Source organism: Pseudomonas parafulva NBRC 16636 = DSM 17004 (assembly GCF_000730645.1).
Taxonomy (GTDB): domain Bacteria; phylum Pseudomonadota; class Gammaproteobacteria; order Pseudomonadales; family Pseudomonadaceae; genus Aquipseudomonas; species Aquipseudomonas parafulva.
The window spans coordinates 1-55,437 of record NZ_BBIU01000025.1; the positions used below are offsets into that span (position 1 = coordinate 1).

General features: G+C 63.9%; 53 protein-coding genes and 1 pseudogene (1 of these 54 only partly in view). 23 read left to right on the plus strand and 31 right to left on the minus strand.

What is annotated here, in order from left to right:
• Positions 1-51: 51 nt before the first annotated feature.
• The 4 genes from trmB to PPA02S_RS16045 form a co-directional block, all read right to left on the minus strand.
• A complete protein-coding gene (gene trmB, locus PPA02S_RS16030) occupies positions 52-774 on the minus strand; it encodes a tRNA (guanosine(46)-N7)-methyltransferase TrmB (protein WP_028632052.1) in 723 nt (240 codons plus the stop codon).
• A gap of 9 nt (positions 775-783) precedes the next feature.
• Positions 784-1,578: a thiazole synthase gene (locus tag PPA02S_RS16035; protein ID WP_028632053.1), complete on the minus strand. Its 795-nt coding sequence runs from the start codon at positions 1,576-1,578 to the stop codon at positions 784-786.
• A 53-nt stretch (positions 1,579-1,631) separates the two neighbouring features.
• Positions 1,632-1,832 carry a sulfur carrier protein ThiS gene (thiS, locus tag PPA02S_RS16040; RefSeq protein WP_028632054.1) on the minus strand — a complete coding sequence of 67 codons (201 nt, stop codon included), beginning with the start codon at positions 1,830-1,832 and terminating at the stop codon, positions 1,632-1,634.
• A gap of 102 nt (positions 1,833-1,934) precedes the next feature.
• Positions 1,935-2,306, minus strand: coding sequence for a DUF423 domain-containing protein (locus tag PPA02S_RS16045; RefSeq protein ID WP_028632055.1), 372 nt, complete (start codon positions 2,304-2,306; stop codon positions 1,935-1,937).
• 64 nt (positions 2,307-2,370) lie between these two features.
• Between PPA02S_RS16045 and mtgA the strand changes: the two genes are divergently transcribed.
• Positions 2,371-3,081: a monofunctional biosynthetic peptidoglycan transglycosylase gene (gene mtgA / locus PPA02S_RS16050; protein WP_028632056.1), complete on the plus strand. Its 711-nt coding sequence runs from the start codon at positions 2,371-2,373 to the stop codon at positions 3,079-3,081.
• A 67-nt stretch (positions 3,082-3,148) separates the two neighbouring features.
• Here the strand turns inward: mtgA and rpoH are convergent, their stop codons facing one another.
• The 4 genes from rpoH to ftsY all read right to left on the minus strand — a co-directional run bounded on the left by rpoH (position 3,149) and on the right by ftsY (position 7,323).
• Entirely contained in the window at positions 3,149-4,003 is an 855-nt protein-coding gene (gene rpoH / locus PPA02S_RS16055; RefSeq protein WP_028632057.1) for an RNA polymerase sigma factor RpoH, read from the minus strand.
• A 109-nt stretch (positions 4,004-4,112) separates the two neighbouring features.
• On the minus strand, positions 4,113-5,135 hold the full coding sequence (gene ftsX / locus PPA02S_RS16060) for a permease-like cell division protein FtsX (protein WP_028632058.1): 1,023 nt from the start codon (positions 5,133-5,135) through the stop codon (positions 4,113-4,115).
• Positions 5,132-5,803, minus strand: a complete 672-nt coding sequence (gene ftsE / locus PPA02S_RS16065) for a cell division ATP-binding protein FtsE (protein WP_028632059.1) — start codon at positions 5,801-5,803, stop codon at positions 5,132-5,134. Before ftsE ends, ftsX begins: the two co-directional genes overlap by 4 nt.
• A 2-nt stretch (positions 5,804-5,805) precedes the next feature.
• Positions 5,806-7,323, minus strand: coding sequence for a signal recognition particle-docking protein FtsY (gene ftsY, locus PPA02S_RS16070; protein ID WP_028632060.1), 1,518 nt, complete (start codon positions 7,321-7,323; stop codon positions 5,806-5,808).
• A gap of 230 nt (positions 7,324-7,553) precedes the next feature.
• Here ftsY and PPA02S_RS16075 point away from each other — a divergent pair, with 230 nt between their 5' ends.
• From PPA02S_RS16075 to PPA02S_RS16100, 6 genes and pseudogenes are all read left to right on the plus strand, one after another.
• Positions 7,554-8,909 (plus strand): M16 family metallopeptidase, encoded by a 1,356-nt coding sequence (locus tag PPA02S_RS16075; protein ID WP_028632061.1) that lies wholly within the window; start codon positions 7,554-7,556, stop codon positions 8,907-8,909.
• 130 nt (positions 8,910-9,039) lie between these two features.
• Positions 9,040-10,392: pseudogene (locus PPA02S_RS16080) on the plus strand (M16 family metallopeptidase); the annotation flags it as partial.
• On the plus strand, positions 10,392-10,994 hold the full coding sequence (gene rsmD, locus PPA02S_RS16085) for a 16S rRNA (guanine(966)-N(2))-methyltransferase RsmD (RefSeq protein WP_028632063.1): 603 nt from the start codon (positions 10,392-10,394) through the stop codon (positions 10,992-10,994). The pseudogene PPA02S_RS16080 and the gene rsmD, both read left to right, overlap by 1 nt.
• 182 nt (positions 10,995-11,176) lie before the next feature.
• Positions 11,177-12,409 (plus strand): M16 family metallopeptidase, encoded by a 1,233-nt coding sequence (locus PPA02S_RS16090; protein WP_169338805.1) that lies wholly within the window; start codon positions 11,177-11,179, stop codon positions 12,407-12,409.
• Positions 12,406-13,806 (plus strand): M16 family metallopeptidase, encoded by a 1,401-nt coding sequence (locus PPA02S_RS16095; RefSeq protein WP_028632065.1) that lies wholly within the window; start codon positions 12,406-12,408, stop codon positions 13,804-13,806. Before PPA02S_RS16090 ends, PPA02S_RS16095 begins: the two co-directional genes overlap by 4 nt.
• A gap of 59 nt (positions 13,807-13,865) precedes the next feature.
• Positions 13,866-14,858 carry a hydrolase gene (locus PPA02S_RS16100; protein WP_028632066.1) on the plus strand — a complete coding sequence of 331 codons (993 nt, stop codon included), beginning with the start codon at positions 13,866-13,868 and terminating at the stop codon, positions 14,856-14,858.
• A gap of 7 nt (positions 14,859-14,865) precedes the next feature.
• Here the strand turns inward: PPA02S_RS16100 and PPA02S_RS16105 are convergent, their stop codons facing one another.
• Positions 14,866-15,720, minus strand: coding sequence for a sulfurtransferase (locus PPA02S_RS16105; RefSeq protein WP_028632067.1), 855 nt, complete (start codon positions 15,718-15,720; stop codon positions 14,866-14,868).
• Positions 15,721-15,925: 205 nt separating this feature from the next.
• Between PPA02S_RS16105 and coaD the strand changes: the two genes are divergently transcribed.
• On the plus strand, positions 15,926-16,405 hold the full coding sequence (gene coaD / locus PPA02S_RS16110; RefSeq protein ID WP_028632068.1) for a pantetheine-phosphate adenylyltransferase: 480 nt from the start codon (positions 15,926-15,928) through the stop codon (positions 16,403-16,405).
• A gap of 107 nt (positions 16,406-16,512) precedes the next feature.
• Positions 16,513-16,764, plus strand: coding sequence for a YfhL family 4Fe-4S dicluster ferredoxin (locus tag PPA02S_RS16115; protein ID WP_028632069.1), 252 nt, complete (start codon positions 16,513-16,515; stop codon positions 16,762-16,764).
• 24 nt (positions 16,765-16,788) lie between these two features.
• Here PPA02S_RS16115 and mutM read toward each other — a convergent pair whose 3' ends face one another.
• Both mutM and PPA02S_RS16125 read right to left on the minus strand, forming a co-directional pair.
• Positions 16,789-17,601, minus strand: a complete 813-nt coding sequence (gene mutM / locus PPA02S_RS16120) for a bifunctional DNA-formamidopyrimidine glycosylase/DNA-(apurinic or apyrimidinic site) lyase (RefSeq protein WP_028632070.1) — start codon at positions 17,599-17,601, stop codon at positions 16,789-16,791.
• 3 nt (positions 17,602-17,604) lie between these two features.
• Positions 17,605-18,423 (minus strand): HDOD domain-containing protein, encoded by an 819-nt coding sequence (locus PPA02S_RS16125; RefSeq protein WP_174435892.1) that lies wholly within the window; start codon positions 18,421-18,423, stop codon positions 17,605-17,607.
• Positions 18,424-18,613: 190 nt separating this feature from the next.
• Between PPA02S_RS16125 and PPA02S_RS16130 the strand changes: the two genes are divergently transcribed.
• Together PPA02S_RS16130 and PPA02S_RS16135 are read left to right on the plus strand one after the other, a co-directional pair.
• On the plus strand, positions 18,614-19,153 hold the full coding sequence (locus PPA02S_RS16130) for a type 1 glutamine amidotransferase domain-containing protein (protein ID WP_028632072.1): 540 nt from the start codon (positions 18,614-18,616) through the stop codon (positions 19,151-19,153).
• Between the two features lie 66 nt (positions 19,154-19,219).
• Positions 19,220-20,416, plus strand: coding sequence for a class I SAM-dependent rRNA methyltransferase (locus PPA02S_RS16135; RefSeq protein ID WP_028632073.1), 1,197 nt, complete (start codon positions 19,220-19,222; stop codon positions 20,414-20,416).
• Positions 20,417-20,466: 50 nt separating this feature from the next.
• Here the strand turns inward: PPA02S_RS16135 and PPA02S_RS16140 are convergent, their stop codons facing one another.
• Complete coding sequence (locus tag PPA02S_RS16140; protein WP_080667808.1) at positions 20,467-21,123, minus strand: magnesium transporter; 657 nt, start codon at positions 21,121-21,123, stop codon at positions 20,467-20,469.
• Positions 21,124-21,600: 477 nt separating this feature from the next.
• Here PPA02S_RS16140 and ilvD point away from each other — a divergent pair, with 477 nt between their 5' ends.
• Positions 21,601-23,442, plus strand: a complete 1,842-nt coding sequence (gene ilvD / locus PPA02S_RS16145; protein WP_028632074.1) for a dihydroxy-acid dehydratase — start codon at positions 21,601-21,603, stop codon at positions 23,440-23,442.
• Between the two features lie 60 nt (positions 23,443-23,502).
• Here the strand turns inward: ilvD and PPA02S_RS16150 are convergent, their stop codons facing one another.
• A complete protein-coding gene (locus PPA02S_RS16150) occupies positions 23,503-24,558 on the minus strand; it encodes an HAD family hydrolase (protein ID WP_028632075.1) in 1,056 nt (351 codons plus the stop codon).
• Between the two features lie 245 nt (positions 24,559-24,803).
• On the opposite strand from PPA02S_RS16150, the gene PPA02S_RS16155 reads away from it, so the two are divergent.
• Positions 24,804-26,195: an L-cystine transporter gene (locus PPA02S_RS16155; RefSeq protein WP_028632076.1), complete on the plus strand. Its 1,392-nt coding sequence runs from the start codon at positions 24,804-24,806 to the stop codon at positions 26,193-26,195.
• Between the two features lie 51 nt (positions 26,196-26,246).
• On the opposite strand, the gene PPA02S_RS16160 is transcribed toward PPA02S_RS16155, so the two are convergent.
• A complete protein-coding gene (locus tag PPA02S_RS16160) occupies positions 26,247-26,762 on the minus strand; it encodes a dihydrofolate reductase (protein WP_028632077.1) in 516 nt (171 codons plus the stop codon).
• 54 nt (positions 26,763-26,816) lie between these two features.
• Here PPA02S_RS16160 and PPA02S_RS16165 point away from each other — a divergent pair, with 54 nt between their 5' ends.
• Positions 26,817-28,208, plus strand: a complete 1,392-nt coding sequence (locus PPA02S_RS16165; RefSeq protein WP_080667809.1) for a DUF2868 domain-containing protein — start codon at positions 26,817-26,819, stop codon at positions 28,206-28,208.
• Positions 28,201-29,565 (plus strand): GTPase/DUF3482 domain-containing protein, encoded by a 1,365-nt coding sequence (locus PPA02S_RS16170; RefSeq protein ID WP_028632079.1) that lies wholly within the window; start codon positions 28,201-28,203, stop codon positions 29,563-29,565. The genes PPA02S_RS16165 and PPA02S_RS16170 overlap by 8 nt, the downstream gene beginning before the upstream one ends.
• A 24-nt stretch (positions 29,566-29,589) precedes the next feature.
• Here PPA02S_RS16170 and PPA02S_RS16175 read toward each other — a convergent pair whose 3' ends face one another.
• Entirely contained in the window at positions 29,590-31,854 is a 2,265-nt protein-coding gene (locus PPA02S_RS16175; RefSeq protein ID WP_028632080.1) for a heavy metal translocating P-type ATPase, read from the minus strand.
• 78 nt (positions 31,855-31,932) lie between these two features.
• Between PPA02S_RS16175 and cadR the strand changes: the two genes are divergently transcribed.
• On the plus strand, positions 31,933-32,376 hold the full coding sequence (gene cadR / locus PPA02S_RS16180; protein WP_028632081.1) for a cadmium resistance transcriptional regulator CadR: 444 nt from the start codon (positions 31,933-31,935) through the stop codon (positions 32,374-32,376).
• A gap of 9 nt (positions 32,377-32,385) precedes the next feature.
• Here the strand turns inward: cadR and PPA02S_RS16185 are convergent, their stop codons facing one another.
• The 3 genes from PPA02S_RS16185 to PPA02S_RS16195 are packed head-to-tail and all read right to left on the minus strand — an operon-like array spanning position 32,386 to position 35,014.
• Positions 32,386-33,357 carry a thymidylate synthase gene (locus PPA02S_RS16185; protein WP_028632082.1) on the minus strand — a complete coding sequence of 324 codons (972 nt, stop codon included), beginning with the start codon at positions 33,355-33,357 and terminating at the stop codon, positions 32,386-32,388.
• Positions 33,358-33,408: 51 nt separating this feature from the next.
• The gene (gene lgt / locus PPA02S_RS16190) at positions 33,409-34,215 is read right to left on the minus strand and encodes a prolipoprotein diacylglyceryl transferase (RefSeq protein ID WP_028632083.1); all 807 of its coding nucleotides are present in this window, start codon (positions 34,213-34,215) and stop codon (positions 33,409-33,411) included.
• Between the two features lie 16 nt (positions 34,216-34,231).
• A complete protein-coding gene (locus PPA02S_RS16195; RefSeq protein ID WP_028632084.1) occupies positions 34,232-35,014 on the minus strand; it encodes a sulfite exporter TauE/SafE family protein in 783 nt (260 codons plus the stop codon).
• 128 nt (positions 35,015-35,142) lie between these two features.
• Here PPA02S_RS16195 and PPA02S_RS16200 point away from each other — a divergent pair, with 128 nt between their 5' ends.
• Positions 35,143-35,889: an NRDE family protein gene (locus PPA02S_RS16200; protein ID WP_028632085.1), complete on the plus strand. Its 747-nt coding sequence runs from the start codon at positions 35,143-35,145 to the stop codon at positions 35,887-35,889.
• A gap of 41 nt (positions 35,890-35,930) precedes the next feature.
• On the opposite strand, the gene ptsP is transcribed toward PPA02S_RS16200, so the two are convergent.
• The 4 genes from ptsP to ilvA all read right to left on the minus strand — a co-directional run bounded on the left by ptsP (position 35,931) and on the right by ilvA (position 40,845).
• Positions 35,931-38,210 carry a phosphoenolpyruvate--protein phosphotransferase gene (gene ptsP, locus PPA02S_RS16205; protein ID WP_028632086.1) on the minus strand — a complete coding sequence of 760 codons (2,280 nt, stop codon included), beginning with the start codon at positions 38,208-38,210 and terminating at the stop codon, positions 35,931-35,933.
• A 22-nt stretch (positions 38,211-38,232) separates the two neighbouring features.
• Positions 38,233-38,712, minus strand: a complete 480-nt coding sequence (locus tag PPA02S_RS16210) for an RNA pyrophosphohydrolase (protein ID WP_028632087.1) — start codon at positions 38,710-38,712, stop codon at positions 38,233-38,235.
• Positions 38,713-38,860: 148 nt separating this feature from the next.
• Complete coding sequence (locus PPA02S_RS16215; RefSeq protein ID WP_028632088.1) at positions 38,861-39,286, minus strand: DUF2269 family protein; 426 nt, start codon at positions 39,284-39,286, stop codon at positions 38,861-38,863.
• A gap of 44 nt (positions 39,287-39,330) precedes the next feature.
• Positions 39,331-40,845: a threonine ammonia-lyase, biosynthetic gene (gene ilvA / locus PPA02S_RS16220; protein WP_028632089.1), complete on the minus strand. Its 1,515-nt coding sequence runs from the start codon at positions 40,843-40,845 to the stop codon at positions 39,331-39,333.
• A 134-nt stretch (positions 40,846-40,979) separates the two neighbouring features.
• Between ilvA and rpiA the strand changes: the two genes are divergently transcribed.
• Positions 40,980-41,654, plus strand: coding sequence for a ribose-5-phosphate isomerase RpiA (gene rpiA, locus PPA02S_RS16225; protein WP_028632090.1), 675 nt, complete (start codon positions 40,980-40,982; stop codon positions 41,652-41,654).
• A gap of 33 nt (positions 41,655-41,687) precedes the next feature.
• Here rpiA and PPA02S_RS16230 read toward each other — a convergent pair whose 3' ends face one another.
• From PPA02S_RS16230 to PPA02S_RS16245, 4 genes are all read right to left on the minus strand, one after another.
• The gene (locus tag PPA02S_RS16230; protein WP_028632091.1) at positions 41,688-42,590 is read right to left on the minus strand and encodes an SdiA-regulated domain-containing protein; all 903 of its coding nucleotides are present in this window, start codon (positions 42,588-42,590) and stop codon (positions 41,688-41,690) included.
• Between the two features lie 94 nt (positions 42,591-42,684).
• Positions 42,685-43,605, minus strand: coding sequence for an SdiA-regulated domain-containing protein (locus tag PPA02S_RS16235; protein ID WP_028632092.1), 921 nt, complete (start codon positions 43,603-43,605; stop codon positions 42,685-42,687).
• A 108-nt stretch (positions 43,606-43,713) separates the two neighbouring features.
• Positions 43,714-44,379, minus strand: coding sequence for a fumarylacetoacetate hydrolase family protein (locus tag PPA02S_RS16240; protein ID WP_033727905.1), 666 nt, complete (start codon positions 44,377-44,379; stop codon positions 43,714-43,716).
• Between the two features lie 25 nt (positions 44,380-44,404).
• Positions 44,405-45,802 carry a D-2-hydroxyglutarate dehydrogenase gene (locus PPA02S_RS16245; RefSeq protein WP_028632094.1) on the minus strand — a complete coding sequence of 466 codons (1,398 nt, stop codon included), beginning with the start codon at positions 45,800-45,802 and terminating at the stop codon, positions 44,405-44,407.
• Between the two features lie 166 nt (positions 45,803-45,968).
• On the opposite strand from PPA02S_RS16245, the gene serA reads away from it, so the two are divergent.
• Both serA and PPA02S_RS16255 read left to right on the plus strand, forming a co-directional pair.
• A complete protein-coding gene (serA, locus tag PPA02S_RS16250) occupies positions 45,969-47,198 on the plus strand; it encodes a phosphoglycerate dehydrogenase (RefSeq protein WP_028632095.1) in 1,230 nt (409 codons plus the stop codon).
• 273 nt (positions 47,199-47,471) lie between these two features.
• The gene (locus PPA02S_RS16255) at positions 47,472-47,945 is read left to right on the plus strand and encodes a transporter substrate-binding domain-containing protein (RefSeq protein ID WP_028632096.1); all 474 of its coding nucleotides are present in this window, start codon (positions 47,472-47,474) and stop codon (positions 47,943-47,945) included.
• Between the two features lie 16 nt (positions 47,946-47,961).
• Here the strand turns inward: PPA02S_RS16255 and PPA02S_RS16260 are convergent, their stop codons facing one another.
• Positions 47,962-48,483 carry a 2-thiouracil desulfurase family protein gene (locus PPA02S_RS16260; RefSeq protein ID WP_028632097.1) on the minus strand — a complete coding sequence of 174 codons (522 nt, stop codon included), beginning with the start codon at positions 48,481-48,483 and terminating at the stop codon, positions 47,962-47,964.
• On the minus strand, positions 48,470-49,093 hold the full coding sequence (locus tag PPA02S_RS16265) for a 2OG-Fe(II) oxygenase (protein ID WP_028632098.1): 624 nt from the start codon (positions 49,091-49,093) through the stop codon (positions 48,470-48,472). The genes PPA02S_RS16260 and PPA02S_RS16265 overlap by 14 nt, the downstream gene beginning before the upstream one ends.
• Before the next feature lie 120 nt (positions 49,094-49,213).
• Between PPA02S_RS16265 and PPA02S_RS16270 the strand changes: the two genes are divergently transcribed.
• Positions 49,214-49,966, plus strand: a complete 753-nt coding sequence (locus PPA02S_RS16270; RefSeq protein WP_028632099.1) for a DUF2059 domain-containing protein — start codon at positions 49,214-49,216, stop codon at positions 49,964-49,966.
• Here PPA02S_RS16270 and bipL read toward each other — a convergent pair whose 3' ends face one another.
• Positions 49,967-50,893 carry a phospholipase BipL gene (gene bipL / locus PPA02S_RS16275; protein WP_028632100.1) on the minus strand — a complete coding sequence of 309 codons (927 nt, stop codon included), beginning with the start codon at positions 50,891-50,893 and terminating at the stop codon, positions 49,967-49,969.
• A 102-nt stretch (positions 50,894-50,995) separates the two neighbouring features.
• On the opposite strand from bipL, the gene PPA02S_RS16280 reads away from it, so the two are divergent.
• Positions 50,996-51,565 carry a DUF6436 domain-containing protein gene (locus PPA02S_RS16280; RefSeq protein WP_028632101.1) on the plus strand — a complete coding sequence of 190 codons (570 nt, stop codon included), beginning with the start codon at positions 50,996-50,998 and terminating at the stop codon, positions 51,563-51,565.
• Here PPA02S_RS16280 and PPA02S_RS16285 read toward each other — a convergent pair.
• The gene (locus tag PPA02S_RS16285; RefSeq protein WP_028632102.1) at positions 51,544-52,110 is read right to left on the minus strand and encodes a sugar O-acetyltransferase; all 567 of its coding nucleotides are present in this window, start codon (positions 52,108-52,110) and stop codon (positions 51,544-51,546) included. The two genes, PPA02S_RS16280 and PPA02S_RS16285, sit on opposite strands and share 22 nt — an antisense overlap.
• 88 nt (positions 52,111-52,198) lie before the next feature.
• On the opposite strand from PPA02S_RS16285, the gene PPA02S_RS16290 reads away from it, so the two are divergent.
• On the plus strand, positions 52,199-54,562 hold the full coding sequence (locus PPA02S_RS16290) for a penicillin acylase family protein (protein WP_028632103.1): 2,364 nt from the start codon (positions 52,199-52,201) through the stop codon (positions 54,560-54,562).
• 102 nt (positions 54,563-54,664) lie between these two features.
• On the opposite strand, the gene PPA02S_RS16295 is transcribed toward PPA02S_RS16290, so the two are convergent.
• Positions 54,665-55,437: the 3' portion of a MetQ/NlpA family ABC transporter substrate-binding protein gene (locus tag PPA02S_RS16295; RefSeq protein ID WP_028632104.1), read on the minus strand. Its footprint extends 13 nt past the window's final position; 773 of the gene's 786 nt are visible here — the last part of the coding sequence; its start codon lies off the right edge, out of view — the gene reads right to left on this strand; the stop codon is at positions 54,665-54,667.

Below are 55,437 nucleotides of genomic sequence, written 5' to 3' on the forward strand. Positions count from 1 at the left end.
AGCTTTGAGATCTTGGGGAAGACAGTTGCTCCCACAGCTTGCGAAAGCCGATCAGTCGACCTTCTCGAACTTCAAGTCCCACACCCCATGCCCCAGCCGCTCGCCGCGGCGTTCGAACTTGGTGATCGGGCGTTCTTCCGGGCGGGGCACATAGGCGCCATCCGCCGCGCGGTTGCGATAGCCCGGCGCGGCGTTCATCACTTCCAGCATGTACTCGGCGTAGGGCTCCCAGTCCGTCGCCATGTGGAACACCCCACCGGGCTTGAGCTTGCGGCGCACCAGCTCGGCAAACTCAAGCTGCACGATACGGCGCTTGTGGTGACGCGCCTTGTGCCAGGGGTCGGGGAAGAACAGCATCAGGCGGTCGAGGCTGTTGTCGGCCACGCAGCGGTTCAGCACTTCGATGGCATCGCAGTCATACACCCGCAGGTTCTGCAGCCCCTGGGTGAGCACACCGTTGAGCAGCGCACCCACACCCGGGCGATGAACCTCTACACCGATGAAATCCTGATCTGGGGCGGCCGCCGCCATTTCCAGCAAGGAATGGCCCATGCCAAAACCGATTTCCAGCGTGCGCGGCGCCGACCGGCCAAACACCTGGTCGTAGTCCACAGGGCTGTCGGCCAGCGGCAGGATGAACTGCGGGCCGCCTTGGTCCAGGCCACGCTGCTGGCCTTCGGTCATGCGCCCGGCGCGCATCACGAAGCTCTTGATGCGACGGTGTGGGCGGGCGTCGCCGTCAGGGGTGGTCGGCGTATCGTGCGATTCAGTCATCAGGGGCTCTTACTTGATCAGACCTTCCAGCGGTGAAGACGCGCTGGCATAGAGTTTCTTGGGCATACGGCCGGCCAGGTAGGCCATGCGGCCCGCGACAATGGCATGCTTCATGGCCTCCGCCATCAGCACCGGCTGCTGGGCGTGGGCAATGGCCGAGTTCATCAGCACAGCCTCGCAGCCCATTTCCATGGCGATGGTGGCATCCGATGCGGTGCCTACACCGGCGTCGACCAGCACGGGCACCTTCGATTCTTCAAGGATGATCTGCAGGTTGTACGGGTTGCAGATGCCCAGGCCGGTGCCGATCAAGCCTGCCAGGGGCATGACCGCAATGCAGCCGGCTTCGGCGAGCTGACGGGCGATGATCGGGTCGTCGCTGGTGTAGACCATCACGTCGAAACCATCCTTGACCAGCACTTCGGCGGCCTTGAGGGTTTCGATCACGTTGGGGAACAGGGTTTTCTGGTCGGCCAGCACTTCCAGCTTGACCAGGTTGTGGCCATCGAGCAGCTCACGGGCCAGGCGGCAGGTGCGCACGGCCTCGATAGCGTCATAGCAGCCTGCGGTGTTCGGCAGGATGGTATAGCGATCTGGCGGCAGCACATCGAGCAGGTTCGGCTCACCCGGGTTCTGGCCGATGTTGGTGCGGCGCACGGCAACGGTGACAATTTCGGCACCCGAGGCTTCGATGGCCAGGCGGGTTTCTTCCATGTCACGGTACTTGCCGGTGCCGACCAGCAGGCGCGACTGGAACGTACGGCCGGCCAGGGTGAAGGGCTTGTCGCTGCGAACGTTGCTCATGGTTGTTCCTCGGGAAAAGGTTGCTGGGCTTGCAGGGGGTTCGCCGGCAGCGATCAGCCACCGCCGATGGCGTGCACCACTTCGACCTGGTCACCCTCGTGCAGCGCAGTGCTGTCGTGCTGGCTGCGCGGCACGATGTCCTGGTTGAGCTCTACCGCCACGCGGCGGCCAGCCAGGTCCAGGCGAGCCAGCAGGGCCGCGACGCTCTCGCCCGACGGCAATTCGTAAGGCTCACCATTGAGTTGAATGCGCATGCTCACGGCCACCATTGTTCTTTGGGGCCCGCATTCTAGCCCCGAAAGGGCCTGCAACCCAAGGCCGCCACACGCCATTAGTCGCGATTGCGGGCCGCTCAGTCAGCCCAGCCGCCACGCGGCAAGCCCCAGAAACAGCCAGCCGACAAGGAAGCACACACCGCCGATAGGGGTGATGATGCCAAGCTTACCGATGCCACTGAGGGTGAGCAGGTAAAGGCTGCCGGAAAACAGCACGATACCCAGCACGAACAGGCCGCCGGCCCAACCGACAAGCCGCCCGGGCAAGTGCGCTGCCAGCAGCGCAACCCCGAACAGCGCCAGGGCGTGCACCAGCTGGTAGGTCACACCGGTGTGGAAAATCGCCAGGTAATCGGCACTGAGCCTGTTCTTGAGGCCGTGCGCGGCGAAGGCGCCCAGCGCGACACCGGTAAAGCCGAAAAAGGCGGCAAGCATCAGGAAGCTTCGAAGCATGGGACGACTCCTCGTATCGGGTCTGTATAATGGCCCCTTCCATCCGTACGGCCAAGCCATCCCCATGCTGCCAAACCTCTTACGCCGCCTGTACCGCGCCCTGCTCTGGTTCGCCGCCGGGAGTATCGTGCTGGTGCTGGTGTTCCGCTGGATACCGCCACCGGGTACGGCATTGATGGTGGAGCGCAAGGTGGAGTCCTGGGTAGACGGCGAGCCCATCGACCTGCAGCGTGACTGGGTGCCGTGGGCGCGCATTTCCGATGACCTGAAAGTGGCGGTAATCGCCGGCGAGGACCAGAAATTCGCCACCCACTGGGGCTTCGACATACCCGCCATCCAGGCTGCGCTGGCCTACAACGAACGCGGGGGCGGCATCCGTGGCGCCAGCACCCTTACCCAGCAGGTAGCCAAGAACCTGTTCCTGTGGTCGGGGCGCAGTTGGTTGCGCAAGGGGCTGGAAGCGTGGTTCACCGCCCTGATGGAGCTGTTGTGGTCCAAGGAGCGCATTCTTGAGGTGTACCTGAACAGCGCCGAGTGGGGCCCTGGGGTATTCGGCGCGCAGGCTGCAGCACGCTATCACTTCGGTGTGGATGCCAGCCGCCTGAGCCGCCAGCAGGCCGCGCAGTTGGCGGCGGTGCTGCCAAGCCCGATCAAATGGAACGCGGGCCGGCCCAGTGCCTATGTGGCTAGCCGCGCCGGCTGGATCAGCCGGCAGATGAGCCAGCTGGGCGGCCCCAGCTACCTGATGCAACTGAACACTTCCCGCAAGCTCTGAATACCTGCCATGAAAAAGCCGCTGTCCCTTGCGGGGCAGCGGCTTTTTTTTGCGACGTGAACCAGGGTCAGGCAGCGATCAACGCCTTGACCTTGTTCATCGCATTCTTCTCCAGCTGGCGAATACGCTCGGCCGATACGCTGTACTTGTCTGCCAGCTCGTGCAGGGTGGCCTTCTCTTCGGCCAGCCAGCGCTGGTACAGGATATCGCGGCTACGGTCGTCCAGGCCTTGCAGGGCCTGATGCAGGTTGCTGGTGGAGTTGTCGCTCCAGTCAGCATCCTCCAATTGCACGGCCGGGTCGTAACGGTGGTCTTCCAGGTAGTGCGCAGGCGACTGGAAGGCACTGTCGTCATCCGCCTCGGAAGCCGGGTCGAACGCCATGTCGTGGCCGCTCAGGCGGCTTTCCATCTCGCGCACCTCCCGCGGCTCTACGCCGAGGCTTTCGGCCACCCGATGCACCTCGTCGTTGTTCAGCCACGCCAGACGCTTTTTCTGGCTGCGCAGGTTGAAGAACAGCTTGCGCTGCGCCTTGGTGGTAGCCACCTTGACGATGCGCCAGTTACGCAAGATGAACTCGTGGATCTCAGCCTTGATCCAGTGCACGGCGAACGACACCAGGCGCACGCCCATTTCGGGGTTAAAGCGCTTCACGGCCTTCATCAGGCCGACGTTACCTTCCTGCACCAGGTCAGCCTGGGCCAACCCGTAGCCTGCGTAGCTACGGGCAATGTGTACGACGAAACGCAGGTGGGCCATCACCATCTGCCGAGCGGCCTCGAGATCCTGCTCATAGTAGAGACGCTCGGCCAGATCACGCTCCTGCTCGACCGTCAGCAGCGGGATGCTGTTGACCGTGTGCACGTAGGCTTCCAGGTTTGCACCGGGTACCAGGGCATAGGCAGGTTGCAACGATGTGGTCATTCAAGAACCTCCGACTTACTAAACTCGCGCGTTTTGGGCGCTGCCTACATTGACCTGGAACCACGGTACAAGTTCCTGCGTGAACAGCACGTCAATGAGGCACAGAAAACTATCGCGGTGCCAGCTCGTTCAGGTGGCGGGCCACTGCGATCCATGCACCGATATACCCCAACAGCACCGCTCCGATCAAGAGCGACAGACCATCGGACGGCGGTACCCCGCCCAGGGCGAAGTCACTGCCGTACAGGCCGGACAAGCCAACCACGGCCTCGTTCAGCCAGCTCAGGCCGAACGCCAGGATGGCCCACGCCAGCAGGCCCGCGCCCAGCCCGTACAGGGCGCCCATGTACAGGAAGGGCCGGCGCACGTAGGCATCGGTACCGCCGACCAGCTTGATGACTTCGATCTCGATACGGCGGTTTTCGATATGTAGACGAATTGTGTTACCGATTACTAACAACAATGCAGAAATCAGCATCACGGCCAGCCCGAACACGAACCGGTCGCCCAGCTTGAGGATGGCCGCCAGGCGCTCCACCCACACCAGGTCAAGCTGGGCCACGTCAACGCGCGGCAGCTCCGACAGGCGCTGGCGCAGCGCTTCGAGGGCTGGCTTGTCGACCTCGGTAGGGGTGACCACCACCACACCGGGCAGTGGGTTATCGGGCAATTCGCGCAGGGCTTCACCCAGCCCGGACTGCTGCTGGAATTCCTGCAGTGCCTGCTCGCGGCTGACGTATTGGGCTTCGGCTACGCCGGGCATGCCCTTGATCTCATCGCGCAACGCCTCGCCATCACGGCTGTTGGCATCGAGCTTGAGGTACAGGGAAATCTGCGCCGCGCGCTGCCACGAGCCGCCCAGCTGCTCCACGTTCTTGAGCAGCAACGACAGGCCCATGGGCATGCTCAGGGCCACCGCCATCACCATGCAGGTGAAAAAGCTGCCAATCGGCTGCTTGCCCAGGCGGCGCAAGCTGTCCGCCAGGCTGGCACGGTGGCTTTCCAGCCAGGCATGCATCAGCGTGCGCAGGTCTGGCCCGTCATCGTCGGCGGTGCGTTTTTTAGGCGCTTGCGGGTCGGCCGGTTTAGGCGCCACCCGTTCGGACACCTTCGGCGTACGTGTAGTGCTCATTGCCCGGCCTCCCCATCGCCGATCAAGCGGCCGCGCTGCAGGGTCAGCATGCGGTGGCGCATGCGCGCAATCAGTGCCAGGTCGTGGCTGGCAATCAAAACAGTAGTGCCCAGCCGGTTGATGTCTTCGAACACGCCCATGATTTCTGCCGCCAGGCGCGGGTCGAGGTTACCGGTGGGTTCGTCGGCCAGCAGCAGGGCTGGCTGGTGAACGATGGCGCGGGCGATGCCTACACGCTGCTGCTGGCCCGTGGACAAGTCCGCCGGGTACAGCTCGCCCTTGTCGGACAGCGAAACACGCTCCAGCGCGGAATCCACACGCTTGGCGATCTCGGGCTTGGACAAGCCAAGAATCTGCAGCGGCAGGGCGATGTTGTTGAAGACCGTGCGGTCGAACAGCAACTGGTGGTTCTGGAACACCACGCCGATCTGGCGGCGCAGGAACGGGATCTGCGAGTTGCTGATCTGGCCCAGGTCCTGGCCGGCCAGCATCAGCTTGCCGCTGGTGGGGCGCTCCATGGCCAGCAGCAGGCGCAGCAAGGTACTCTTGCCGGCGCCCGAATGGCCGGTGACGAACAGGAATTCGCCCCGGCGCGCCCGGAAACTCAGCTCATGCAGCCCCACATGACCATTGGGATAGCGCTTGGCAACCTGTTCGAATCGGATCATGGTCAGTCTCGCTCGGCGAACAGAGCCTTGACGAACGGCTCGGCTTCGAAGGTGCGCAGGTCATCGATACCTTCACCGACACCGATGAAGCGGATGGGCAGCTTGAACTGCTTGGCCAGGGCGAAGATCACGCCGCCCTTGGCCGTGCCGTCCAGCTTGGTCAGGGCCAGGCCGGTCAGTTCGACGCTCTGGTTGAAGTACTTGGCCTGGCTGATGGCGTTCTGGCCGGTACCGGCATCGAGCACCAGCAGCACCTCGTGAGGCGCTTCGGGGTCAAGCTTGCCGATGACCCGGCGCACTTTCTTGAGCTCTTCCATCAGGTTGTCTTTGGTGTGCAGGCGGCCGGCGGTATCGGCGATCAGCACGTCGACGCCACGGGCCTTGGCAGCCTGCACGGCATCGAAAATCACCGAAGCTGAATCGGCACCAGTGTGCTGGGCGATGACCGGGATCTTGTTGCGCTCACCCCACACCTGCAGCTGCTCCACGGCAGCGGCGCGGAAGGTGTCACCCGCCGCCAGCATGACCTTTTTACCTTCCAGTTGCAGCTTCTTGGCCAGCTTGCCGATGGTGGTGGTCTTGCCGGCGCCGTTCACACCGACCACAAGGATCACGTAGGGCTTGTTCTGCGCCTGCACCACCAGCGGCTGCTCAACCGGCCTGAGCAGCGCAGCCAGCTCTTCCTGCAGCGACTTGTACAGCGCATCGGCGTCAGCCAGCTGCTTGCGGGCGACCTTCTGGGTCAGGTTCTGCACGATCGTGGAGGTGGCTTCCACACCCACGTCGGCCGTTAGCAGGCGGGTTTCGATTTCATCCAGCAGGTCGTCATCGATCACCTTCTTGCCCAGGAACAGGCTGGCCATGCCTTCGCCAATGCTGGCGCTGGTCTTGGACAGGCCCTGCTTGAGGCGGGCGAAGAAGCCGGGCTTCGCGGCTTCCACCTGGGCGGCCACTGCCACTTCGGCAGGCGCATCTACCTGGGCTTCAGCCACTTCGACGGCAAGGGGGGCGGCAGGCTCGGGGGCCTGGCGCTCGGGGATGGCAGGCGGGGCCTTGGGCTCGAGGTCCGGCACCAGCGCCACAGGCTCTTCGGCCACGGGCAACACCAGGTTGCTGACGGGCGCGGCCTGCTCGACGGGCTGCGTGCCAGGCGCTTCGACAACTGGCTGGGCAACCGGCGCAGGCACAACGGGTTCAACCTGCTCAGGCTCGGGCACGCTGGGGGGAGTCACGGGCGCTGGCGCAGGCGGTGAAACGACCGGTGCGGGGGTGACAGGTTGCGGTTCGGGCGTGGCAGGCTGCGGCGCCGGGGCGACGGGCTCGGCCGGCGCTTCCTGTGGCTGCTCGGCAACCGGGGCAGGCGCTACCGGCTCGCCAGCATGCGGCTCGGCGGACGGCGGTTCTGGGGTTTGCGGCTGTTCGGCGACAGGTTGCTGCGGCTTCTTGCGAAACCAGCTGAACAGGCCTTTCTTCTCGCTGGCCTCGGCCGGCGCTTTCTTGTCGTCGTTGGAACCAAACATGGAGACGGCTATCTCAGGGTAGCGATGGGCCAGCTATGGCGCATCGGGAATTCTTTCTACGCAGAACAGACTATCTTGAAGCCGGCTGGTTCATGCGCAACGTTTTGTCTTGATGTCCTGCAAGCCAGAACGGCGACAGGCATGGTCGCCAGGCAACCGGATCAGTATCCTAGCACCTCCTGGCCTGCCGACGCTAAACCCAGCGGGCCGCCGAACAGGTTAAACACCGTATGAATGCTCTAGCCCGCCGCGCCGCAGGCCTGTTGCTCGGCACACTGTGCCTGCCGCTCGCGGCCTTCGCCGCCGATGTGCAACCCACCCACGAATTCATCCTCGACAACGGCCTCAAAGTGGTCGTGCGTGAGGACCACCGTGCCCCGGTGGTGGTTTCGCAAATCTGGTACAAGGTTGGCTCCAGCTACGAAACCCCCGGCCAGACAGGCCTGTCCCACGCGCTTGAGCACATGATGTTCAAGGGCAGTGCCAAAATCGGCCCGGGTGAAGCCTCGCGTATCCTGCGCGACCTGGGTGCCGAAGAAAACGCCTTCACCAGCGACGACTACACCGCTTACTACCAGGTGCTGGCCCGCGACCGTCTGCCGGTGGCCCTGGAACTCGAAGCCGACCGCCTGGCCAGCCTGCGCCTGCCGGCCGACGAGTTCAGCCGTGAAATCGAGGTCATCAAGGAAGAACGCCGCCTGCGCACCGACGACCAGCCCAATGCCAAGGCATTCGAGCTGTTCCGCGCCATGGCCTACCCTGCCAGCGGCTATCACACCCCCACCATCGGCTGGATGGCCGACCTTGACCGCATGAAGGTCGAAGAGCTGCGCCACTGGTACGAGTCCTGGTACGCCCCCAACAACGCTACGTTGGTGGTGGTGGGCGATGTCACCGCCGATGAGGTGAAAGGCCTGGCGCAGAAGTACTTTGGCGCCATCCCCAAGCGCACCGTACCCGCCGCCAAGCTGCCACTGGAACTGGCCGAACCTGGCCAGCGCCAGCTGACCCTGCATGTGCGCACCCAGTTGCCCAGCCTGATCTACGGCTTCAACGTGCCAGGCCTGCCCACCGCGCAGGACCCGCGCACGGTGCATGCCCTGCGCCTGATCTCGGCGCTGCTTGACGGTGGCTACAGTGCGCGCATGCCTGCCCGCCTGGAGCGCGGCCAGGAGCTGGTGGCTGGCGCATCGTCCAGCTACAACGCCTTCACCCGCGGCGACAGCCTGTTCCTGATCTCGGCCACCCCCAACGTGCAGAAGCACAAGACCCTGGCCGACGTCGAAAAAGGCATCTGGCAATTGCTGGATGAACTCAAGACCACCCCGCCGACCGCCGAGGAACTGGAGCGGGTACGCGCCCAGGTCATTGCCGGCCTGGTCTACGACCGCGACTCCATCAGCAGCCAGGCCACCACCATTGGCCAGCTGGAAACCGTCGGCCTGTCCTGGAAGCTGATCGACAGCGAGCTGGACGAGCTCAAGCGCGTCACCCCGCAGGACATCCAGAACGCCGCGCGCACCTATTTCACCCGCGAACGCCTGAGCGTTGCACATGTACTGCCCGAGGAGTCCGCCCATGAGTGACCGCCGCGCATCACGCCCCACCCTGCTGGCCACGGGCATCCGTGCCCTGGCGCTGGCGACCGTGCTGGCCGCCCCGGCCCTGGCCGACCAGGCGGCCAAGCCCGACACCGCGGCGGCCCGCCCGGCCAATACGCTGCAATCGCTGGCTGAGCTCGACGGCAAGGCCCCCAGCCGTCGTCAGCTGAACATTCAGCACTGGAATACGGCCGAGGGCGCACGCGTGCTGTTCGTCGAAGCCCGCGAACTGCCCATGTTCGACCTGCGCGTAACCTTCGCCGCTGGCAGCAGCCAGGATGGCGCCACCCCCGGGGTGGCAGCTCTGACCAACGCCATGCTCAATGAAGGCGTGGCCGGCAAGGACGTGACCGCCATCGCCCAGGGCTTCGAGGGCCTGGGCGCGGACTTCGGCAATGGTTCCTACCGCGACATGGCCGTGGCCTCGCTGCGCAGCCTCAGTGCCAAGGACAAGCGTGAACCTGCACTGAAGCTGTTCACTGAGGTCGCGGGCAAGCCCACCTTCCCTGAAGAGGCCCTCAAACGCATCAAGAACCAGATGCTGGCGGGCTTCGAGTACGACAAGCAGAACCCGGGTAAAATTGCAGGCAAGGCGCTGTTCGAAAAACTCTACGGTACCCACCCCTACGCGCACCCGAGCGACGGCAGCCCTGAGAGCATCAACAGCCTTGGCCTTGCACAATTGCGTGCATTCCATGCCAAGGCCTATACCCCAGGCAACGCGGTCATCGCCTTGGTCGGCGACCTGAGCCGCAGCGAAGCCGAAGCCATCGCCGCCCAGGTGTCCGCCGGCCTGCCGAAAGGCCCTGCATTGCCCGCCCCGGCCCAGCCAGCCGACGCCAAGGCCGGGCTCACCCACATCGACTTCCCCTCCAAGCAAACCCACCTGATGCTTGCCGAGCTGGGCATCGACCGCCAGGACAAGGACTGGCCGGCGCTTTCGCTGGGCAACCAGATCCTGGGCGGTGGCGCGTTCGGTACGCGGCTGATGAGCGAAGTGCGGGAAAAACGTGGCCTGACTTACGGCGTGTATTCAGCGTTCAGCCCGATGCAGGTGCGCGGGCCCTTCATGATCAACCTGCAAACCCGTGCCGAGCTTAGCGAAGGGACGCTGAAGCTGGTTCAGGGTATTCTTGCCGATTACCTCAGCACGGGCCCGACCCAGCAGGAGCTGGACGACGCCAAACGCGAACTGGCCGGCAGCTTCCCGCTGTCCAATGCCAGCAACGAAAGCATTGTTGGGCAGTTGGGCGCCATTGGCTTCTACAACCTGCCGCTGACGTGGCTGGAGGACTTCATGCAGCAGTCCCAGGCGCTGACCGTCGAGCAGGTCAAGGCCGCCATGAACCGGCACCTGGCCGCTGACAAACTGGTGATCGTCACCGTCGGCCCGAACGTGCCGCAAAAGCCGTTGCCTGCCCCCACCGACAAACCCACCGAGCCAGCCCTCGGGGTACCGGAGCACTAATGCCAAGATCCACCCCTCCCGCCCGCCCACAGCCGGGCCAGAGCAAAGGCTCGGGCCACCTGCGCATCATCGCCGGCCAGTGGCGCAGCCGGCGCCTGGCGGTGCCTGACGGCGAAGGCTTGCGCCCAACCCCCGACCGGGTACGTGAAACCCTGTTCAACTGGCTGGCGCCCTACATCGAAGGGGCCCGGGTACTGGATGCCTTCACGGGCAGCGGCGCCCTGGTGCTCGAGGCCTTGTCACGCGGGGCCGAGGATGCCGTGGCGCTGGACAGCAACCCGGCCGCCATCGCCAACCTGAAAAACAACCTGGAGCTTCTGCGTTGCCCACGGGGGCAGATCCTGCAGACCGACGCCCTGCGCTACCTGCAGGCACCGGCCAAACAGCAGTTCGATGTGGTGTTCCTCGACCCGCCGTTCCACCAGCAACTGCTGGCTGAAACCTGCAACCTGCTGGAGCAGAACCAGTGGTTGCGCGAGCAGGCATGGGTATACACCGAGAGCGAAGCGGCGCCGTCCAGCCTGCAACTGCCTGCCAGCTGGCGCCTGCACCGTGAGAAAAAAACCGGCCAGGTGCATTACGCACTGTGGCAGCGGGGCTAGTTATCTAGCGCAGGCAGGGCGCGCCATTGGCTGAAGCTGTTGGGGTTTCCAACCACCCGAGCACTTCAGCCATGCCACTACCCTCACCTGCGCCGGCCCCTCTCGAAGGGGTGCCCGAGGCACTTGCGTCTCTTGCAGCTGCCACCCCTTCCCCCCTTCAGCATTTCACCCTGGAAAACGGCTTGTCCGTTTACCTTCGCCAGCAGCACGGAACCTCGCTTGCCGCTGTGCAACTGTGGTACCACGTGGGCACCAGCCACGAACCGGCAGGCCACACCAACCTGTCACACCTGCTCGAACACCTGATCTTCGAAGGCAGCAGCAAGCTCGCGGCCGGGGATTATTCCCGCGTCGTCGCACGGCTGGGCGGCCGGGCCAATGCCAGCACCCGCCTGGATGCGACCGCTTACGAGATCTCGCTACCCGTCTCACGCTTGCCAGTGGCGCTGGAGATCATGGCCGATGCCATGCACAGCGCGACCTTCGACGCCCCTGACCTGGCCCGGGCTGCCAAGGCGATCGTCGACGAACGCCGCCTCAAGCTCGATACACAGCCAGCCCAGCAAGCACTCGACCACCACCACGCACTGGCACACGGTAACAGCCCCTATGCAGCCCCAAGCTTCGGCAATGCAGCCGACCTGGGCAGCCTAGATTTGCAGCAACTGCGTACCTGGTACCGCACCTGGTATCGCCCGAGCAACGCCACCCTGGTGGTGGTCGGCGATATCGACTTGGCAACGCTGCGCGGGCCTGTGGACAAGTACTTTTCACCCTTGATCAGTGGGCCTGTCACAGACTGCCCGGCACCCAGGCACGACGACGCGCTACAGGCGCGCACGCACACCGTCAGCTTGCCGGGGCTCGCCCATGGCCTGTTCATGTCGTTCAACGTTCCTGGCTGCGCCACCGCACCCGACGAAACCACCACCGCGGCCCTCGAACTGATCGGAGAGCTGCTTGGCCAAGGCGCCAGCTCTTGGCTCTACAGCGAACTGGTGCGGGACCAGCATGTACTAACTGGTGTAAGAGTGAATTACGACCCCCTGGTACGCGGGGACACGCTGCTCACCGTTGCCGCCTACGTGAATACCACCCACGCCACCCCCGAGCAGGCCGCCGAGGCGGTGTACCAGCAAATTGACCAGCTACGCAGCCTGACGCTGCCCAGCAGTGAACTGCAGCACCTGAAGCTGGGCATGCTGGCAAGGCGGCTGTTCACCCTTGAAGACCCCGCCTCGCAGGCCGAGCGCATTGGCTCGGTAGCTGCGGCCGGTCAACCCGCCAGCTTGGTCGACAGCGAAGCAGCTCGGCTGGTGGCCATCGACGCAAGCACCCTGCAACAAGTGGCCAATACCTACCTGGGGCGTGAACGCCTGACCATCACCTTCCTTCGGCCAGGAGCGCAAGCATGACGCACGAACAGTTGCCACCTCATCACCCCCTGCTTTGCCAAGGCCCCACCACAGACCCGGCATTGGCCGCGATGGCGAACCTGGAGTCCATGCAGGCTATCAAGCTCGGCAGGGCGCCCTCCGTGCAGGCGACCGCCGAGCAATGGCAAACGGCCGAGGGGACAAGAGTCAGCTTCATTGCAGCGCAGGGTCGCCCCATGATCGACCTGGTGCTGCGCTTCAGGGCCGGCAGCATGCTGGACGGTGACACCCCAGGCCTGGCAGCACTTGCCCTGTACAGCCTCGACCAAGGCACCGAAGACCTGGACGCGGCACAGTTCGCCCAACGGCTGGCAGGGCTGGGTGCAACCCTGAGCAGGAAAATCAGCGAGGACAGCACCTCCATTGCCCTGCGATGCCTGAGCATGCCCACGTTACGGGCACAAGCCATCGGCTTGCTGACGCAAATGGTGGCCCGGCCAGCACTGCGCGAGGCTGAGGTGGCGAAGATCCGCGAACGCATAGCGTTCAATCAGGCCCGGCAAAGCCGACACCCCATTCTGCGAATGGCCAATGCCACCATGAGCCATGTGTTCCACGGCCACCCCTACGCTGCGCAGCCGGCCGCACGACCGGCTGATGACCTGGGTGCCGAGCAGGTTCGCGCCTTCCACCAGAAGGCCTACTCGGCCAACAACCTGGACATCGGCCTAGTCGGTGATGTGAGCCGCGCTGAGGCCGAGCAGTTGGTAAATATGCTGGTGCAGGCGCTACCGCAGCAGTGGGCGGCGCAAACCCCGCCCGCCCCGGTCGACCCTCTACCCCTGGTGCAACACCTGGATTTCGCTGGCAGCGCTACCCAGGCGATGCTGACCATAGCGGCCAGGGTTGCCCCCAAGGACCCGCCCTACCCTGCATTGGTGCTGCTCACCGCCATTCTGGGGGGCAGTTACGAGGCTCGCCTTACCCAGGAACTGCGCCACCTGCGCAGCCTTACCTACGCCGTGTCGGCGTTTCTCAGGCCGCTCGATGCAACCACCCTGTTCCAGATTCACTGGGATGTAGTGCCCCAGCACCGCGATGCATCGGGTGCGCTGGTATCGGCCATGCTGAACTGCCTGCGCGAGCATGGGCCCAGCCAGGCCGAGTGTGACATGGCGGTAAACCAGATCGCCGCCCGGCTGCACCATGACCTGGCCGACCACGGCAAACTGGCCAGTGCACTGGCCACCTACAGCCACCAAGGCTTGCCAGCCGACCACCTGACTACCTACGTGGACACCCTGGCGGCGCTGACACCTGCCAACCTGCTGGAAGCCGCTCAGGTATGGCTGGGCCAGGCGCCAGAAGTGTTCGTTACCAGCGGCCCTGCCGTCGAGCAACTGCCGCTCTCGCAGCCCACGCCAGGCGAGCGCTAGCCCGGGCAGGGCGGCGCGGTTCGTGGCATGCTAGGCGGGCACCTCATGAGCCGCCCAGCATGCCCAACCCTGACGCCACCTTTCGCCCCGCCACCGGCCTTTCCAATCCGCACCTGCAGACATTGTGGGGGCCGCTGTGGCGCAAGATGCCTGACTTGCAGCGCGAGCGGGAGCGTATGTGGCTGGCCGATGGCGACTTCATCGACCTGGACTGGCACGGCCCACACCAGCCAGACGCCCCCTTGGTACTGGTGCTGCACGGCCTCACCGGCTCGTCCCAGTCACATTACGTAAAAGGGCTGCAGCAAGCCTTGCACGCCTGTGGTTGGGCCAGCGCAGCGGTGAACTGGCGAGGTTGCTCGGGTGAACCCAACCTGCTGCCACGCAGCTATCACTCCGGTGCCAGCGAAGACCTAGCTGAAGTCGTCAGCCACGTAAGGGCGCGGCGCCCACTGGCGCCCCTGTATGCGGTAGGTTACTCGCTGGGTGGCAACGTGTTGCTCAAGTACCTGGGCGAATGCGGCGCGGCCAGCCAGTTGCAGGCCGCGGTGGCGGTTTCGGTGCCGTTTCGTCTTGATCACTGCGCCGACCGCATCGCCCAGGGGTTTTCCAAGGTGTACCAGGCCCACTTCATGCGCGAGATGCTGGCCTATGTGCAGGTCAAGCAACGTCACTTCCATGACAATGCCCATCACGACCGGTTGGCAACCCTGGAACAATTGGGGCCACTGGGCAACCTGCGCACGTTCTGGGAGTTCGACGCCAAGGTCACCGCGCCACTCAACGGCTTCAGCGACGTGCACGATTACTACCGTCGGTCATCCAGCCACTTCTTCCTCAAGCAGAACTGTACGCCCACGTTGATTATCCACGCCAACGATGATCCGTTCGTTTCGACCCGGAGCCTGCCGGGCCCTGGGGACCTGGCTTCGAACACCCGGTTCGAACTGCACGGTCGAGGTGGCCATGTGGGGTTTGTGGAGGGCAGCCTGCGGCGCCCGGGGTACTACCTCGAACGCCGGATACCGCAGTGGCTGATGCAGGGCCAATGAGCCGCGATCAGCTGCCAGTCGCTACACCCCGTGCCGGGTCGTTGATCCACTCACTCCACGAGCCGGCATACAGCTTGCCTAACGGGTAACCGGCAAGCGCCAGGGCAAACAGGTTATGGCACGCCGTTACACCTGAGCCGCAGTACGCCACAACCTGCTCCGGCGCACGCCCGGCCAACTGCTGGTCAAACCGCTGCCGCAGCTGCTCAGGCGGCAGGAAACGCCCGTCAGGCCCCAGGTTGTCGGTAAAGGCCGCACATTGGGCGCCAGGGATGTGCCCCGCTACCGGGTCTATCGGCTCTACCTCACCGCGAAAGCGTGGCTGTGCGCGGGCATCGAGCAGGGTCACGTCGCTCGCACCCAGGCGACTGGCCAGGTGCTCGGCATCGATCAGCAGCTTGCCGTCGGGTTTGCCAACGAACGCTCCCTCCCGCTTGGGCGGTGGGTCGAGGCTTAATGGCAAATGGGCGGCGTGCCAGGCCTTCAGCCCCCCGTCCAGAATCGCCACGCCACTACGTTTGCCCAGCCAGGCCAGCAGCCACCAGGCCCGGGCAGCGAAAGCCCCGGGGCCATCGTCGTAAAGCACCACCTGGCTATCGTCGTCGATACCCCAGTCGCGCAGCCGCTCAGCCAGCCTGGCCGGGTCGGGCAACGGATGCCTGCCGGTCACTCCTTTGCTGATCGGGCCGCTGAGGTCACGCTCCAGGTCGGCGAAGTGGGCCCCGGCAATATGCCCTTGGGCGTAGCTACGCTGGCCATAGTCCACATCTTCAAGGGCAAAGCGGCAGTCGAGGATCACCAGCCCGGGCGAGCCCAGCCGCTCGGCCAATTGCTGTGGGGTGATCAGTTGCGCAAGTGGCATGACAATCTCCTAGTCGATGACGCCAAGCCGTGCCAGGTCTGCAGGGCCTGGTTGAACGGTACATGAAATACCTGGCGAAGGCGCACAAACCTCGCGCCGCAGCATGGGGAGAAGTATAGTGGCCCCAGCCGGCCACATGACTTGGCCGGGCGCAGTCGCTGCGCTACCATCCGACTCCCCAACGCACTCCAGCCAGGATGACGCGATGAACCGAGTGTTGTACCCGGGTACTTTCGACCCCATTACCAAAGGCCATGGCGATCTGGTGGAGCGCGCCTCGCGGCTGTTCGACACCGTGATCATCGCGGTGGCAGCCAGCCCCAAGAAAAACCCGCTGTTCCCACTGGAGCAACGGGTAGCGCTGGCGCGTGAGGTCACCAAGCACCTGCCCAATGTCGAAGTCATCGGCTTTTCTTCGCTCCTGGCGCACTTTGCCAAGGAACAGGGCGCCAACGTCTTTCTTCGTGGCCTGCGCGCGGTGTCCGATTTCGAGTACGAGTTCCAGCTGGCGAACATGAACCGGCAACTGGCGCCGGATGTAGAAAGCCTGTTCCTCACACCTTCCGAGCGCTACTCGTTCATTTCCTCGACCCTGGTGCGGGAAATCGCAGCGCTGGGCGGCGATATCAGCAAGTTCGTCCACCCGGCGGTGGCAGACGCGCTGACCGAGCGCTTCAAGCAGTAGCCACGTTTGCCAGTTTGTCGCGCCCGCGTGCACTGCGGGCGCGAATGCGGCACAATTGTGCCCTTGCGTTGAACATGCCCGGGCCAGGAGCCCCGGCCGGAGCCCCCATGTCTTTGATCATCACCGACGATTGCATCAATTGCGACGTCTGCGAACCCGAGTGCCCGAACGAGGCCATCTCCCAAGGCGAAGAGATCTACGTGATCGACCCCAACCTGTGCACCCAGTGCGTAGGGCACTACGATGAGCCCCAGTGCCAGCAGGTATGCCCGGTAGACTGCATCCCGCTGGATGAAGCCCACCCGGAAAGCGAAGAACAGCTGATGGCCAAGTACCTCAGGATTACCGGCAAGGCCTGAGCCCGGGCGGGCAGCAGCGGGTGCTCAGCGCTGGCAGCGTGGGCAGAACACGCTGGCCCGCTGGCCCAGTTTCACATCCCGCAGTTCGGTACCGCACACCTTGCACGGCTGGCCGCCGCGCCCGTAAGCGAACAGGGTCTGCTGAAAATACCCGGGCTGGCCATCGCCGCCGATGAAATCCCGCAAGGTCGTCCCGCCCTGTTCGATGGCGGCGGCCAGCACCCGCTTGATCTCGATCGCCAGTTTCAGATAACGCGCCCGCGAGATGCCACCGGCCGGCCGGCGTGGGTCGATGCCGGCGGCAAACAGCGCCTCGGTGGCGTAGATGTTGCCCACCCCCACCACCACGGCGTTGTCCATGATGAACGGTTTGACGGCCATCGACCGCCCGCGCGAAAGCTGGAACAACCGCTCACCATCGAACAGGTCGGTCAGCGGTTCAGGCCCCAGGCGCAGCAACAGCTCATGATTGAGCGGGTCCTGGCTCCAGAGCATCGCGCCAAAGCGGCGGGGGTCGGTGTAGCGCAGCATCAGGCCCGATTCCAGCTCGATATCCACGTGCTCGTGCTTGCCGGGCGGCAGACCCAGCTCGACCAACCGCAAGTTGCCTGACATGCCAAGGTGGCTGATGAGGGTGCCGACCTCGGCATTGATCAGCAGGTATTTCGCCCGCCGCTCGACAGTGACGATACGTTGCCCGGACAAGCGGACGTCCAGGTCTTCCGGCACAGGCCAGCGCAGGCGCCTGTCACGCACCACCACACGGCTGACCCGCTGGCCCTCCAGGTGCGGCGCGATCCCGCGCCGGGTGGTTTCTACTTCAGGAAGTTCCGGCATGTGTCAGCGCCCACCCAGCTCTTGGATATTCTGCTTGAGGTTGTCGAAGTCGTATTCCGACAAGCCTATGTAATCGAGCACCAACGGCCCGACCGCGTTCCATTCGTGATCCACCGCCTGGTTGCCCAGTACACGGAACGACGCGCAGATGTGCTCCGCCATTTTCAGCACCGCCAGCAGGTTCTTCATCTGGCCCTGGTTATTGCTTGAGCTGTCGTCGCGGAACACCGAGAGGGCATTGTGGTGGTTGGCAATGGCCGCGGTCAGGTGTTCGGGCAGGCGCCAGGACTTGGCCGTGAAATACCCCACCACCGAATGGTTGGTATTGAGCGTGCGGTTTTCGGTATCGACCACGCGGGTGTGTTCGTCGGCCTTGGCATAGGCGTCTTCCAGCACCTGCATGTAGTGGGGGAAGCGCTTGAGCATCAGCGGCACGCCGCAGTCATGGAACAGCCCCAGGGTGTAGGCCTCGTCCGCCGGCTGGATGCCCGTGCGCTTGGCCAGGGTCAGGCAGGTCATCGCCACGTCCTGGGCGGTGTCCCAGAAGCGGTTGAGGGTGACGATGGTTTCGTCGCTCATCTCGCCCTTGATCGACTGGGCGTTGATCAGGTTGATGATCGAACGGCTGCCCAGCAGGTTCACCGCGCGCTGGATCGAGCCGATCTTGTTGCTCAGGCCGAAGTGCGGCGAGTTGACGAGTTTGAGCAAGGCACCGGAGAGCCCTGGGTCCTGGGATATCAGCTTGGCGATGGTTTCCAGGTCCGGGTCGGGCATGTACTGCTCGAACTGCAGATCGACCATGATCTGCGGCTGCGGCGGAATGGTAATGCCTTGCAAGGCTTGCTGGATCTGTTCGGCGCTGAGTTCTTGGGACATGCGTGCACACTCGTATGGGACCGCCAATTCTAACGCGGCGGGCGGCCAGGAAACTAACCATTGAATCGGTGCGTTGGAACTTTCCTTTAGCGCCACTGGCCTGTTTCTCATATTCATCGAGTAAGGGAGCAAGACCATGAGCACAGCACTGAACGGCAAGCGCGTGGCCATTCTGGTTACCGACGGTTTTGAGCAGGTCGAGCTGACCGGCCCTCGCGAGGCCCTGACCAAGGCCGGCGCACAGGTGCACATTCTCAGCGAGAAAGAGGGCAAGGTGCGTGGCTGGAACCACGACAAGCCGGCGGATGAATTCCCGGTCGACGCCACCTTCGATGCAGCCGGCCAGACGGTCTACGATGCGCTGGTGTTGCCAGGCGGCGTGCAGAACTCCGACACCATCCGGCTGATTGCCGGGGCGCAGCAACTGGTGAAAAGCCACGATGCGGCCGGCAAGCCGCTGGCCGTGATCTGCCACGGCGGCTGGCTGCTGATTTCCAGCGGGCTGACCAAGGGCAAGCGCATGACCAGCTTCAAGACCTTGCAGGACGACCTGCGCAACGCCGGCGCCGAATGGGTGGATGAAGAGGTGGTGGTGGACGGCAACCTGATCAGCAGCCGTCAGCCAGATGACATCCCCGCCTTCAACGCGCAATTGGTGAAGGCCCTGTCGGCCTGACAGCTGGCAGGCAGCGCGAAGGCCGGACAGGCGTTATACTCCCGCTCTTTTTCCCGGAGCGACGTCATGTCCCTGCCCAGCCTTCGCCTCAAAGCCAACGCCGACCGCCGCCTGCGCGCAGGCCACCTGTGGGTCTACAGCAACGAGGTCGACGTGGCCGCCAGCCCGCTGCAGGGTTTTCAGGCCGGCCAGCAGGCGGTACTGGAAGCTGCCAATGGCAAGCCCCTGGGGATCGTCGCCGTCAGCCCCAACAACCTGATCTGCGCCCGTTTGCTGTCACGTGACGCCAAGCTGCCGCTGGACAAATCGCTGCTGGTACACCGCCTGAACGTAGCCCTGTCCCTGCGCGAGCGCTTGTTCGAACAGCCCTGCTACCGCCTGGTGTACGGCGATTCCGACCTGCTGCCGGGCCTGGTGGTGGACCGCTTCTTCGATATCCTGGTGGTGCAACTGGCCTCCGCGACCATGGAAGCGCACAAGGACGAGGTGGTCGCCGCACTGGTGCAGGTACTCAAGCCTAGCGGCATTCTGTTCAAGAATGACTCAGCCGCACGGGATGCAGAAGGCCTGCAGCGTTACGTGGACACGGTGTATGGGGAGGTACCCGACTGGGTGCCGCTGGAAGAAAACGGCGTTCGCTTCGAAGCCCCGGTACGCGACGGCCAGAAAACCGGCTGGTTCTACGATCACCGCATGAACCGTGCGCGCCTGGCGCCCTACGTGAAGGGCAAGCGCGTACTGGACCTGTTCAGCTACATCGGCGGCTGGGGTGTACAGGCAGGTGCCTTTGGTGCCAGCGAAGTGTTCTGCGTGGATGCGTCTGGCTTCGCCCTGGACGGCGTTGAACGTAACGCGGCCTTGAACGGTATCAGCGAAAAGCTGACCTGCATCGAGGGTGACGTGTTCGAGGCCCTGCGCGAGCTGAAAGCGGCCGAAGAACGTTTTGACGTGATCATCGCCGACCCGCCCGCCTTCATCAAACGCAAGAAAGACCTGAAAAACGGTGAAGCGGCCTACCGGCGCCTGAACGAGCAGGCCATGCGCATGCTGAGCAAGGACGGCATTCTGGTGAGCGCCTCCTGCTCGATGCACCTGCCGGAAGACGACCTGCACAACATCCTGCTGACCAGCGCCCGCCACCTGGACCGCAATATGCAGTTGCTGGAACGCGGCGGCCAGGGCCCGGACCACCCGGTGCACCCGGCCATCGCCGAAACACGCTACATCAAGAGCATCACCTGCCGGTTGCTGCCCAACAGCTGACCTGCGCGACAAGGGGCCGCTCGGCGGCCCCTCATCCATGCCCTTGCAGGTTAAAGCGCCAGTACCTGCGTGGCGATGCCAAAATACACCAGCACACCCGCCGCATCGGCAATCGATGTGATCAACGGGCCACTGGCCGTTGCAGGGTCCAGCCGCAAGCGGCTGAGCAGAAACGGCAAGCTCATGCCGATCAGGCTGCCCACCATCACGATCACCACCATACTGCTGGCAACGATCAGTGCAATCTCCGGCCCACCGCGCAGCAGCCCCAGCGCCGCCACGGCAACAGCCATGGTGCAGCCCAACAGCAACGCTACCCCGAACTCCCGGCCCAGCATGCGTGCCCAGTCGCGCAGCATGACTTCGCCGGTGGCCAGCCCGCGCACCATCAACGTTGCCGACTGGGAGCCGGCATTGCCGCCGCTGTCTACCAGCAATGGCAGGAAGAATACCAACGCGATGTTGGCGGCGATGGTTTCTTCAAAGGCTGCGATGCCGGCCCCCGAAAACAGGTTGCCGAACACCAGCAACACCAGCCACAGCACGCGCTTGCGATACAGCAGGCCAAGCGTGGCATGCCGCAGGTTGCCTATGTGGTTGGTGATGGAGGCACCCTTGTGGAAGTCTTCGGTGGCTTCGCGGCGTTGCGCCTCGAGCGCCGCGTTCACGTCCGAACCTGGGGTGTTTTTTTCGATTTGCTGTTGCATGAAGTTCTCCAGGCGCCGATGCAGGCGCCTGCAGACCTCAACCACACGGGCTCAAGCCTTCGGCAGCCCTGGCGACGGCGCGCTCAGTGCCAGATTGCAGTTCGTTGGGAACCGGTAACTGGGAAGGTCCATTGAGGATGTATCTCGTGTAACCGCACATGCGGCGGCCGGATGATAGTGATAGGTGGCAGCAAGGTCAGCCCTTTGCAGGGCATTTCAGACGTTTCCTACAGGCACCGGTAACAAGCCCAAAACCGCCGTCCAGGCACATCGTCGTTCCCTCCCCGTCTCAGCGGTGTAGAATCGGCCTATTCATCGCCAGTCATCCCCGGCGGGTTTATGAGCTCTGGTCAAGCACGCGGCGATCCCGCGCGGTCTTCGGCCCCATCCGTGCCTGTGGCAACCGGCCTGCGGTACAAAGGACAAGAGAAGCTCACTCCCCTTTTTGTGACCTGATTAAGCCGCCAGGAGTGCTTCATGCCTGATTATCGTTCCAAGACTTCCACCCACGGCCGCAACATGGCCGGCGCCCGTGCCCTGTGGCGCGCCACCGGCATGAAAGACGACGACTTCAAGAAGCCGATCATCGCCATCGCCAACTCGTTCACCCAGTTCGTCCCAGGTCACGTACACCTGAAGGACCTGGGCCAGCTGGTTGCCCGCGAAATCGAGCGCGCCGGTGGCGTGGCCAAGGAATTCAACACCATCGCGGTCGACGACGGCATCGCCATGGGCCATGACGGCATGCTGTATTCGCTGCCAAGCCGCGAAATCATCGCCGACGCCGTGGAGTACATGGTCAATGCCCACTGTGCTGACGCAATCGTGTGCATCTCCAACTGCGACAAGATCACCCCAGGCATGCTCATGGCTGCCCTGCGCCTGAACATCCCGGTGATCTTCGTGTCCGGCGGCCCGATGGAGGCCGGCAAGACCAAACTGGCCAACCATGGCCTGGACCTGGTGGACGCCATGGTCATCGCCGCCGATAGCACGGCGTCCGACGAGAAGGTCGCCGAGTACGAGCGCAGCGCCTGCCCGACGTGCGGCTCCTGCTCCGGCATGTTCACGGCCAACTCCATGAACTGCCTGACCGAGGCCCTGGGGCTGGCACTGCCGGGCAATGGCTCGACCCTGGCCACCCACTCCGACCGCGAGCAGCTGTTCCTCACGGCTGGCCGTACCATCGTCGAGCTGTGCAAACGCTATTACGGCGAGAACGACGAGTCGGTGCTGCCGCGCAACATCGCCAACTTCAAGGCGTTCGAGAACGCCATGATGCTCGACATCGCCATGGGTGGCTCGACCAACACCATCCTGCACTTGCTGGCAGCCGCCCAGGAGGCCGAAGTGGCCTTCGACCTGCGGGACATCGACCGCCTGTCGCGCAAGGTGCCGCAGCTGTGCAAAGTGGCGCCGAACATCCAGAAGTACCACATGGAAGATGTACACCGCGCGGGCGGCATCTTCAGCATCCTCGGTTCGTTGGCACGTGGCGGCTTGCTGCACACCGACCTGCCGACCGTTCACAGCCGCAGCATGGAAGAAGCCATCGCCAAATGGGACATCACCCAGACCGACGATGAGGCAGTGCACACGTTCTTCAAGGCAGGCCCTGCCGGCATCCCGACCCAAACCGCGTTCAGCCAGTCCACCCGCTGGCCAAGCCTGGACCTGGACCGCGCCGAGGGGTGTATCCGCAGCACCGAGCACGCCTACTCGCAAGAGGGCGGGCTGGCCGTGCTGTACGGCAACATCGCCCAGGACGGTTGCGTGGTGAAAACTGCCGGCGTCGATGAGTCGATCCTGGTGTTCGAGGGCAATGCGAAGATCTTCGAGAGCCAGGACAGCGCCGTGCGTGGCATTCTCGCCGACGAGGTGAAGGCCGGCGACATCGTCATCATCCGCTACGAAGGCCCCAAAGGTGGCCCGGGCATGCAGGAAATGCTGTACCCCACCTCCTACCTGAAATCCAAGGGCCTGGGCAAAGCCTGCGCATTGCTCACCGACGGCCGCTTCTCGGGCGGCACCTCGGGCCTGTCCATCGGCCATGCCTCACCGGAGGCCGCAGCAGGCGGTGCCATCGGCCTGGTGCGCGACGGCGACAAGGTGCTGATCGACATCCCCAACCGTTCGATCAACCTGCAGGTCAGCGATGAAGAACTGGCACACCGCCGCATCGAGCAGGACAAGAAAGGCTGGAAACCCGCCGAAGTGCGCCCACGCAAGGTAACCACCGCCCTCAAGGCCTATGCCCTTTTGGCGACCAGTGCCGACAAGGGTGCAGTGCGGAACAAGGCGATGCTGGACGGGCTTTGAAGCTGCAGTTGCTCGGGTTGGTTACAGGGGCCGCTTTGCGGCCCCTTTTTGCGGCCAGACCTACTGAATCTGCTCCGGCGTCACAATCACCCAGTTCTTGTCTGCAGTCACCGGCAACCCTTCCTTGGCCTGGGCTGCCGCCTGCTTGGCGATCATCCCGTTCAGCTGGTCCATGTACTTGGCCTTGCGGTTTATCCACAGGTGGATACCCCCCTTGCCAACATCCACCCCATGGAACTGCATGTAGCCGTCGCTTGTGGGCGTGTCGCCGCCTACCAGCACGGGTTTCTTCCACTCATCGATGTACGTCAGGATGGCGGCCTGCTTGCCGGCCATCCAGGTAGCCGGCGTCCACAGGTAAGGGGTGAGTTCGAGACGCTCGTTGGCCTTGGGGTCATAGTGCCCGGCGCTGATCTGCTTGCGCGCGGTGGTGAGCTCGCCGCTGGCGGGGTCCTTGAGCAGCAGGCTGACGCCGATCACGTTCTGGGGTTTGACGTTGTAGCCGTACTTGGGGTCTGACGCGACCATGCGCACCAGTTCCTCGGACGCTGCGGATATCACGTAGACGTCGATGCCGTTTTCCATCAACTTGTTGTACAGCTCGGCCTGGCCCTTGAATACCTTGGGCGGCTGCACGTCCAGGGTCTTGACCTGGTCGCCCTCGTAGTAGGTGGCGGGGATGGGCGCTGTGCTGGCCATCAGCTCATCCACCTGCTGTTTCAACTGCTGCAGGGTGAACCCTGAAAACACCTGGGCGACCCAGGGGTAGCAGACCATATCGTCCACCTCGCACAGCCGATTGTAGTAGCTGTACAGGCTCTCCTTGTGCTCAGCGGTATCCTTGAACGGCATCAGTTTCAAAGAGGGGTCGAGCTTTTCACGGGTCAGCAGGCCCTTGTTCTCCATGAACGGCAGCAGCGCCTCCTCAAGGTCGTAGCGGTAGCTGGTGTTGTCCATGTCGAACACCGCGTAATTACCTTTGTTGGCGTTGGCGGCAATCATGCTGTCGAGTTGCTTGGCCGCCTCAGGGGGCCAATGGGTGAGCTCGGTGGCCATGGTTTCGATACTCACCAGCGAGGCGAGGAAAAAGGCGAGGGTCTTCGGCGCGAACGTCATGTACGAATCTCCTGAAGTGACCCAGCAACGCTAGTGCAACTGCTGCAATTGGCAAACCCCGGATAACGACCCCAAAGCCGCCCCGAACGCCGCGCGCATCACTGTGTACGACAACCCTTTATTCCAAAAACGACTATGCACATTCCATTTAGGTATAAATTCGTTTGTTTTCAGGCTGTTAGCATTTCCGTTCGCAATCGCTCACAGAGGCGATGCCCCTTATCGCTTTTCTCGCTGGAGCTTCAATGAACCTGCCGCTGTCACTCAACCTGCTGGCATTCCTGGCCCTGTTGCTGGGCCTGGCACAAACCCGCCGCACGCAATGGAGCCTGGCCAAGAAAGTACTGCTGGGCCTGGCAATGGGCGTGGCGTTCGGCCTGGTGCTGCACAGCATTTATGGTGCCGGCCACCCGGTGCTGAAGGCCACTATCGGCTGGCTGGACCTGGTCGGCAATGGCTATGTCGGCTTGCTGCAGATGATCGTGATGCCGCTGATCTTCGCCTCCATCCTCAGCGCAGTAGCGCGCCTTCACAATGCATCGTCCCTGGGGCGCATCAGTGTGCTCAGCATCGGTACGCTGCTGCTGACCACGGCCATCGCTGCACTGATCGGCATCGTGTTGACCAACCTGTTCGGCCTGAGCGCCGAGGGGCTGGTGGCCGGTGCGCAGGAAAGCGCACGCATGCAGGTTATCCACAGCGACTATGCAGGCAAGGTCGCCGATCTCAACATCCCGCAACTGCTGCTCTCGTTTATCCCCAGCAACCCGGTTGGGGATTTGGCACGGGCCAAACCAACGTCGATCATCAGCGTGGTGATCTTTGCCGTGTTCATCGGCCTGGCAGCGTTGCAACTGATCAAGGACGACGCCGAAAAGGGCCAGCGCGCCCTGTCGGCCATCGATACCCTGCAGGCCTGGGTAATGCGCCTGGTGCGCGTGGTGATGAAGCTCACGCCCTACGGCGTGCTGGCGCTGATGGCCAAGGTGGTAGCCAGCTCCAACCTGGAAGACATCCTCAAGCTGGGCAGTTTCGTGGTGGTGTCCTACCTGGGCCTGGGGCTGATGTTCGTGGTGCACGCCATCATCCTGGCCTCGACCGGCGTGAGCCCGCTGCGCTTCTTCCGCAAGGTGTGGCCGGTGCTTACCTTTGCCTTCACCAGCCGTTCCAGCGCAGCCAGTATTCCGCTGAACATCGAAGCGCAGACACGCCGCCTGGGTGTGCCGCAGTCGATTGCCAGCTTCAGTGCATCGTTCGGTACCACCATTGGCCAGAACGGCTGCGCCGGCTTGTACCCGGCCATGCTGGCGGTAATGGTGGCACCGGCCGTGGGCATCGACACCTTCGACCCACTGTGGATCGCCACTCTGGTGGCCATCGTCACCCTGAGCTCTGCGGGGGTGGCAGGTGTAGGTGGTGGCGCCACGTTCGCCGCACTGATCGTGCTGCCGGCCATGGGCTTGCCGGTTGAGCTGGTGGCCTTGCTGATTTCGGTGGAACCCCTGATCGACATGGGGCGCACGGCGTTGAACGTCAACGGTTCGATGACCGCAGGCGTGGTGACCAGCCAGTTGCTGAAAGAAACCGACAAGGCAGTGCTGGCAGACGACGAGCACGCCGAGCTGAGCCATACCTGAGGTTCACAGAGGTGGGGGCGGGCTCGCCGGCCCCCACTCAACCGCCGGCTGTCAAACCCTGTCCCACACCTCAAACTGATACCCAGGCTTCCCCTCCTCCACCTGGGCCTCGCTGGACACCAGTGCCCACTGTTGCGGGTCGAACGCCGGGAACCAGGCGTCGCCCTCGGGCGACAACGCCACCCGGGTCAGGTACATACGGCTGACCAGCCCTTTCTCCAGTGCCTGCCCATACAGCTGCGCACCGCCGATCAGCATCAGCTCGTCGACGCCCTGCTCACGCGCCCACTGCTCGGCACGCACCAGCGCCTGCTCCAGCGAACCGAACACTTCGGCGCCAGCCAGCGCCAGGCCCGGTTGCCGGCTGACCACAATGTTCAGCCGCCCTGGCAGTGGCCGGCCCAGCGAATCCCAGGTCTTGCGGCCCATGATGATCGGCTTGCCCAAGGTGGTGGCCTTGAAATACCTGAAGTCCCCCGGCAGGTGCCAGGGCATGGAGTTGTCGATACCTATCACGCGGTTTTCGGCATACGCCGCGATCAGGCTGAGGGGCAGTGATGTATTCATGCCAGCGAGAATAGCACCGGCCGGGTGGGTTATGCTTCTGCCCAGACCTGTGCAATGGAAGACTTCGTGACTGCCCTCACCCCCTTGGACAAGCGCTGGCTTACTGAAGCAGTACGCCTGCGCGAGGAACACGCCGGCCCTCTGGAAGACCAGGAAGCCAACCGCCGCGCCCGCCAGCAAGGCGGCGAGCTGGCGACCCGTGTGGAAACCCGTGCGTTGCTGCTGGCAGACCGCGATGGCATGACCACGGCGCTGCGCCACTGGAAGCAAGGCGCCCGTCTGGCCTTGCTGGCATTGCTGCTGATGGCGGTGCTCAGTGGTGCAGGCTTGGCGCTGGCAGCCCTGGGCGACGGGCAACGCCCGGTGAACGTGTTCTGGGCCTTGGGCAGCCTGCTTGGCCTGAACCTGCTGATGCTGCTGGGCTGGGCCGCTGGCTTCATGCTCAGCGGCGAGCAGGGTGCGGTGCTTGGCCGGTTTTGGCTGTGGTTGAGTGAGCGCTTTGCCAGGGATGCCAAGGCCGCGCAGCTGGCGCCGGCTCTGCTGGTGCTGTTGCAACGCCAGCGCCTGAACCGCTGGGTGCTGGGCCTGCTGGTCAACAGTCTGTGGCTGGTGGCGATGCTCAGCGCCATGGGGGTGATGTTGGCACTGCTTGCCACCCGGCGCTACGGCTTTGTGTGGGAAACCACCCTGCTGGCCGCCGACCCGTTCATCTCCCTGACCCAGGCACTGGGGGTGCTGCCTGGGCTACTGGGCTTTGCGGTACCCGACCCGGCCATGGTCCGCGCCAGTGGCGACACGCTGCCGGCGCTGGCCTTGACCCGCCAGGCCTGGGCCAGTTGGCTGCTGGGTGTGGTGCTGGTGTTCGGGCTGCTCCCGCGCTTGTTGCTGGCCGGGCTGTGCCTGTGGCGCTGGCGACAAGGCCGTAGCCGCCTGGCGCTGGACCTGAACCTGCCCGGCTATGCGTCACTGCGCGAGGCACTGATGCCCCACAGCGAGCGCATGGGCGTGCAGGACGACGCCCCTGAAAGCTTGCCGGCGTTCACGGCAGGCCAAATGCCAGGCGACGGCAGCGGCGGCCTGTTGGTCGGCCTGGAGCTGGACGACCAGCGGCCCTGGCCACCCGCGCTACCCGCAGGCGTGACCGACGCCGGCGTGCTCGACAGCCGTGAGTCGCGCAACCATCTACTTGAACAGTTGGGCCGCTTCCCCCCGGCGCGCCTGGCCATCGCCTGCGACCCAAGCCGCTCCCCTGACCGCGGTAGCCTGGCCCTGCTGGCCGAGCTGGCGCGCACGGCCGGTAGCACGCGGGTCTGGCTGCTGCCAGCAACCCCTGGACTGACGGTGGACGCCCAACGCCTGGGCGATTGGCACGAAGCCCTTGATCGCCTTGGCCTGCACCATGGCGAGACGCCTCCATTGACCTGGCTGGAGCTTGGCCATGACTGAGCCACTGAAACTGGCCGTGGTTGGCCACACCAACGTCGGCAAGACCTCGCTGCTGCGCACGCTTACCCGCGACGTCGGCTTTGGCGAGGTATCGCACCGCCCCAGCACCACCCGTCACGTGGAAGGGGCGCGCCTGTCGGTGGGCGGCGAACCCCTGCTGGAGCTGTACGACACCCCCGGCCTGGAAGATGCCATCGCCCTGCTCGACTACCTCGAGCGCCTGGAGCGCCCCGGTGAACGGCTCGATGGCCCGGCACGGCTGCAGCGCTTTTTGCAGGGCAGCGAAGCACGCCAGCGTTTCGAACAGGAGGCCAAGGTGCTGCGCCAATTACTGGCAAGCGATGCCGGGCTGTACGTCATTGATGCGCGCGAGCCGGTGCTGGCCAAGTACCGAGACGAGCTTGAGGTACTGGCCAGCTGCGGAAAGCCGCTGCTGCCGGTGCTCAATTTTGTCGCCAGCCAGCAACACCGCGAGCCCCAATGGCGTGAAGCCCTTGCCAGGCTTGGGCTTCACGCGTTGGTGCGGTTCGACAGCGTGGCCCCGCCCGAGGATGGTGAGCGGCGCCTCTACGAAAGCCTGGCCCTGCTGCTGGAAAACGCCCGCCCCAACCTGCAGCGGCTGATCGACGACCAGCAGGCGCAGCGCCTGGCCCGCCGGCAAAGCGCCAAACGCCTGATCGCCGAACTGCTGCTGGACTGCGCTGCATGCCGGCGCAGCGTCGCGGCCGAGCCTGCGGCAGAAGCCCAGGCCATCGGGGCATTACGTGATGATGTGCGCCAGCGTGAACAGCGCTGCGTCGAGGCCCTGTTGAAGCTGTATGCCTTTCGCCGCGAGGATGCCCATGCCAACGACCTGCCGCTGCTCGATGGGCGCTGGGGTGACGACCTGTTCAACCCTGAAACCCTCAAGCTGCTGGGGGTGCGCCTGGGCAGTGGCGTAGCGGCCGGGGCAGCAGCTGGCGCCGGGGTCGACCTGCTGGTCGGCGGCCTGACGTTAGGTGCTGCAGCGTTGGCCGGGGCCATCGCCGGCGGCGCGCTGCAAACAGCCCGCAGCTATGGTTCACGGCTGATGGGCAAACTGAAGGGCAAGCGTGAGCTGACGGTGGACGATACCGTGCTGCGCTTATTGGCCCTGCGTCAGCAGCAGCTGCTGGTGGCGCTGGAAAACCGGGGGCATGCGGCCCAGCACAGCATTCTTCTGGGTGAGCTGGATGAAAAGGCCTGGCGGCAGGGCAAGTTGCCAGAGGCGCTGGTCAGTGCCCGTGCCCATCCGCAGTGGTCCACCCTCAACCCGGGGGCGAAAGTGAACCAACCGCAACGGCAAGAGCAACTGGACGCGCTGGCCCAGCAGCTCTGACGCTCCGCCGGCCGTCAGGACCCTCTATTTGCGCAACAGGCGCAGACCGTTGAACACCACCAGCAAACTCACGCCCATGTCGGCGAACACGGCCATCCACATGGTGGCCATGCCCGCGAAGGTAATGGCCAGGAAGATCGCCTTGATGCCCAATGCCAGCACGATGTTCTGCATGAGGATGGCTGCGCTTTGCCGCGAAAGCCTGATGAAGGCCGGGATCTTGCGCAAATCGTCGTCCATCAGCGCCACATCGGCGGTTTCGATGGCGGTATCGGTGCCTGCTGCGGCCATGGCGAAGCCCACTTCGGCCCGCGCCAGGGCCGGCGCATCATTGATCCCGTCACCGACCATGCCCACCCGATGGCCCTCGGCATACAGCGCTTCGATGCTTTTGAGCTTGTCGGCAGGCAGCAGATTACCCTCGGCACGGTCGATCCCCACTACCGCGGCAATGGCCTGGGCAGTATGTGGGTTGTCACCGGTCAGCATCACGGTCTTGATGCCCAGTTCATGCAGCTCGGCAATGGCCTGACGGCTGGTTTCCTTGACGGTATCGGCCACCGCGAACAGTGCCAGCGGGCCGGAGCTGTCCAGTAACAGCACCACGGTCTTGCCCTGGCGCTCCAGCACGTCCAGCTGAGCTTCAAGCTCGGGCGAGCACAACCCCAGCTCTTCCACCAGGCGATGATTGCCCAGGTGATACACCTGGCCCTCGATGGTACCGCGCACGCCACGGCCAGCCAGTGCGGCAAAGTCCTGCACCTCCTGGGTGGCCACGCCTTGTGCCTGGCCAAACTGTGCAATGGCACGCGACACCGGGTGGTCGGAGCGCCCGCCCAGGCTGGCGGCCAGTGCCTGAGCCCGGCCTTCGAACAGCGGCTGCAGCACGGTGGCGTCGGTTTGCACCGGCTTGCCGTGGGTGATGGTGCCGGTTTTGTCCAGCGCCAGGAAGTCCAGGTGTCGGCCCCCTTCCAGGTACACGCCACCCTTGATCAGGATGCCCTTGCGGGCCGCAGCGGCCAGGCCGCTGACGATGGTCACCGGGGTGGAAATCACCAGGGCACAGGGGCAGGCCACCACCAGCAGCACCAGCGCACGGTAGATCCAGTCGAACCAGGCGCCACCCGTGAACAGCGGCGGAAGAATCGCCACTGCCAGGGCGATGGCGAATACCACCGGGGTGTAGATGCGCGAGAAACGGTCGACGAAGCGCTGGGTAGGCGCCCGTGCGCCCTGGGCCTGTTCGACAGCCTTGATGATGCGTGCCAGGGTCGACTGGCCGGCGGCCGCCGTGGCGCGGAACTCCAGCGCCCCGGCCTGGTTGATGGTGCCGGCGAACAGCTTGTCGCCCACGGCCTTTTCCACAGGCAGGCTTTCGCCCGTAATCGGCGCCTGGTCGACACTCGACTGACCACTGGTGACCTCGCCATCCAGGCCGATGCGCTCACCAGGACGCACCCTGACCAACGCGCCGATGGCCACTTCGCGCACATCAACCTCACGCCACTGGCCGTCGGCCTGTTGCACCGTGGCCATGTCCGGCGTCAGTTGCATCAACCCGCTGATGGCATTGCGTGCGCGGTCCAGTGAGCGAGCCTCGATCAACTCGGCGACGGTGAACAGCACCATCACCATGGCAGCTTCAGGCCACTGGCCGATCAACAACGCGCCGGTCACGGCAATGCTCATCAGGGCGTTGATGTTGAGGTTGCGGTTTTTCAGGGCGATCCAGCCCTTTTTGTAGGTGCCAAGGCCGCACCCCAGAATGGCCGCCAGTGCCAATGCCGCCACCACCCATTGCGGGGCCAGTTGAGCAAAGTGCACGATTTCGGCGGCAATCGCCGCCACGCCTGACAACGCCAATGGCCACCAGCGGCTCTTCGCCGGCTGGGCGGCAGTGGCAGCGCCGTCGTCCTCGTCGCCCAGCGGCTCGGCTTTCATACCCAGGCTGTCGATGGCCCGCTCGATCTCGGCGGTGCCCTGCAAGGTATGACGCACACCCAGCACGCGGTTGATGAGGTTGAACTCCAGTTGCTCGATGCCGGCCAAGCGGCCCAGCTTGTCCTGGATAAGCGTCTGCTCGGTCGGGCAGTCCATGGCATCAATGCGGAACCGGCTCAGTTGCGCCTGGTCGCTGGCCTTGTCGGTCAGCTGTACCAGGGCCGGCGCCGCTTGCGAGCCACAGCAAGCGTGCGCATGCGGGGCATGGTTGTGCCTGGCATGGCTATGGGCGTGATCGCCATCATGGTCGTGATCATGCGTGTGGTTGTGGCTGACAGGCTGGTTCATGGGGTGTCCTTAAATGGCCTGTTGCCAAGTGAACACCCTGTAGCCACTATAGGGTCAAGCCATTATGGGGGATGAGTGATGAAAATCGGCGAACTGGCCAAGGCAACCGAGTGTGCGGTAGAAACCATCCGCTATTACGAGCGCGAGCAACTGTTGCCGGAGCCCGCCCGCACCGATGGCAACTACCGGCTATACACCCAGGCCCACGTGGAGCGCCTGACGTTTATCCGCAACTGCCGCACACTCGACATGACCCTGGAAGAAATACGCAGCCTGCTGCAACTGCGCGACAGCCCCCAGGCCTCCTGTGGCAGCGTGAACGCGCTGATCGACGAGCATATCGAGCACGTCCAGGCACGCATCGACGGCCTGGTAGCGTTGCAGGAGCAACTGGTGGACCTGCGCCGCCGCTGTAACAGGCAGGGGGCAGAATGCGCGATCTTGCAACAGCTGGAGACCAATGGCGCGGTTTCAGTGCCTGATGTGGAGCATTCACATGTCGGCCGAAGCCACGGCCACTGATTCTGTACGCTAGACCGCCATCGGCGCTGTCATCGGCGCATGGTGCTCGTACCCTTCCAGCCAGAAATCACCCGGCTCGATCTGCTCCAGCCATTGCGGCTCGTACTTGCCAGTCTCGGCAAACGCCGGCACGCGGTCGCAGATCACCAGCTTGGGCGCCTCCAGCGGCTCACGCTTGAGCTGCTCGTTGAGCATGTCCAGGTGGTTTTCATACACATGGGCATCGCCAATGAAATACGTGAACCAGCGCGGGGTGTAACCGGTCAGTCGGCCGAACAGCGACAGCAACGCCGCGCCCTCGGTCAGGTTGAACGGTGTGCCCAGGCCCAGGTCGTTGGAGCGTATGTACAACGTCAGGGAAATCTCGCGGGTTTCGACGTTAGGGTGGAACTGATACAGCAGGTGGCACGGCGGCAGCGCCATTTCATCCAGCTGGGCGCAGTTCCAGCCGTGGAACAGGATGCGCCGGCTGCCCGGGTCGTTGGCGATGGTGTCCAGGCACTGACGCACCTGATCGATGGCCTTGTACAGGATGACAAACGCCACACCGTTTTCTTCGTCCTGGGCAATGCGGCGAAAACCTGCCAGCTCGGCTTTTTCGATGGCTGCAGGGTTGCTCAGCGGGATGCGTTTGTAGCCCGGCCATTGGCGCCATTGCACGCCGTAGATCTCGCCCAGGTCGTCATGCCCCTGGCGGAATGGGTTGGCCAGCCACTGGGCATTTTCGTTGGCGTTCTGGTCCCAGACCTTGCAACCCAGTTCACGGAATTCACCCGCGTTACGTACGCCGCGCAAGAACCCGACCATTTCACCGATGGCCGACTTGAACGCCAGCTTGCGGGTGGTGATGGCGGGGAAGCCTTTTTGCAGGTCGAAGCGCAGCATGGCACCCGGCAGGCTGATGGTGCGGATGCCGGTGCGGTTTTCCTGCAGCGTGCCGTTGTCGATGACGTCGCGGACCAGGTCCAGATACTGTTTCATGGCTTACCTGTAGCAAATACGGCAGGGGGATCGCCCCTGCCGTGGGATTAATCAGGCGGGTGTCGCCGTGGGCTTGCGATTATAAGCCCACCAGATCAGGCCAATGCCAGCCAGGATCATGGGCACGCAGAGAATCTGACCCATGGTCAGCCAACCCCAGGCGATGTAGCCCAGCTGGGCGTCCGGCACACGTACGAACTCCACGATGAAGCGGAAGATGCCGTAGAATAAGGCGAACATACCGGACACCGCCATGGTTGGCCGTGGCTTGCGCGAGAACAGCCAGAGAATGGCGAACAGCGCCACGCCTTCCAGCGCGAACTGATACAGCTGCGACGGGTGGCGCGGCAGCTGCGCCGGGTCGCTGAACGGCGGGAAGATCATCGCCCAAGGCACGTCGGTAGGCTTGCCCCACAGCTCGGCGTTGATGAAGTTGCCAATGCGCCCTGCGCCCAGGCCGATGGGTACCAGCGGGGCAACGAAATCCATCAGTTCGAAGAACGACTTGTTGTTGCGCTTACCGAACCACAGCGCCGCCAGCATCACGCCGATGAAACCGCCGTGGAACGACATGCCGCCCTTCCACACCTCAAGGATCAGGGTGGGGTTGGACAGATAGGCGTGCAGGTCGTAGAACAATACATAGCCCAGCCGCCCACCCACAATTACCCCCATCGACAGCCAGAACACCAGGTCGGAGAGCTTTTCCCGGGTCCAGGTGGGATCGAAGCGGTTCAGGCGCCGCGTGGCGAGCAGCCAGGCGCCGCCGATACCAACCAGGTACATCAGCCCGTACCAGTGAATCTTCAATGGCCCCAGGGCCACCGCCACGGGGTCTATCTGCGGGTAAGGCAGCATGTAACTTCCTCTTGGTTCAAATCAAAAAACTCAGGCCGACACTGAACAGCAGTGCCGCAAACAGGCGCTTGAGCAGGCGTGGCGACAGCCTATGAGCCAGGCGCGCGCCAAAACGTGCGAAAAACATGCTGGTGACTGCGATACCCACCAGTGCCGGCAGGTACACATACCCTACGCTGTTGGGCGGCAGGCTTGCCTCGTGCCAGCCCAACAGCATGAAACTGAGCGCACTGGCCACGGCAATGGGCAGGCCGCAGGCCGACGATGTGGCCACCGCCTGCTGCATCGGCAGGCTGCGCCAGGTGAGGAACGGCACGGTCAGTGAGCCCCCACCGATGCCAAAGATGGCGGAGGCCCAGCCAATGACGCCACCGGCCGCGATCAGCCCAGGCTTGCCCGGGATACCACGGCTGGCCTTGGGCTTGAGGTCCAGCGCCATCTGCACAGCGATGACCAGGGCGAATACGCCGATGATCTTCTGCAGCATCGGCCCCTGGATCAACGACGCAGTCTTGGCGCCGATACCGGCGCCCAGCAGGATACCCAATGTCATCCAGGCGAAGATCGGCCACTGCACCGCGCGCTTGCGGTGGTGTTCGAGCACGGCGTTGATCGAGGTGAAGACGATGGTTGCCAGTGAGGTGCCGACCGCCAGATGTGTCAGCACCGAGGCATCGAAGCCCTGCAAGGTGAAGCTGAACACCAGCACGGGCACGATGATGATCCCGCCCCCCACGCCGAACAGCCCGGCCAGTACCCCGGCGCATGCACCCAACAGCAGATAGAGCACGAATTCCATTCGGCATCCCCCGAAAAATCAATCCGGCATGGTAACGGAAGCCGGCCTTGGCGCTCTAGTGAACTCTGCATCACGATGGATCTGCATTGTTACCCTGGGTACAGTGGGAGAAAACAGGAGGGGGGCCCATGTGCCTGATCGTATTCGCCTGGCGGCCAGGGCATGCCCTGCCGCTGATCGTGGCGGGCAACCGCGACGAGTTCTATGCCCGCCCTACCCAGGCCCTTGCCCCATGGGGTGACGCACCCGGCGTGCATGCGGGCCGCGACCTGGAAGCGGGTGGAACCTGGTTGGGTGTGGGTCCCCGGGGGCGGTTCGCAGCGCTGACCAACATTCGTGACCCCGGCCAGCCCCTTGGCCCCCGCTCACGGGGCGAGCTGGTAGCGGCTTACCTGCAGGGTGAACTGGGGGTTGAGGCATACCTGGACGAGGTGGCCGGCCGTAGCGGCCAGTATTCCGGGTTCAACCTGTTGGTAGGTGATGGGCCGCGGCTGGGCTATGTGAACGCCAGGGAGGCTGCACCGCGCCTGCTGGGGGCTGGGGTCTACGGGCTTTCCAATGCAGGTCTGGATACTCCGTGGCCAAAGTTGGTGAAGGCACGCAGCCGGCTGGAAAATCTTTTGGAAACGGCAGAGCCGGATGTGCTGCTGGCATTGCTGGCGGATAACCAGCCTGCTGCTGACGGTGAATTACCGGAGACAGGCGTGGGGGTGGCAACAGAGAGGTTGCTGTCCAGCGTGTTCATCGCCAGCCAGACCTACGGCACCCGGGCGAGCACAGTGCTGATTGTGGATGCCGAGGGCAGGCGGCGGATGGTCGAGCGCAGTTTCGGGCCCTTTGGGGGGCATTTGGGTGAGGTGGTGTTGGACGTGTGAGGGGGCCGCGCGAACGCCTTGGCGCATGGCGCGGTGGCCTATCACAAGGTCTTGTCAGCCCCAGGCCCGATCATCCGCGCCAGCCCCAGGTTTTTCAGGGCCAGTTGCAACGAGCTGTGGATAACTTGCGGGTTGTCGTGGCTCATTGCCTCGGCCAGTAGCTCCCTGGCCTTGACCATGTCGACCTGACGCAGCATCCACTTCACCTTCGGCAGGTTGGTGGCGTTCATCGACAGGCTGTCGAACCCCATGGCCATCAACAGGATCGCCGCAGCCGGGTCACCGGCCATTTCGCCGCAGATGCTCACGGGCTTGCCTTCACCGTGTGCGTCACGCACCACGGTACTGAGCGCCTGCAGCACCGCCGGGTGCAGGTAGTCGTACAAATCCGCCACACGCGGGTTGTTGCGGTCGACCGCCAGCAGGTACTGGGTAAGGTCGTTGGAACCCACCGACAGGAAGTCCACCTGCCGCGCAAGCTCTTTGGTCTGGTACACCGCGGCCGGGATTTCTACCATCACCCCCACCGGTGGCATCGGCACGTCAGTGCCTTCGTCACGCACTTCGCCCCAGGCCCGGTGGATCAGGTGCAAGGCCTCTTCCAGCTCGTGGATGCCCGAGATCATCGGCAGCAGAATACGCAGGTTGTTCAGGCCCTCGCTGGCCTTGAGCATGGCCCGGGTCTGAACCAGGAAGATTTCCGGGTGGTCGAGGGTGACGCGGATGCCACGCCAGCCCAGGAAGGGGTTGTCTTCCTTGATCGGAAAGTACGAAAGCGCCTTGTCGCCGCCGATGTCCAGCGTACGCATGGTGACCGGCAGCGGGTGAAACGCCGCCAATTGCTCGCGGTAGATCGCCAGCTGCTCTTTCTCGCTGGGGAAGCGCTGGTTGATCATGAACGGCACTTCGGTGCGATACAGGCCTACCCCTTCGGCGCCGCGCTGCTGCGCTCGCGCCACATCCGCCAGCAAGCCAGTATTCACCCACAACGGCATGCGGTGGCCGTCCGGGGTCACGCACGGCAACTCACGCAGGGCGTCCAGGCCCTTGGCCAGCTGGCGCTCCTCCTCCACCACATCGCTGTACTGCTTGCGCAGCACCTCGCTGGGGTTGGTGTACACCTCGCCCTTGTAACCGTCGACGATCAGCTCGATGCCGTCGACCTTGGAGTACGGCAGGTCGACCAGGCCCATCACCGTGGGGATACCCATGGCCCGGGCCAAAATCGCCACGTGGGAGTTGCCCGAACCCAGTACCGAAACCAGGCCCACCAGCTTGCCTTCGGGCACTTCGCCCAGCATGGCCGGGGTCAGCTCTTCACTCACCAGGATGGTGTTGTCGGCATACACCAGCGACTGCGAACGCGCCTGTTGCAGGTAGGCCAGCAGCCGCCGCCCCAGGTCCTTGACGTCAGAGGCACGCTCGCGCAGGTAGTCATCGTCCATCAGCTCGAAGCGGTTGACGTGCTCGCCCACCACCTGGCGCAGGGCGCCCTGGGCCCACTGGCCGGTGCGGATCACATCGCGCACCTCGCCACCGAGGGCCGCGTCCTCGAGCATCATCAGGTACACATCGAACAGCGCCCGCTCTTCAGGGCGCAGCTGGGTGGCCAGCTTGGCGGACAGCTTGCGCATGTCGGCACGCACGCCCTCGAGGGCGTTGTGGAACAGGGCCAGTTCAGCGTCGATGTCTTCTACGGTTTTGTCCGGCACCACTTCCAGGTCGGCGGGCGGCAACATGACCACGGCACGCCCCACGGCAGCACCCGGCGAGCCCGGCACGCCGACGAAGCGCGCTTCCTGGATGCCCTTGCCCTGTCGGCCGAGGCCGCGGATGGAGCCAGTGGCTTCGGCGTGGGCGATTACCCCCGCCAGCTGGGCACTCATGGTGACCAGGAAGGCTTCCTCACCTTCGTCGAACTGGCGCCGCTCTTTCTGCTGGATGACCAGTACCCCCACCACACGGCGGTGGTGGATGATGGGGGCGCCAAGGAACGATGCGAATTTCTCTTCGCCGGTTTCGGCAAAGTAGCGGTAGCGCGGGTGGGCAGCGGCGTTTTCCAGGTTGAGCGGCTCTTCCCGGGTGCCCACCAGGCCCACCAGGCCCTCGTTGGGCGCCATGCTGACCTTGCCGATGGAGCGCTTGTTGAGGCCTTCGGTCGCCATCAGCACGAAGCGGTTGGTTTCCGGGTCGAGCAGGTAAACCGAGCAGACCTGGCTGCCCATGGCTTCCTTGACACGCAAGACAATGATCCCCAACGCCGACTTGAGATCTTTGGCGGAGTTCACTTCCTGGACGATCTTGCGCAGCGTATTGAGCATGGCTCGGGGTCGAACTCCGTCGTCAGTCGCGCGTCAGAAGACGCGGTGCTAGCTCTTTCAGGGCGCGGCGGTAAACCTCGCGCTTGAATGTCACAACCTGCCCCAGCGGGTACCAGTAACTCACCCAGCGCCAGCCGTCGAACTCCGGCTTGCCGGTCAGGTCCATGCGCACCCGCTGTTCATTGCTGATCAGCCGCAGCAGGAACCACTTCTGTTTCTGGCCGATGCACAGGGGCTGGCTGTGGGTACGCACCAGCCGCTGGGGTAAACGATAACGCAACCAGCCACGGGTGCAGGCAAGAATTTCTACATCGTCGCGTTCAAGGCCAACTTCTTCGTTCAGCTCGCGGTACAGGGCATCTTCCGGCGTCTCGTCAGGGTTGATACCACCCTGGGGAAATTGCCAGGCATCCTGGTTGATCCGGCGAGCCCATAACACCTGCCCGGAATCATTCGTAAGAATGATCCCTACATTGGGGCGAAAACCATCCGGGTCGATCACGGCAGCAACCTCGCAAACGCATGTCACCGCATTGTTCCACAAAGCCTGCGAGCGCAGCAACGCGCCTGCCCGGCTTATATGCAGCAAGGGCTGCGGGAGCGTCCGCCTGGGTGCTTGCCAACCTGCCCAGTTGCCTCACAGGTACCGTTCAGACCGGCTTGGCGCCCATCAGCCCGGCGATGGACAGGAAGCACAGCCCGCTGAACAGCGACAGCGCCAAGGTGTAGCGCAAACCCACGGCCTGCGCCTTGCGCAGGCGGTTCAGACGCAGCAACAGCCAGGCTGCGGCAAAAGCGCCCAAGGTATACAGCACGCTTGAGGCCAGCAGCCAAGTCTGCCCCAGCGGCCAGCCAACCAGGTGCACCAGCCACCAGCCGGTGAACGGCATGCTGACCAGGCACACGGCCATGACCAGCCAGACGCAGATCAGCGGGCGCTGCAACAACCTGGCCCAGGGCTGTGGGTCGCCCTTTCGGTAAGCACGCAGGGTCCACAAGGCAAGCCCTGCGGCCCCCAGCAGCAGGAGCACGGTGGCGATCACATGGAGCGTCTTGAGGGTGGTCAGGTGTTCCATCTCGTGTGTCCTTTGGCCTGCGGTGCACGCCCAAGCTTAGCCGTTCAGCCCAGGAACAGCTTGTAGGCCGGGTTTTCGGTTTCGTCCCAGTAGGGGTAGCCGATCTTGGCCAGCGCCGCAGGCACCAGGTGACGTTCCTCTTCCGGCACCTGCAGCCCCGCCACCACGCGCCCGTCTGCCGCCCCGTGGTTGCGGTAGTGGAACATGGAGATGTTCCAGCGCCCACCCAGCTTGTCGAGGAAGTTGAACAGCGCGCCTGGCCGCTCCGGGAACTCGAAGCGCAGTACCATTTCGTCGCTGGCGCCCGCCGAATGGCCGCCGACCATGTGGCGGATGTGCAACTTGGCCAGTTCGTTGTCGGTAAGGTCGGTCACCGGGAAGCCCTGGTCCACCAGTTGCTGCACCAGGGCGGCACGCGGGTCGTTTTCCGGGTGGGTTTGCACGCCGACGAAGATGTGGGCTTCGTCGGAGGTATGCTTGCGGTAGTTGAATTCGGTGATCTGCCGCTTACCGATCGCCTCGCAGAACGCCTTGAAGCTGCCTGGCCGCTCCGGGATGGTCACGGCGATGATGGCCTCGCGCTTTTCACCCAGCTCGGCACGTTCGGCCACATGGCGCAGGCGGTCGAAATTGACGTTGGCGCCTGAGTCGATGGCCACCAGCGTGTGGCCCGTCACGCCATGCATTTCCACGTAGCGCTTGATACCAGCCACACCCAGTGCCCCGGCAGGCTCGGTGATGGAGCGGGTATCGTCGTAGATATCCTTGATGGCGGCGCAAATTTCATCGGTGCTGACGGTGACCACTTCGTCCACATGGTGACGGCAGATATCGAAGGTGTGCTGGCCAATCTGCGCCACCGCCACGCCATCGGCGAACAAGCCCACCTGCGGCAGCACCACCCGCTCACCGGCAGCCATCGCCGCCTGCAGGCAGTTGGAGTCGTCCGGTTCCACGCCGATCACCTTGATGTCGGGGCGCAGGTACTTCACGTAGGCGGCGATGCCGGCAATCAGGCCCCCGCCGCCCACGGGCACGAAGATGGCATCCAGCCGGCCAGGGTGCTGGCGCAGGATTTCCATGGCCACGGTGCCCTGCCCGGCAATGGTGTGCGGGTCATCGTAAGGGTGGATGTAGACGAAGCCCTTCTCGTCGACCAGTTTCAGCGAGTAGGCCAGTGCCTCGGGGAACGAGTCGCCGTGCAGCACCACCTTGCCACCCCGCGAGCGCACGCCCTCGATCTTGATCTCGGGGGTGGTCTTGGGCATCACGATGGTTGCCTTGATGCCCATTTCCCGCGCCGCCAGGGCCAGGCCCTGAGCGTGGTTGCCAGCCGATGCCGTGACAACGCCCCGGGCCAGCTCCTGCGGGGTCAGTTGCGCCAGCTTGTTGTAGGCCCCGCGGATCTTGAACGAGAACACCGGCTGCAGGTCTTCGCGCTTGAGCAGGATCTGGTTACCCAGGCGTGCGCTGAGCTGCCCGGCAGGCTGCAACGGGGTTTCGACGGCAACGTCATAGACGCGCGAGGTGAGGATCTTCTTGACGTACTGTTCGAGCATCTGGAAAGCATCACTGGGCCGCGGGACAAGGCCTGGAAGTCTACCCCAGCGCTACGTCGGGCGACCACAGCAAAGCCCTGCAAGCCGTTATACTAGGCCCCTTTGAAAACGCCCTGCCCCATTTCGGAGCCCGCATGACCCAGGACCAACTCAAACAGGCCGTCGCCCAGGCCGCTGTCGACTTCATTCTGCCCAAGCTGGATGAAAAGAGCGTTGTCGGCGTCGGGACCGGCTCCACCGCCAACTTCTTCATCGACGCCCTGGCCCAGCACAAGGCCGCCTTCGATGGCGCCGTCGCCAGCTCCGAGGCTACCGCACAGCGCCTGAAGGGCCATGGCATTCCGGTATTCGAGCTGAACAGCGTCAGCGAGCTGGAGTTCTACGTGGACGGCGCCGACGAAAGCGACGAGCACCTGAACCTGATCAAAGGCGGTGGCGCAGCCCTGACCCGCGAGAAAATCGTCGCGGCGGTCGCCAAAACCTTCATCTGTATCGCCGATGGCAGCAAGCTGGTGCCTGTGCTGGGCGCTTTCCCGCTGCCGGTCGAGGTCATCCCCATGGCCCGCAGCCACGTGGCGCGCCAGTTGGTGAAGCTGGGCGGCGACCCGGTGTACCGTGAGGGTGTGGTTACCGACAACGGCAACGTGATCCTCGATGTGCACAACCTGCAGATCACCAACCCGGTCGAGCTGGAAGCACAGATCAATGCCATCGTCGGCGTGGTAACCAATGGCCTGTTCGCCGCTCGCCCGGCAGACCTGCTGCTGCTGGGCACCGCCGATGGCGTGAAGAGCCTGAAAGCCGAATAAGCCTGGGTGGGGCTGCGGCGGGGCCCCGCCGGCTCATGGGGCCGGCAGCTTGAACACGTAGAACAGGTTCGGCTCACTGACCATATAAAGGGTGCCGGCGTCGTCCATCGCCACGCCCTCCGCCTGCGGCACCGTCGCCTTCAGCCCGTGGGCACCCTTGCGTAAAGACAGGGTGCTCAGCGGCTTGCCTTGTACATCCAGTTCCAGCAGCAGGCGCGACTCGTCCGACAGCGCCAGCAGGTGCCCGCTGCGTTCATCGAACTGCAAGCTGGACAGGTCGCGTACAAACAGCCGCGCATCGCGCTTGCTGTCCTGCACCACGTTCACGGCATAAGGCTGCTGCGGGTTGTCGTGGGGGAACCCGTGCACCTCGTAGATCAGCATCGGGTCCCGCTCCTTGGCCACGAACAGGCGCTTGCCGGCAGAGTCGTAGGCCAGCCCTTCGAAGCCCTTGTTGCCATTCAGGCCAATGCCCAAGGTAAGCTGCTCGGCATCGGCCGCGTCCAGGAACGGGGTGTCATCCTGCAGCCGCACGCGGATCAGCCGTTGCTGGCGTTCATCGGTGATGACGTAGCTGTTGGGCCCCACGTACTCGACCGCCTCAGGGTCACCAAAGCCGGTCAGCGGCACGCGGCGCAGAATGCGCCCCTCAAGCGACAACTCAATCAGTTCGGAACGGGCATTGGTGACGGTAAACAGGGTTTTGCGGTCCGGGTCATAGGTCAGCGCCGAAAGGTCGTCGTCCAGCCCCTCCACCGGCCGGGCTTCCACCGCTACCCGGTAACGGTCCAGGCCGATGCCCTGTTCGGCAGGGTGCCACCAGGCCTTGAGGTTGAACCAGGCGCGCTCGAACAGGCGCAGCTCCTGCCCTGCCCAACCGAGCACGAGCAGGCACAGGGCCACGGGGATCAACGACAAACGCAGGTAGCGGGGCATGCGGGCAGGCTCGACGAAGGATGGCGAATTTAAGCACAGACAACTGAAATAAAGCTTAATGCCATCATTCGATTATCCATCGCCGAGCACGTGTTCAGCCTTTCTTGAACCGGTAGAACAGCGCGGGTTCGCTGATGATGTACAGGGTGCCCTGGTCATCCATGGCCACCCCTTCGGCACGGGGGATGGTTTTTTGCAGGCCGTTGAACCCTCCAAGTACAGTCATGAAACTGATCTTTTCGCCCTTGTGGTTCAGCTCCAGCAGCATGTGCGAGTCGGCGGAGAGCGCCAGCAAGTGCCCGGTGCGCGGGTCGATGCCCAGTGCCGAGAGGTTGCGCAGGTCCAGCGGGTCGGTGGGCAGCGCCGTCTTGCCACCACTCAGCGGGCTTTGGCCGTTGCTGCTCCATTCATAAAGCCGCGGCGGGCGCTCTTCGCCGATCACCAGGCGTTGGCGCCGAGGGTCCCAGACCACGGCCTCGAAACCCTTGTTGCCATTTTCAGAAAGGCCCAGGTCATGGCTCTGGAAATCGGCGTGGTTCAACTCCGTGGTGCTCGCATCCACTTTGACGACAGTGAGGTCATGCAGACGCTCATCGGTGATGGCCATGTAGCCGCCCTCCATCACCGTGACACCTTCAGGGTTGGCCCAACCCTTGAGCGGGATGTTGCGCAGTACATCACCGTCGAGGTTCAACTCGGTCAAAATCGGCTTCTTGCCCATGACAGAAAACAGCGTGCGCGTACTGGGATTGAAGGCGAGGTCTGACGCTTCGTCATCCGCCATGCCAGGAAGGGGTTTCGCGTCGATTTCCACTTTGTAGTCCGGTAACCAGACGCTTTCGCCGCGTTCGGCAGTGGTCTCGAAGTGCTCCTTGACCCACAGCATGCCGCGGTCATCCCAGTGCATGAGAAATGCCACGCCATAAGCGATTGCCGCCACCACGGCCAGGGCGAAAGGCCAGCGCAGGTAGAAGCGTCGCATCGTGGCCGCCGGGGCCGTGGCTGAAGAGGGCATGCGAGCAGGATCCTGTGTGATGGGCGGGGATCAGCGCATTATCCAGATAGGGTGTGAAAAAATCGGTAAACAAAACCCCACCGCCGCCGCGGTGGGGCTTCGCCCAGGTCAGAGCACGCGGCTTTCGAAGCGGCTGACGCCTGGCAGCTCCAGTACCACCTCGTCACCCGCAATGAATGGCCCTACCCCAGCCGGCGTGCCGGTCAGGATCACATCCCCGGCCTGCAACGAGAACTGTGCGGCCATGTGCTGGATCATGGGCACGATGGGGTTGAGCATCATGGCGCTGCTGCCATCCTGGCGCACTTCACCGTTCACCGTCAGGCGTACGGGGATGGCCGTGGTGTCCTCGAAGCTGGAGGCAGACACGAAGGGCGGCAACACGCAGGCGCCGTCGAAGCACTTGGCGAGCTCCCAGGGCAGGCCTTTTTCCTTGAGCTTGGCCTGCAGGTCACGCAGGGTAAGGTCCAGTGCCGGGGCGTAACCGGAAATGGCGTCCAGCACTTCCTCCGGGGTTGGTCGGGTGGACAGCGACTTGCCCAGCAGCACGGCAATTTCCACTTCGTAGTGCACCGAGCCCCGATCGGTCGGGATCTTGAAACCGCCCTCGGCCGGCACCACGCAACTGCCGGGCTTGATGAACAGCAACGGCTCGGTCGGAATGGGGTTGTCCAGTTCCTTGGCATGCTCGGCGTAGTTGCGACCGATGCACACCACCTTGCCCAGCGGGAAGTGGATGCGCGTGCCGTCTACGTACTGGTGCTGGTAACTCATGGCCGACTCCTCTGGATACTGCTTTTTATTCAGGTGCGAAGATCTTACCCGGATTCATGATGCCGTTAGGGTCGAACACAGCCTTTATTGCCTTCATGCAGGCGATCTCTTCCGGCGACCTGCTGTAGCCCAGGTAGTCACGCTTGGTCATGCCGACGCCGTGCTCGGCGGAAATGGAACCGTTGTAGCGCTCGACGATCTCGAACACCCATTTGTTGACCCGGGCGCAAGAGGCAAAAAACGCGTCCTTGCTCATGTGCTCGGGCTTGAGGATGTTCAGGTGCAGGTTGCCATCCCCGATATGGCCGTACCACACCACCTCATAGTCGGGGTAATGGGCCTGGACGACGGCATCGATATCGCGCAGAAAGGCCGGCACCTTCGATACGGTTACCGAAATATCGTTCTTGTAAGGGGTCCAGTGCGAAATGGTTTCGGACAGGTACTCGCGCAGCTTCCACAGGTTCTTCAGCTGCGTTTCGCTCTGGCTCATGACCCCGTCCAGCACCCAGCCCTGCGCCACGCAATGCTCGAACGTGGCCAGGGCTTCATCGGCCACCTGCTCGGTGCTGGCCTCGAACTCCAGCAATGCATAGAACGAGCAAGGCGTGTGGAACGGCGCAGGCACATCGCCACGCGCGAGTATCCTGGCCAGGCCCTTATCGGAGAAAAACTCGAACGCCGTCAGGTCCAGCTTGCCATGAAACGCGTGCAGCACCGGCATGATCGAGTCGAAGTCAGGCGTGCCCAGCACCATGGCGGTGAGGTTGCGCGGCGCGCGGTCCAGGCGCATGGTGGCCTCCACCACGAACCCCAAGGTACCCTCGGCACCGATGAACAGGTGGCGCAGGTCATAGCCGGTGGCGTTCTTGACCAGGCCTTTGTTCAGTTCCAGCAGCTCGCCAGTACCGGTGACCACCTTCAGCCCGGCCACCCAGTTGCGGGTCATGCCGTAGCGAATCACCTTGATGCCGCCGGCATTGGTGCCGATATTGCCACCGACCTGGCTGGAACCACTGGAGGCGAAGTCGACCGGGTAATACAGGCCCTGCTCTTCGGCATAGGCCTGCAATTGCCGGGTAATCACCCCAGGCTGGCAGACCACGGTGCGGTCGAAGGCATCGAAACCCAGAATCTGGTTCATGTAGTCGAAGGCCACCACCACTTCACCCTTGGCGGCAACCGCACCCGCAGACAACCCGGTGCGCCCGCCAGAGGGCACCAGCGCCACCTTGTGGGCATTGGCCCAGCGCACGATGGCCTGCACCTGCTCGACCGTTCTGGGCAGCACGATGGCGCTGGGCGCAGGCGGATAATGCTTGGTCCAATCCTTGCCGTAGGCCTCCAGGGAGGCCGCGTCGGTCAGCACCTTGCCAGGGTCGACAAGGGTCATCAGCTCATCTAGTGAAGCGCGCTGGATCATCGCCTGAACTCTCGACCTATTCATGGTCACCCTGAGCACACTTCACCTGTCGGGATAAGCTCAGAGTGTGTCGCGTATGCTAGCATAGCGCTCCTTCTGTTCATGCTAGGGCCGCCCCAGCGGGGCTGCCTCTCGCCATTTTTCTTCGGGATACAGGTTTACGCAGATGAGCAAGACTTCTCTTGAAAAGAGCAAGATCCGGTTCCTTCTTCTTGAAGGTGTACACCAGAATGCGGTCGATACCCTCAAGGCTGCCGGCTACACCAACATCGAATACCTCACCGGTTCGCTGCCCGAAGCCGAACTGAAGGAAAAGATCGCCGATGCCCATTTCATCGGTATCCGCTCACGCACCCAACTGACTGAAGAAATCTTCGACTGCGCCAAGAAACTGGTCGCCGTTGGCTGCTTCTGCATCGGTACCAACCAGGTCGACCTGGAAGCTGCGCGCCAGCGCGGTATCGCGGTATTCAACGCCCCGTACTCCAACACTCGCTCGGTGGCCGAGCTGGTACTGGCCGAGGCCATCCTGCTGCTGCGCGGCATCCCGGAAAAAAACGCATCCTGCCACCGCGGCGGCTGGATCAAGAGCGCGGCCAACTCCTTCGAGATCCGTGGCAAGAAGCTGGGCATCGTCGGCTATGGCTCCATCGGCACTCAGTTGTCGGTACTGGCCGAAAGCGTTGGCATGCAGGTCTATTTCTTCGACCCGCTGACCAAGCTGCCGCTGGGTAACGCGGTACAGGTCACCAGCCTGCACGAACTGCTGGGCCTGGCCGACATCGTGTCGCTGCACGTACCTGAGCTGCCCTCCACCCAGTGGATGATCGGCGAAAAGGAAATCCGCGCGATGAAGAAGGGCTCGATCCTGATCAACGCCGCCCGCGGCACCGTCGTAGAGCTGGACCACCTGGCCGCCGCGATCAAGGACAAGCACCTGATCGGCGCCGCCATCGACGTGTTCCCGGTAGAGCCGCGCTCCAACGATGAAGAGTTCGAAAGCCCGCTGCGCGGCCTGGACAACGTGATCCTTACCCCGCACATCGGTGGCTCCACCGCAGAAGCCCAGGCCAACATCGGCCTGGAAGTCGCCGAGAAGCTGGTCAAGTACAGCGACAACGGTACGTCCGTATCCTCGGTCAACTTCCCTGAAGTGGCCCTGCCGGCGCACCCTGGCAAACACCGTCTGCTGCACATCCACGAGAACATCCCGGGCGTGCTCAGCGAGATCAACAAGGTGTTTGCCGAGAACGGCATCAACATCTCCGGTCAGTTCCTGCAAACCAACGAGAAAGTGGGTTATGTGGTGATCGACGTCGACGCTGAATACTCCGACCTGGCGCAAGAAAAATTGCAACAGGTCAAGGGCACCATCCGCTCCCGCGTGCTGTTCTAAGTACGCTGCCCCCGCGGCAAGCAAAGCCCAGGTTGCTGACACCCGTCAGCAACCTGGGCTTTTGCTTTGTAGCTTGATCTTCGCGACTTTAGGGGCCGGATTTGCCACGGCTGAGGGTCGCCGATAACCGTCTGCGACATACCTGCCTGTGCAGAAAATTTTGGCCTGTGGTCAAACATCGTCGAGACTTCAATGTCATAGGCTGCGCTCGATCACGGCGAGGAAGAAAGCCGTGACGACAGGTACTCATTTAGCTGAAAGAAAGGGGCAAGCATGCGTTCGACCATAGGAGTACTGCTGGCAGTACTGATCAGCCCACTGGCTCAGGCAGAGCTGCTGGACGAAATCGCCGACCGCGGTGAACTGCGTATTGCCGTGCAAGCCGACAACTCGCCGTATGCCTTCAAGCAGGACGACCACCTGACCGGTTTCGACATCGAGTTCGGCCAGGCACTGGCTACAGAGCTGGACCTGCGCGCCGAGTTCATCGAAGCCCCGGCACCGGACGTGATCCCAGGTGTGGAAAGCGGCAAGTACGACGTAGCGCTCACGCCTGCCAGCGAGGCCCCCAAGGCCGATAGCCCGCTTGACGCCAGCCAGTCATTCGGCGGCGAGCAGAAGCTGGTGATCCCCTTCCAGCAAGACAACCCCGCGTTCGAAAGCGCGCTCAACAACGCCCTGCAGCGCCTCAAGGACAGCGGCCGCACCGCCGAGCTCGAGCAAAAATGGTTTAGCCCAAGCCCCTGAGCGGCAGCCGCACCGGTCAGCGGCGGGGCGCACTTCGCGATAGCCCACACCCCAGTGCCCGCTCCGCCTCCGGCAGCTCCAGCTCGCTGAACACCTGCACCCCGGCCCGCCGCAACAGGGCAGCAGTCACCCCCTGCCCGGCTACCTTCACCCCACTGAAGGACCCATCGTACGTCAGCAGGTTGCCGCACGATGGGCTACCGGCCTTCAGCACCGCCATCTGAATGCCATGCCGTTGCACCAGCGCCAATGCCTGGTGTGCACCTGCGAGAAACGCAGCGGTTACATCCTCCCCCAGCAGCGTCACCACCTGCGCCTGGCCATCGAGCACCTGCGTGCCCTGCCCGCCGGGGATTTCGGCAGCGGGCCGCGGCGTGGGCAAACCGCCAGCCACCTCTGGGCACAACGGCACCACTCGCCCCTCTGCCTGCCAACGCTGCAACAGGTCAGGGTGGCCGCTGGCACGCCCGTCATAACGCACAGGCTGGCCGAGCAGGCAGGCGCTCACCAGCACCTCGGGCAATTCAGAACGGGTCATTGCCGCGTCGCCTGAACCAGCCGGTCAACGACAACCGGTCGCGGCCTGCCGGCAGTACCTCATGGGGCACATCGCCCGACAGAAACACCACCAGGCAGCCGGCCACAGGCTCGACATCATGCTCAACACCCTGGGCCAGGAACATGCGCAACTGGCCGCCGTCCTCGGGCTGCCAACCTTCGTTGAGGTACAGCACTGCCGACACCGTACGCCGGTCATCGTCGCGAAAGCGGTCCAGATGGCGGCGGTAGAACGCACCCGGCGGGTACAGCGCAAAATGGCACTCGAAGTCTTCCAGGCCGAGGAACAAGCCTTGGTTGATCGCCAGGCGCAATTGGTCCATCGCAGCGAGGTACTGGTCGCAGGCATCGGCCTGGCCCGGGTCGACCCACTGGATCTGGTCGCCGCGGATGGCTTCACGCACCTCCTGGGAGGCGCCGCGCCCTACGCCTGCAGGGTTCAGCTCACCTTCGGCATTACGCCGCCGGCACTCGCTCGCAAGCGCCCGCACCAGGTCGCCGGGTAAAAACAGCGCCTGCTGGGACCAGCCACGGGTGGCCAGATCGTCGACGACGGCCGCTAGCATCGGGTTTTCAGGGGAATTTTGCATGGCGCATCATATCCATTCGCCAGATCGGCGCACAGCGCCACTTGGCCGAGAACCACGCACATATCTCGACAAACAGCCGCTGCCACACAGACAATAGCCACCTGCCGACAGGAGTCTTGAATGCGCCGTCTGTTTTCCCTGATTCTGCTGATGATCTGCACCGTACCTGTCTGGGCAGATACCCTGGGTCAGCTGTACAAGGTCGCTGGCTGGCCCGACCAGCGCGCCCACTTCACCGATGCCGTCACCGCCGCCCAGCAGCGCTACCGCAACAGCTTGCCGCCGGCCGTTTACCAGGCGCTGGTCAGCAACAGCAACCAGCGCTTCCAGGCCCAGGCCATGGACCGGCGTGCCCAGGCCCAACTGCGCACCGCCTTGCCCAACCCGGCGCCGGCCCTGGCGTTTTTCCAGTCGCCCCTGGGCCGCAAGGTGGTGGCCGCCGAGCTCAAGGCCACGCGCAAGGATGAACTGGCACGCAATGCCCAGGGCCTGCCAAAGATTCAGGCCAGCGACACTCGCCAGCTGATCATCGGCCACCTCGCCCAGGCCCTGCCGGCCCGGGAAGCCGGTGCCGAGGTCAGCCTGGCCATCGCAGGCGTGGCAGCCGACAGCCTCAGCTCCATGATCCCCGGCCTGTTCGGCGGTGGTCAGGCCCAGGGCCTGCTCGACGGCCAGCGCCAGCGCCTGATGAACCAGATTGGCGAAGACCTGAACAACACCCTGCTCTACGTCTACCGTGATTTGTCGGATGCCGAGCTGGAAGAATTCGCCACCTTCGCCGAATCTGCCGATGGCAAGGCGTATTACCAGGCTGCCCTCACCGCCGTGCGCGCGGGCCTGGCTGTTGGCCAGGACGCCAACCAGCTGAATTGATCAGCCTATCTGCAGGTCGAGGAAATCGAAATAGCGCTGGCGGATAGCCGGTAGCTCGTTTGCCAGGTGATGGCGGGCCCCGGGCAGCATCAGCACCCTTGGCGTGTCGAACTTGGCCTTGAGCACGGCGAGGTTGTACGGCCAGTCCACAGTGCCGTCGTTCTCCCCTTGCACGATCACCGGGTGCCGGGCACTGCAGGGCGCGGCTTCTATGCGTTTGATCCAGGCGATCAGCGCGCCCACCCAGGCCGTGGGCAGGCGACGGGGCTGCAGCGGGTCGGCCTGAAGAAACGCCAGGAATGCCGGGTCATTGGTGTTGTCGCTGAAGCGCCGCTCTATACCGTTCACAAAGTGACGCAGCACTTGGTAGCTGAACTTCGACCAGCCCCAGGCACACGGGCGCACCAAGGGTGCCAACAGGATGACCTCGCCATCCACAGGGCTGTGCTCAGCCTGGTGCAACAGGTGGTCGACGGCGATTGCACCACCGGTGCTTTGGCCGCACAGGTGCCACGGGTGGGGCAGCCGCAGTGCGCGAGCCTGTTCGAACAGGGCGTCGAGCACCTGCTGATACACCGCAAAGTCATCGATGCTGGCACGCTCGCCGCTGGACAAGCCATGGCCCGGCAGGTCGCAGCTGATCACCGCAAACCCATGTTTCAGCGCCCAGGCAATCACATGCCGGTACAAGCCCATGTGGTCGTAATAACCGTGCAGCAGAAACAGCGTTGCCTTCGGCTGCAGGGGCGACCACACCTGCCCCACCACCTCGAACCCAGCAACGGGGAAGCTGCCCAGCCAGCTGTGCACGGGCACATCCAGACCATAGAAGCGTTGATAATGCTGGGCATGCGCCGACAGCGGCTGGCGCGCGCCGAGCGGGGCCAGGCTGGTGCGCAACAGGTCGGGGTGAAAGGCAGCGGGCATCGGGTACATCCACAGTGCAACAAGTATTGACTTGGGATATTCAGCTCATGGCCGCGCCGTGGCAAGCTTGCCGTTCACCCCACACGAGCGCGCATCCGGTTCATGAATACCCGAACCCTCAAAACGTCGTGCCTGGCGCTTGGCCTGATCGTGGGCGCAGCCATCCTGTGGCAAGCCTACAGCAGTTTCCAGGCCCGCTACCTGCGCCCGTTCGACAACCAGGCCACGGTATTCGATGGCAGCCAGCTGCAGTTGCCTGCAGCGCTGGCGGGCCCCGGGCCCATCCGCGTGGTGCATTTTCGCGACCCGGCCTGCCCCTGCAACGTTGGCAACCAACAGCACCTGGCCGACCTGGTTGGCCAGTTCGCAGGCAAGGGCGTGAGGTTTTATGTGCTGCAAAAGCCTGGCAGCCAAGGCCGCATGCCTGCAGACCTGACCGCCTTGCAGCCCCTGGCCAGCCTGCCGGGCAGCGAACGGCTGCCGGCCTCGCCGGCGGTCGCCATCTGGGACCGCCAAGGCCATCTGGCCTACTTTGGCCCCTACAGCGAGGGGGCGGTGTGCAATGCCAGCAACAGCTTCATCGAGCCGATCCTCAAGGCACTGCTCGACGGCCGCCAGGTCCAGGCATCCAATACCTTGGCCGTTGGCTGCTACTGCCCGTGGGCCGGTTGACGGATACGCGCCGGGTTGCCCACCACCACAGCGCCCGCCGGCACGTCACGGGTGACCACGCTGCCAGCGCCCACCACCGCATCATCGCCAATGGTCACGCCAGGCAGGATGATCGCCCCGCCGCCGATCCATACATTATTGCCGATGGTCACCGGGCGCCCGCTCTCGAGGCCGGTGCGACGCACCTCGGGGTCCAGGGGGTGGTCAGCCGCGTAGATCTGCACGTTGGGGCCAACCTGGCAATCGTCGCCGATGCGCACGGGCAGTACATCGAGAATCACACAGTTGAAGTTCATGAACGTGTTACGGCCCACACTGATGTTGTAGCCATAGTCGCAGTGAAACGGCGGGCGAATCACCGTGTTGTCGCCGACGTGGCCAAAGTGCTCGGCCAACAGCCCATGGCGGGCTTGCGAGGGCATCTCTGTACCGCTGTTGTACCGTAGCATCCACTGCCGGTTGGCGCTTTGCTCGGCCTGCAGCTCTGGACAGGTGGCGTGGTACAGCTGGCCTGTCAGCATTTTCTGTTTTTCGCTGAGTGACATGGAAACTCCTGCCTGGGGGCTATGCTCTTTTCGCGAATGTGTCGATGATCGGACCACACAATCTGCCCAATCACTCAAAGGAGACTGCATGAAGCGCGGCCTGGCCCTGTTGGTTGTCGTTATCGCCCTGGCCGTCGGGGCTGGCTACGTATACGTACAGGGCAAACTGCCGCGCCGCCACGGCGAGGTAGCGGTTTCCGGCCTGCAGGCCCCCGTGAGCGTGCGTTACGACACCCGGGGTGTGCCGCACCTGCAGGCGCAGAACGAGCCTGACCTGTACCGGGCACTGGGGTACGTGCACGCCCAGGACAGGCTGTTCCAGATGGAGATCCTGCGCCGCCTGGCACGGGGCGAGCTGGCTGAAGTGCTGGGTGAAAAACTGGTCCCCACAGACACCCTGTTCCGCAGCCTGCGCATCCGGGAACAGGCCACCCTGATGGCCCAGCGTCAAGACCACCAGGCCCCTGCCTGGCGCGCGCTGCAGGCCTACCTCGCCGGGGTGAACAGCTGGCAGGCCAGCCACCCAAAGCCCGTGGAGTTCGACTTGCTCGGCATCAGCCCGCGCCCCTTCACCGCCGAGGACACCCTGAGCATCGCCGGGTACCTGGCCTACAGCTTTGCCGCCGCATTCCGCACCGAGCCTGCACTAACCTTCATCCGCGACCAACTGGGGCCTGAATACTTGGGCATCTTCGACCTCGCCTGGCAACCAGGCGGCGCACTGGGCACGCCGCTGGCGGCTGCCGACTGGCGCAGCCTGGAAACCCTGGCCACGGTCAGCCACAACGCGCTGACGGCATTGGCGGTGCCGCAGTTCGAAGGCAGCAATGCCTGGGCAGTGGCCGGCAGCCGCACCCGCAGCGGCAAGCCGCTGCTGGCCGGCGACCCGCATATCGGCTTTGCGGCGCCGGCAGTGTGGTACGAAGCGGAGCTGTCGGCACCGGGTTTCAACCTGTACGGGTACTTCCAGGCCCTGAACCCTTTCGCCTTGCTGGGCCATAACCGTGATTTCGGCTGGAGCCTGACCATGTTCCAGAACGATGACATCGACCTGATCGCAGAAAGGCCCAACCCAGCCGATGCCCAGCAGGTACTGGTCAAGGGCCAGTGGCAGCCACTGGAGCACAGCGAACAGACCATCGCCGTCAAGGGCGGGCAGCCGGTCACCCTGCAACTGCGCCGGTCCCCCCACGGCCCGATCGTCAACGATGTGCTTGGGGAGTCGGCGGGCAACACGCCCATTGCCATGTGGTGGGCGTTTCTGGAAACCGAAAACCCCATTCTCGACGGTTTCTACCAGCTCAACCGTGCCGACACCCTGGGCAAGATGCGCCAGGCCGCCGCCCAGGTGCATGCACCCGGTTTGAACTTCGTGTGGGCCAACGCCCGTGGTGATATCGGCTGGTGGGCGGCTGCGCGCTTGCCGATCCGCCCTGACGGCGTGAACCCGGCATTCATCCTCGATGGCAGCAGTACCCAGGCGGACAAACTGGGTTTCTACCCCTTCAGCGCCAACCCGCAACAGGAAAACCCTGCCAGTGGGTACATCGTTTCGGCCAACTACCAGCCGCCGGGCGCCATGCCCATACCCGGCTACTACAACCTGCCAGACCGGGGCCGCCAGCTCGATCGCCTGCTGGCAGACACGCAAACACAATGGGACACCGCCAACAGCCAGGCCCTGCAGCTGGACACCTCCAGTGACTACGGCCCGCGCACCCTGGCGCCACTGCTGGCGACACTGCGCGCAGTAGCCGAGGGTGATGAGGAAAAGGAGCTGGTGGAACAGTTGGCGGCCTGGGAGGGCGACTACCCGCTGGGCTCCATCAACGCCACGGTGTTCAACCAGTTCTTGTATGAGCTGGCATTTGCCGCCATGCATGACGAACTGGGTGACGCCTGGTTCCCGGTACTCATCAGCACCCGAGCCATCGACGCTGCCTTGCCACGCCTGGCCGCCGACGCCGATTCCCCCTGGTGGAACACCCGCGGCGCCAGCCAGCCCACCGACCGCACCGGGGTTGTGCGGGTGGCCTGGCAACAGACGGTGCAGCACCTGCGCAAGGCCCTGGGCGACGACCCTGCCAGTTGGCAGTGGGGCAAGGCGCATACCCTCACCCACAACCACCCGCTGGGTGTGCAAAAGCCCCTGAACCTACTGTTCAACGTGGGCCCGTTCCCGGCCCCAGGCACCCACGAAGTGCCCAACAATCTATCGGCCAAGATCGGCCCCGCGCCGTGGCCGGTCACCTACGGCCCGTCCACCCGGCGCCTGATCGACTTCGCCGATGCCGGCCAGGCACTGACCAGTAACCCGGTCGGGCAAAGCGGCGTGCCTTTCGACAAGCACTACGCGGACCAGGCCGAGGGGTATGTGCAGGGGCATTACCAGAAAACACAGATGGGGGCCATTCCGGCGCACAGTACCTTGAGGCTCGTGCCTGGCGGTTGATTGCGTTTGCGACCCACTGCGGCAGCGGAACATCTGCCGCCGGACACAAAAACGCCGACACATCAGTGTCGGCGTCAGGTCACACTACCAGCAGCAAACGCATCAGAACGCTGGCAGCACAGCACCCTGGTACTTCTTGGCGATGAAGGCCTTCACCTCGGGGCTGGTCAGGGCCTTGGCCAGTTTCTGCATGGCGTCGCTGTTCTTGTTGTCCGGGCGGGCTACCAGGAAGTTCACGTAAGGCGAGTCGCTGCCTTCGATTACCAGCGCATCCTTGGCCGGGTTCAGGCCGGCTTCAAGGGCGTAGTTGGTGTTGATCATGTCCAGGTCCACTTGGTCCAGTACGCGGGGCAGCATGGCCGACTCAAGCTCGCGGAATTTCAACTTCTTGGGGTTCTCGGCGATGTCCTTTGGCGTTGCCAGGGCATTTTTCGGATCCTTAAGGGTAATCAGGCCCGCCTTCTGCAGGAGCAGCAGCGCACGGCCGCTGTTGCTGCCTTCGTTGGGGATGGCAACCGTGGCACCTTCTGGCAGGTCGTTCAGGCTCTTGACCTTTTTCGAGTAGCCGCCAAAGGGCTCCACGTGCACGCCGATCACGGTTTCCAGGTGCGTGCCCTTCCCCTCGTTGAAGCTCTGCAGGTACGGCAGGGTCTGGAAGTAGTTGGCGTCCAGACGCTTCTGGTCCACCTGCACGTTAGGCTGCACGTAGTCGGTGAAGACCTTGATCTGCAGGTCCACCCCTTCCTTGGCCAAGGTCGGCTTGATCAGCTCCAGGATCTCGGCATGGGGTACGGGGGTTGCAGCAACCACCAGTTTTTCGGCGGCAGCGGCCAGGCCGGCGAACGACAGGGCGGCAGCCAGGGCGGTGGTCAGCA

Bases quoted from the DNA above. Each gene is read 5' to 3' on its own strand.
- trmB (WP_028632052.1), bottom strand. From the start codon at position 774: ATGACTGAATCGCACGATACGCCGACCACCCCTGACGGCGACGCCCGC.
- PPA02S_RS16035 (WP_028632053.1), bottom strand. From the start codon at position 1,578: ATGAGCAACGTTCGCAGCGACAAGCCCTTCACCCTGGCCGGCCGTACG.
- thiS (WP_028632054.1), bottom strand. From the start codon at position 1,832: ATGCGCATTCAACTCAATGGTGAGCCTTACGAATTGCCGTCGGGCGAG.
- PPA02S_RS16045 (WP_028632055.1), bottom strand. From the start codon at position 2,306: ATGCTTCGAAGCTTCCTGATGCTTGCCGCCTTTTTCGGCTTTACCGGT.
- mtgA (WP_028632056.1), top strand. From the start codon at position 2,371: ATGCTGCCAAACCTCTTACGCCGCCTGTACCGCGCCCTGCTCTGGTTC.
- rpoH (WP_028632057.1), bottom strand. From the start codon at position 4,003: ATGACCACATCGTTGCAACCTGCCTATGCCCTGGTACCCGGTGCAAAC.
- ftsX (WP_028632058.1), bottom strand. From the start codon at position 5,135: ATGAGCACTACACGTACGCCGAAGGTGTCCGAACGGGTGGCGCCTAAA.
- ftsE (WP_028632059.1), bottom strand. From the start codon at position 5,803: ATGATCCGATTCGAACAGGTTGCCAAGCGCTATCCCAATGGTCATGTG.
- ftsY (WP_028632060.1), bottom strand. From the start codon at position 7,323: ATGTTTGGTTCCAACGACGACAAGAAAGCGCCGGCCGAGGCCAGCGAG.
- PPA02S_RS16075 (WP_028632061.1), top strand. From the start codon at position 7,554: ATGAATGCTCTAGCCCGCCGCGCCGCAGGCCTGTTGCTCGGCACACTG.
- rsmD (WP_028632063.1), top strand. From the start codon at position 10,392: ATGCCAAGATCCACCCCTCCCGCCCGCCCACAGCCGGGCCAGAGCAAA.
- PPA02S_RS16095 (WP_028632065.1), top strand. From the start codon at position 12,406: ATGACGCACGAACAGTTGCCACCTCATCACCCCCTGCTTTGCCAAGGC.
- PPA02S_RS16100 (WP_028632066.1), top strand. From the start codon at position 13,866: ATGCCCAACCCTGACGCCACCTTTCGCCCCGCCACCGGCCTTTCCAAT.
- PPA02S_RS16105 (WP_028632067.1), bottom strand. From the start codon at position 15,720: ATGCCACTTGCGCAACTGATCACCCCACAGCAATTGGCCGAGCGGCTG.
- coaD (WP_028632068.1), top strand. From the start codon at position 15,926: ATGAACCGAGTGTTGTACCCGGGTACTTTCGACCCCATTACCAAAGGC.
- PPA02S_RS16115 (WP_028632069.1), top strand. From the start codon at position 16,513: ATGTCTTTGATCATCACCGACGATTGCATCAATTGCGACGTCTGCGAA.
- mutM (WP_028632070.1), bottom strand. From the start codon at position 17,601: ATGCCGGAACTTCCTGAAGTAGAAACCACCCGGCGCGGGATCGCGCCG.
- PPA02S_RS16130 (WP_028632072.1), top strand. From the start codon at position 18,614: ATGAGCACAGCACTGAACGGCAAGCGCGTGGCCATTCTGGTTACCGAC.
- PPA02S_RS16135 (WP_028632073.1), top strand. From the start codon at position 19,220: ATGTCCCTGCCCAGCCTTCGCCTCAAAGCCAACGCCGACCGCCGCCTG.
- PPA02S_RS16140 (WP_080667808.1), bottom strand. From the start codon at position 21,123: ATGCAACAGCAAATCGAAAAAAACACCCCAGGTTCGGACGTGAACGCG.
- ilvD (WP_028632074.1), top strand. From the start codon at position 21,601: ATGCCTGATTATCGTTCCAAGACTTCCACCCACGGCCGCAACATGGCC.
- PPA02S_RS16150 (WP_028632075.1), bottom strand. From the start codon at position 24,558: ATGACGTTCGCGCCGAAGACCCTCGCCTTTTTCCTCGCCTCGCTGGTG.
- PPA02S_RS16155 (WP_028632076.1), top strand. From the start codon at position 24,804: ATGAACCTGCCGCTGTCACTCAACCTGCTGGCATTCCTGGCCCTGTTG.
- PPA02S_RS16160 (WP_028632077.1), bottom strand. From the start codon at position 26,762: ATGAATACATCACTGCCCCTCAGCCTGATCGCGGCGTATGCCGAAAAC.
- PPA02S_RS16165 (WP_080667809.1), top strand. From the start codon at position 26,817: ATGGAAGACTTCGTGACTGCCCTCACCCCCTTGGACAAGCGCTGGCTT.
- PPA02S_RS16170 (WP_028632079.1), top strand. From the start codon at position 28,201: ATGACTGAGCCACTGAAACTGGCCGTGGTTGGCCACACCAACGTCGGC.
- PPA02S_RS16175 (WP_028632080.1), bottom strand. From the start codon at position 31,854: ATGAACCAGCCTGTCAGCCACAACCACACGCATGATCACGACCATGAT.
- cadR (WP_028632081.1), top strand. From the start codon at position 31,933: ATGAAAATCGGCGAACTGGCCAAGGCAACCGAGTGTGCGGTAGAAACC.
- PPA02S_RS16185 (WP_028632082.1), bottom strand. From the start codon at position 33,357: ATGAAACAGTATCTGGACCTGGTCCGCGACGTCATCGACAACGGCACG.
- lgt (WP_028632083.1), bottom strand. From the start codon at position 34,215: ATGCTGCCTTACCCGCAGATAGACCCCGTGGCGGTGGCCCTGGGGCCA.
- PPA02S_RS16195 (WP_028632084.1), bottom strand. From the start codon at position 35,014: ATGGAATTCGTGCTCTATCTGCTGTTGGGTGCATGCGCCGGGGTACTG.
- PPA02S_RS16200 (WP_028632085.1), top strand. From the start codon at position 35,143: ATGTGCCTGATCGTATTCGCCTGGCGGCCAGGGCATGCCCTGCCGCTG.
- ptsP (WP_028632086.1), bottom strand. From the start codon at position 38,210: ATGCTCAATACGCTGCGCAAGATCGTCCAGGAAGTGAACTCCGCCAAA.
- PPA02S_RS16215 (WP_028632088.1), bottom strand. From the start codon at position 39,286: ATGGAACACCTGACCACCCTCAAGACGCTCCATGTGATCGCCACCGTG.
- ilvA (WP_028632089.1), bottom strand. From the start codon at position 40,845: ATGCTCGAACAGTACGTCAAGAAGATCCTCACCTCGCGCGTCTATGAC.
- rpiA (WP_028632090.1), top strand. From the start codon at position 40,980: ATGACCCAGGACCAACTCAAACAGGCCGTCGCCCAGGCCGCTGTCGAC.
- PPA02S_RS16230 (WP_028632091.1), bottom strand. From the start codon at position 42,590: ATGCCCCGCTACCTGCGTTTGTCGTTGATCCCCGTGGCCCTGTGCCTG.
- PPA02S_RS16235 (WP_028632092.1), bottom strand. From the start codon at position 43,605: ATGCCCTCTTCAGCCACGGCCCCGGCGGCCACGATGCGACGCTTCTAC.
- PPA02S_RS16240 (WP_033727905.1), bottom strand. From the start codon at position 44,379: ATGAGTTACCAGCACCAGTACGTAGACGGCACGCGCATCCACTTCCCG.
- PPA02S_RS16245 (WP_028632094.1), bottom strand. From the start codon at position 45,802: ATGATCCAGCGCGCTTCACTAGATGAGCTGATGACCCTTGTCGACCCT.
- serA (WP_028632095.1), top strand. From the start codon at position 45,969: ATGAGCAAGACTTCTCTTGAAAAGAGCAAGATCCGGTTCCTTCTTCTT.
- PPA02S_RS16255 (WP_028632096.1), top strand. From the start codon at position 47,472: ATGCGTTCGACCATAGGAGTACTGCTGGCAGTACTGATCAGCCCACTG.
- PPA02S_RS16260 (WP_028632097.1), bottom strand. From the start codon at position 48,483: ATGACCCGTTCTGAATTGCCCGAGGTGCTGGTGAGCGCCTGCCTGCTC.
- PPA02S_RS16265 (WP_028632098.1), bottom strand. From the start codon at position 49,093: ATGCAAAATTCCCCTGAAAACCCGATGCTAGCGGCCGTCGTCGACGAT.
- PPA02S_RS16270 (WP_028632099.1), top strand. From the start codon at position 49,214: ATGCGCCGTCTGTTTTCCCTGATTCTGCTGATGATCTGCACCGTACCT.
- bipL (WP_028632100.1), bottom strand. From the start codon at position 50,893: ATGCCCGCTGCCTTTCACCCCGACCTGTTGCGCACCAGCCTGGCCCCG.
- PPA02S_RS16280 (WP_028632101.1), top strand. From the start codon at position 50,996: ATGAATACCCGAACCCTCAAAACGTCGTGCCTGGCGCTTGGCCTGATC.
- PPA02S_RS16285 (WP_028632102.1), bottom strand. From the start codon at position 52,110: ATGTCACTCAGCGAAAAACAGAAAATGCTGACAGGCCAGCTGTACCAC.
- PPA02S_RS16290 (WP_028632103.1), top strand. From the start codon at position 52,199: ATGAAGCGCGGCCTGGCCCTGTTGGTTGTCGTTATCGCCCTGGCCGTC.